The organism is uncultured Parvibaculum sp. (genome assembly GCF_963975745.1).
Taxonomy (GTDB): domain Bacteria; phylum Pseudomonadota; class Alphaproteobacteria; order Parvibaculales; family Parvibaculaceae; genus Parvibaculum.
The window spans coordinates 54,181-111,370 of sequence record NZ_CAXBIB010000004.1 but is presented as its reverse complement, the minus strand read 5'-3'; the positions used below and the strand labels follow the sequence as shown (position 1 = coordinate 111,370).

52 protein-coding genes and 1 tRNA gene (2 of these 53 running past the window's edge) are annotated in these 57,190 nt (G+C 57.6%); 30 read left to right on the top strand and 23 right to left on the bottom strand.

Features of this window, described 5'->3' with window-relative positions:
* The 3 genes in view from AAC071_RS04730 to AAC071_RS04720 are tightly spaced (at most 13 nt apart) and all read left to right on the top strand, a layout consistent with a single transcriptional unit that may run on beyond the window.
* A protein-coding gene (locus AAC071_RS04730) for a YdbH domain-containing protein (protein ID WP_339830560.1) crosses the window boundary here: on the top strand, positions 1-1,952 show its 3' portion. It extends 124 nt beyond the left edge of the window; 1,952 of the gene's 2,076 nt are visible here — the last part of the coding sequence; its start codon lies off the left edge, out of view; the stop codon is at positions 1,950-1,952.
* Positions 1,949-2,182 carry a YnbE family lipoprotein gene (locus AAC071_RS04725; protein WP_339830559.1) on the top strand — a complete coding sequence of 78 codons (234 nt, stop codon included), beginning with the start codon at positions 1,949-1,951 and terminating at the stop codon, positions 2,180-2,182. Before AAC071_RS04730 ends, AAC071_RS04725 begins: the two co-directional genes overlap by 4 nt.
* A 13-nt stretch (positions 2,183-2,195) precedes the next feature.
* Positions 2,196-2,546, top strand: coding sequence for a YdbL family protein (locus tag AAC071_RS04720; RefSeq protein ID WP_339830558.1), 351 nt, complete (start codon positions 2,196-2,198; stop codon positions 2,544-2,546).
* Positions 2,547-2,859: 313 nt separating this feature from the next.
* Here AAC071_RS04720 and cysQ read toward each other — a convergent pair whose 3' ends face one another.
* Positions 2,860-3,672, bottom strand: coding sequence for a 3'(2'),5'-bisphosphate nucleotidase CysQ (gene cysQ / locus AAC071_RS04715; protein ID WP_339830557.1), 813 nt, complete (start codon positions 3,670-3,672; stop codon positions 2,860-2,862).
* Between the two features lie 170 nt (positions 3,673-3,842).
* Between cysQ and AAC071_RS04710 the strand changes: the two genes are divergently transcribed.
* Entirely contained in the window at positions 3,843-4,505 is a 663-nt protein-coding gene (locus AAC071_RS04710) for a histidine phosphotransferase family protein (protein ID WP_339830556.1), read from the top strand.
* An 82-nt stretch (positions 4,506-4,587) separates the two neighbouring features.
* Here AAC071_RS04710 and AAC071_RS04705 read toward each other — a convergent pair whose 3' ends face one another.
* The gene (locus AAC071_RS04705; protein WP_339830555.1) at positions 4,588-5,295 is read right to left on the bottom strand and encodes a response regulator transcription factor; all 708 of its coding nucleotides are present in this window, start codon (positions 5,293-5,295) and stop codon (positions 4,588-4,590) included.
* A gap of 357 nt (positions 5,296-5,652) precedes the next feature.
* On the opposite strand from AAC071_RS04705, the gene fliI reads away from it, so the two are divergent.
* The 3 genes from fliI to AAC071_RS04690 all read left to right on the top strand — a co-directional run bounded on the left by fliI (position 5,653) and on the right by AAC071_RS04690 (position 7,958).
* Positions 5,653-6,987, top strand: a complete 1,335-nt coding sequence (fliI, locus tag AAC071_RS04700) for a flagellar protein export ATPase FliI (RefSeq protein WP_339830554.1) — start codon at positions 5,653-5,655, stop codon at positions 6,985-6,987.
* On the top strand, positions 6,987-7,397 hold the full coding sequence (fliJ, locus tag AAC071_RS04695; RefSeq protein WP_339830553.1) for a flagellar export protein FliJ: 411 nt from the start codon (positions 6,987-6,989) through the stop codon (positions 7,395-7,397). The genes fliI and fliJ overlap by 1 nt, the downstream gene beginning before the upstream one ends.
* A 75-nt stretch (positions 7,398-7,472) precedes the next feature.
* Positions 7,473-7,958: a YajQ family cyclic di-GMP-binding protein gene (locus tag AAC071_RS04690; protein WP_339830551.1), complete on the top strand. Its 486-nt coding sequence runs from the start codon at positions 7,473-7,475 to the stop codon at positions 7,956-7,958.
* On the opposite strand, the gene AAC071_RS04685 is transcribed toward AAC071_RS04690, so the two are convergent.
* From AAC071_RS04685 to AAC071_RS04630, 12 genes are all read right to left on the bottom strand, one after another.
* Positions 7,955-8,305: a hypothetical protein gene (locus AAC071_RS04685; protein WP_339830550.1), complete on the bottom strand. Its 351-nt coding sequence runs from the start codon at positions 8,303-8,305 to the stop codon at positions 7,955-7,957. The genes AAC071_RS04690 and AAC071_RS04685 overlap by 4 nt on opposite strands.
* A gap of 172 nt (positions 8,306-8,477) precedes the next feature.
* Positions 8,478-9,296, bottom strand: coding sequence for a MinD/ParA family protein (locus tag AAC071_RS04680; RefSeq protein WP_339830549.1), 819 nt, complete (start codon positions 9,294-9,296; stop codon positions 8,478-8,480).
* The gene (locus AAC071_RS04675; RefSeq protein ID WP_339830547.1) at positions 9,293-10,258 is read right to left on the bottom strand and encodes a hypothetical protein; all 966 of its coding nucleotides are present in this window, start codon (positions 10,256-10,258) and stop codon (positions 9,293-9,295) included. The genes AAC071_RS04680 and AAC071_RS04675 overlap by 4 nt, the downstream gene beginning before the upstream one ends.
* Before the next feature lie 191 nt (positions 10,259-10,449).
* Positions 10,450-12,537, bottom strand: coding sequence for a flagellar biosynthesis protein FlhA (gene flhA, locus AAC071_RS04670; protein ID WP_339830687.1), 2,088 nt, complete (start codon positions 12,535-12,537; stop codon positions 10,450-10,452).
* 86 nt (positions 12,538-12,623) lie between these two features.
* Positions 12,624-13,991 (bottom strand): sigma-54 dependent transcriptional regulator, encoded by a 1,368-nt coding sequence (locus tag AAC071_RS04665; RefSeq protein WP_339830545.1) that lies wholly within the window; start codon positions 13,989-13,991, stop codon positions 12,624-12,626.
* Positions 13,992-14,055: 64 nt separating this feature from the next.
* Positions 14,056-14,415, bottom strand: a complete 360-nt coding sequence (gene fliN / locus AAC071_RS04660; RefSeq protein WP_339830543.1) for a flagellar motor switch protein FliN — start codon at positions 14,413-14,415, stop codon at positions 14,056-14,058.
* A gap of 31 nt (positions 14,416-14,446) precedes the next feature.
* On the bottom strand, positions 14,447-15,136 hold the full coding sequence (locus AAC071_RS04655; protein WP_339830541.1) for a FliH/SctL family protein: 690 nt from the start codon (positions 15,134-15,136) through the stop codon (positions 14,447-14,449).
* 28 nt (positions 15,137-15,164) lie between these two features.
* Positions 15,165-16,190, bottom strand: a complete 1,026-nt coding sequence (gene fliG, locus AAC071_RS04650) for a flagellar motor switch protein FliG (protein WP_339830539.1) — start codon at positions 16,188-16,190, stop codon at positions 15,165-15,167.
* A gap of 10 nt (positions 16,191-16,200) precedes the next feature.
* Positions 16,201-17,868 carry a flagellar basal-body MS-ring/collar protein FliF gene (fliF, locus tag AAC071_RS04645; RefSeq protein ID WP_339830537.1) on the bottom strand — a complete coding sequence of 556 codons (1,668 nt, stop codon included), beginning with the start codon at positions 17,866-17,868 and terminating at the stop codon, positions 16,201-16,203.
* A 296-nt stretch (positions 17,869-18,164) separates the two neighbouring features.
* Positions 18,165-18,440, bottom strand: a complete 276-nt coding sequence (locus AAC071_RS04640; RefSeq protein WP_339830535.1) for a DUF1153 domain-containing protein — start codon at positions 18,438-18,440, stop codon at positions 18,165-18,167.
* A gap of 131 nt (positions 18,441-18,571) precedes the next feature.
* Positions 18,572-19,252 (bottom strand): flagellar hook assembly protein FlgD, encoded by a 681-nt coding sequence (locus AAC071_RS04635; protein WP_339830533.1) that lies wholly within the window; start codon positions 19,250-19,252, stop codon positions 18,572-18,574.
* An 18-nt stretch (positions 19,253-19,270) separates the two neighbouring features.
* Positions 19,271-20,755 (bottom strand): flagellar hook-length control protein FliK, encoded by a 1,485-nt coding sequence (locus AAC071_RS04630; protein WP_339830531.1) that lies wholly within the window; start codon positions 20,753-20,755, stop codon positions 19,271-19,273.
* 290 nt (positions 20,756-21,045) lie between these two features.
* Between AAC071_RS04630 and mnmA the strand changes: the two genes are divergently transcribed.
* The 4 genes from mnmA (at position 21,046) to AAC071_RS04610 (ending at position 24,909) form a co-directional block, all read left to right on the top strand.
* Positions 21,046-22,272: a tRNA 2-thiouridine(34) synthase MnmA gene (mnmA, locus tag AAC071_RS04625; RefSeq protein ID WP_339830529.1), complete on the top strand. Its 1,227-nt coding sequence runs from the start codon at positions 21,046-21,048 to the stop codon at positions 22,270-22,272.
* Positions 22,273-22,355: 83 nt separating this feature from the next.
* Positions 22,356-23,033 (top strand): methyltransferase domain-containing protein, encoded by a 678-nt coding sequence (locus AAC071_RS04620; protein WP_339830527.1) that lies wholly within the window; start codon positions 22,356-22,358, stop codon positions 23,031-23,033.
* A 99-nt stretch (positions 23,034-23,132) separates the two neighbouring features.
* Positions 23,133-23,209 (top strand) — tRNA-Met (locus AAC071_RS04615).
* Between the two features lie 551 nt (positions 23,210-23,760).
* Positions 23,761-24,909: a site-specific integrase gene (locus tag AAC071_RS04610; RefSeq protein WP_339830526.1), complete on the top strand. Its 1,149-nt coding sequence runs from the start codon at positions 23,761-23,763 to the stop codon at positions 24,907-24,909.
* A 622-nt stretch (positions 24,910-25,531) separates the two neighbouring features.
* Here the strand turns inward: AAC071_RS04610 and AAC071_RS04605 are convergent.
* A complete protein-coding gene (locus AAC071_RS04605) occupies positions 25,532-27,220 on the bottom strand; it encodes a type IV secretory system conjugative DNA transfer family protein (protein WP_339830525.1) in 1,689 nt (562 codons plus the stop codon).
* A 508-nt stretch (positions 27,221-27,728) separates the two neighbouring features.
* Here AAC071_RS04605 and AAC071_RS04600 point away from each other — a divergent pair.
* A complete protein-coding gene (locus AAC071_RS04600; RefSeq protein WP_339830523.1) occupies positions 27,729-28,649 on the top strand; it encodes a zincin-like metallopeptidase domain-containing protein in 921 nt (306 codons plus the stop codon).
* Positions 28,650-28,692: 43 nt separating this feature from the next.
* Here the strand turns inward: AAC071_RS04600 and AAC071_RS04595 are convergent, their stop codons facing one another.
* Positions 28,693-31,158, bottom strand: a complete 2,466-nt coding sequence (locus AAC071_RS04595; RefSeq protein WP_339830521.1) for an AAA family ATPase — start codon at positions 31,156-31,158, stop codon at positions 28,693-28,695.
* Between the two features lie 378 nt (positions 31,159-31,536).
* Here AAC071_RS04595 and AAC071_RS04590 point away from each other — a divergent pair, with 378 nt between their 5' ends.
* Positions 31,537-32,394 (top strand): hypothetical protein, encoded by an 858-nt coding sequence (locus AAC071_RS04590; protein ID WP_339830519.1) that lies wholly within the window; start codon positions 31,537-31,539, stop codon positions 32,392-32,394.
* 114 nt (positions 32,395-32,508) lie between these two features.
* Here AAC071_RS04590 and AAC071_RS04585 read toward each other — a convergent pair whose 3' ends face one another.
* A complete protein-coding gene (locus tag AAC071_RS04585; RefSeq protein ID WP_339830517.1) occupies positions 32,509-35,091 on the bottom strand; it encodes a DEAD/DEAH box helicase in 2,583 nt (860 codons plus the stop codon).
* Between the two features lie 496 nt (positions 35,092-35,587).
* Here AAC071_RS04585 and AAC071_RS04580 point away from each other — a divergent pair, with 496 nt between their 5' ends.
* Positions 35,588-35,962, top strand: a complete 375-nt coding sequence (locus AAC071_RS04580; protein WP_339830515.1) for a DUF2958 domain-containing protein — start codon at positions 35,588-35,590, stop codon at positions 35,960-35,962.
* Between the two features lie 170 nt (positions 35,963-36,132).
* Positions 36,133-37,302 carry a hypothetical protein gene (locus AAC071_RS04575; protein WP_339830514.1) on the top strand — a complete coding sequence of 390 codons (1,170 nt, stop codon included), beginning with the start codon at positions 36,133-36,135 and terminating at the stop codon, positions 37,300-37,302.
* Here the strand turns inward: AAC071_RS04575 and AAC071_RS04570 are convergent.
* Positions 37,271-37,729: a hypothetical protein gene (locus AAC071_RS04570; protein WP_339830513.1), complete on the bottom strand. Its 459-nt coding sequence runs from the start codon at positions 37,727-37,729 to the stop codon at positions 37,271-37,273. The genes AAC071_RS04575 and AAC071_RS04570 overlap by 32 nt on opposite strands.
* Before the next feature lie 131 nt (positions 37,730-37,860).
* Between AAC071_RS04570 and AAC071_RS04565 the strand changes: the two genes are divergently transcribed.
* From AAC071_RS04565 to AAC071_RS04555, 3 genes are all read left to right on the top strand, one after another.
* A complete protein-coding gene (locus AAC071_RS04565) occupies positions 37,861-38,190 on the top strand; it encodes a hypothetical protein (protein WP_339830511.1) in 330 nt (109 codons plus the stop codon).
* Positions 38,191-38,544: 354 nt separating this feature from the next.
* Positions 38,545-38,838 carry a DUF736 domain-containing protein gene (locus AAC071_RS04560; RefSeq protein ID WP_339830509.1) on the top strand — a complete coding sequence of 98 codons (294 nt, stop codon included), beginning with the start codon at positions 38,545-38,547 and terminating at the stop codon, positions 38,836-38,838.
* A 71-nt stretch (positions 38,839-38,909) separates the two neighbouring features.
* Positions 38,910-39,110, top strand: coding sequence for a hypothetical protein (locus AAC071_RS04555; RefSeq protein ID WP_339830507.1), 201 nt, complete (start codon positions 38,910-38,912; stop codon positions 39,108-39,110).
* Positions 39,111-39,224: 114 nt separating this feature from the next.
* Here AAC071_RS04555 and AAC071_RS04550 read toward each other — a convergent pair whose 3' ends face one another.
* A complete protein-coding gene (locus AAC071_RS04550) occupies positions 39,225-40,766 on the bottom strand; it encodes a Fic family protein (RefSeq protein WP_339830505.1) in 1,542 nt (513 codons plus the stop codon).
* Between the two features lie 584 nt (positions 40,767-41,350).
* Here AAC071_RS04550 and AAC071_RS04545 point away from each other — a divergent pair.
* Both AAC071_RS04545 and AAC071_RS04540 read left to right on the top strand, forming a co-directional pair.
* Positions 41,351-41,848, top strand: a complete 498-nt coding sequence (locus tag AAC071_RS04545) for a hypothetical protein (protein ID WP_339830504.1) — start codon at positions 41,351-41,353, stop codon at positions 41,846-41,848.
* 3 nt (positions 41,849-41,851) lie between these two features.
* Positions 41,852-43,555 carry a relaxase/mobilization nuclease domain-containing protein gene (locus AAC071_RS04540; RefSeq protein WP_339830503.1) on the top strand — a complete coding sequence of 568 codons (1,704 nt, stop codon included), beginning with the start codon at positions 41,852-41,854 and terminating at the stop codon, positions 43,553-43,555.
* A 128-nt stretch (positions 43,556-43,683) separates the two neighbouring features.
* On the opposite strand, the gene AAC071_RS04535 is transcribed toward AAC071_RS04540, so the two are convergent.
* Positions 43,684-44,298 carry a tyrosine-type recombinase/integrase gene (locus AAC071_RS04535; protein WP_339830502.1) on the bottom strand — a complete coding sequence of 205 codons (615 nt, stop codon included), beginning with the start codon at positions 44,296-44,298 and terminating at the stop codon, positions 43,684-43,686.
* Positions 44,299-44,414: 116 nt separating this feature from the next.
* On the opposite strand from AAC071_RS04535, the gene AAC071_RS04530 reads away from it, so the two are divergent.
* From AAC071_RS04530 to AAC071_RS04520, 3 genes are read left to right on the top strand one after another with little or no spacing between them, the layout of a single operon-like run.
* On the top strand, positions 44,415-44,807 hold the full coding sequence (locus tag AAC071_RS04530) for a hypothetical protein (RefSeq protein WP_339830500.1): 393 nt from the start codon (positions 44,415-44,417) through the stop codon (positions 44,805-44,807).
* A gap of 36 nt (positions 44,808-44,843) precedes the next feature.
* Positions 44,844-45,266, top strand: coding sequence for a hypothetical protein (locus AAC071_RS04525; RefSeq protein ID WP_339830496.1), 423 nt, complete (start codon positions 44,844-44,846; stop codon positions 45,264-45,266).
* 53 nt (positions 45,267-45,319) lie between these two features.
* Positions 45,320-45,718, top strand: coding sequence for a hypothetical protein (locus AAC071_RS04520; protein ID WP_339830494.1), 399 nt, complete (start codon positions 45,320-45,322; stop codon positions 45,716-45,718).
* 15 nt (positions 45,719-45,733) lie between these two features.
* Here AAC071_RS04520 and AAC071_RS04515 read toward each other — a convergent pair whose 3' ends face one another.
* Entirely contained in the window at positions 45,734-47,269 is a 1,536-nt protein-coding gene (locus AAC071_RS04515) for a type IV secretory system conjugative DNA transfer family protein (RefSeq protein WP_339830492.1), read from the bottom strand.
* 214 nt (positions 47,270-47,483) lie between these two features.
* On the opposite strand from AAC071_RS04515, the gene AAC071_RS04510 reads away from it, so the two are divergent.
* Genes AAC071_RS04510 through AAC071_RS04480 form a run of 7 tightly spaced genes read left to right on the top strand, consistent with a single transcriptional unit; the run spans position 47,484 to position 56,353 of the window.
* Positions 47,484-48,131 (top strand): restriction endonuclease subunit S, encoded by a 648-nt coding sequence (locus AAC071_RS04510; RefSeq protein WP_339830490.1) that lies wholly within the window; start codon positions 47,484-47,486, stop codon positions 48,129-48,131.
* Complete coding sequence (locus tag AAC071_RS04505) at positions 48,128-49,642, top strand: type I restriction-modification system subunit M (protein WP_339830488.1); 1,515 nt, start codon at positions 48,128-48,130, stop codon at positions 49,640-49,642. Before AAC071_RS04510 ends, AAC071_RS04505 begins: the two co-directional genes overlap by 4 nt.
* Positions 49,632-50,807, top strand: a complete 1,176-nt coding sequence (locus AAC071_RS04500) for a restriction endonuclease subunit S (RefSeq protein WP_339830487.1) — start codon at positions 49,632-49,634, stop codon at positions 50,805-50,807. Before AAC071_RS04505 ends, AAC071_RS04500 begins: the two co-directional genes overlap by 11 nt.
* The gene (locus AAC071_RS04495) at positions 50,804-51,259 is read left to right on the top strand and encodes a hypothetical protein (RefSeq protein ID WP_339830485.1); all 456 of its coding nucleotides are present in this window, start codon (positions 50,804-50,806) and stop codon (positions 51,257-51,259) included. Before AAC071_RS04500 ends, AAC071_RS04495 begins: the two co-directional genes overlap by 4 nt.
* Positions 51,260-51,265: 6 nt before the next feature.
* Positions 51,266-52,339, top strand: a complete 1,074-nt coding sequence (locus AAC071_RS04490) for a serine/threonine-protein kinase (protein ID WP_339830483.1) — start codon at positions 51,266-51,268, stop codon at positions 52,337-52,339.
* The gene (locus AAC071_RS04485) at positions 52,336-55,623 is read left to right on the top strand and encodes an HsdR family type I site-specific deoxyribonuclease (RefSeq protein ID WP_339830480.1); all 3,288 of its coding nucleotides are present in this window, start codon (positions 52,336-52,338) and stop codon (positions 55,621-55,623) included. Before AAC071_RS04490 ends, AAC071_RS04485 begins: the two co-directional genes overlap by 4 nt.
* A gap of 1 nt (position 55,624) precedes the next feature.
* Entirely contained in the window at positions 55,625-56,353 is a 729-nt protein-coding gene (locus tag AAC071_RS04480; protein ID WP_339830478.1) for a SprT family zinc-dependent metalloprotease, read from the top strand.
* A 118-nt stretch (positions 56,354-56,471) separates the two neighbouring features.
* Here the strand turns inward: AAC071_RS04480 and AAC071_RS04475 are convergent, their stop codons facing one another.
* Together AAC071_RS04475 and AAC071_RS04470 are read right to left on the bottom strand one after the other, a co-directional pair.
* A complete protein-coding gene (locus tag AAC071_RS04475; protein WP_339830477.1) occupies positions 56,472-56,687 on the bottom strand; it encodes a DNA-binding protein in 216 nt (71 codons plus the stop codon).
* 137 nt (positions 56,688-56,824) lie between these two features.
* Positions 56,825-57,190, bottom strand: the 3' end of a protein-coding gene (locus AAC071_RS04470) for a site-specific integrase (RefSeq protein ID WP_339830475.1). Its footprint extends 747 nt past the window's final position; 366 of the gene's 1,113 nt are visible here — the last part of the coding sequence; the start codon falls outside the window, past its right edge; its stop codon occupies positions 56,825-56,827.

Here is a 57,190-nt window from a genome sequence, read left to right as displayed (position 1 = left end):
CCCTGGCCGAGCGCGGCATCGCGCCGGCAAGTTTCCGGGTCGGATTTCTGGGCCTGCAGAGCATTACGCTGGCCGATATCGAGATCGGCGATGGCGATATCCGTGCCGACCGCCTGACCGTCACCTATTCGGCCGGCGAACTGCTGTCCGGCCGCGTGCGGTCGATCGATGCCGGCGCGGTCCGGATGCAGCTCCGGGCCGACGAAAGCGGCGTTTCCTTCGGCGCGCTCGACCCGCTGTTGCGCGGCGATGCCGGTGGCGCCCTGTCGCTGCCGCCGATTACGGTCGAACAGGCCGAAATCGCGATCGAGAGCCCTGCGGGCGCATTCATGCTGACAGGGCCGATCATGGTGGCGCAGACCGGTTCCGCCATCGCGGTGTCTCTGCCCGGCGTTACCGTTGCCGAAGACGGTGCGCCGCGCATTGCACCGGTCGTTGCCGCCGGACGCGTGGATATGGACGAGGGCCGGCTTCAGTTCGATCTGACCTTGACCAATGCGGCGCCAGATGCGGCGGGGGTGGCGCTCGGCCGCGTCACGGGCGCCTATGACACGGTCAACGGCACGGGCGTCATGCATGCGGAAGGGGCGATCGATTTCGTCCGCGGCGGGCTGACGCCGCAAATGCTCGCTCCCGTCATTGCGCCCTATTATCTCGATGTGACCGGGGGCCTTACCTATCAAGCCGATATCACGCTGTCGCCGCAGGCAACATTCGTCACCGCCGACGCCCGGCTCGACCGCCTCTCGCTTCAGCAGACCGCCGCCGGCGCCGCATCCTTTTCCGGCCTTGTGCGCCTTTCAAAGGCATTCGGTGCGGATGTCCCGGCGCCGATGCGGCTGGGCCTCGATAATCTTCGGGTCGACGATCTGACGACGCCGCAACGATTTGCGCCGGTGCGCCTTGAAGGCGACGCCAAGCTTGCCGGCGCGGTGATCGACTGGCACTTCGTGGTTCGAAGCGCCTTGCCGAAAATTGCCGGCGCGCGCCTCGGCGATCTCACTGGCCGGTACGATCTGGAGGCGCAGAATGGCAATGCTCGCGCTGTCGGCACCGCCGCATTTTCGCCCGGCAAGGTCGAGCTGCAGACGCTGCTGCCGGTCTTGCGCGGCGCGGTTACCCGGATGAGCGGCAAGGCATCCTACATAGCGGATATTTCAATTGCCGAGGGCCGTGTTGCGAGTTCCGGCGAGGCCACGCTCAACAATGTCGGTTTTGTCACTTCGGCCGCCACATTCGAAGGGCTCAACGGAACGGTCAAGCTTGCGAGCCTCCTGCCGCCGCGCACACGCGGACCGCAGACACTCAGGTTGCGGATGCTTGAGGCGGGCTTGCCGATGAGCAACGGCGTCGTCGTTTTCAACATGGACAAGGACGGCTTGCACATCGTCGATGCGCGTTGGCCGTTCGCGGAGGGTCAGGTCGTGCTGGTTTCGAGCGGCAACGTGCTCGGCAGCGATGCGCGCTTCAATCTCGCGCTCGAAGGCATCGATCTTGCCGTCTTGCTTCAGACCATCGAGATACCGGGGCTCAGCGCAACAGGCCGGATCAGCGGCGCGATCCCGGTCGTTCTTCGTAACGGCGACCCGATTCTGCTCGATGGCGAGTTGGCTGCGGAGGAACGCGGCATCATCGTCTATCGCGGCGCCGGAACCGACATTGCGCCGGGCGAGGAAACAAAGCTGCTCGCCGATGCCCTGCGCAATTTTCACTACACGGAGTTGACGGGCGGACTTTCGGGCAATGCGAATGGCGATCTCGTGCTGCGGCTTGGACTGAAGGGCGCCAATCCCGATCTCTATGAGGGGTACCCCTTTGCAATCAATGTGACGCTTGAGGGATCGCTTGCAGACGTGATCAGGCGTGGTACCGTCGGTTTCCGGCCAATGGAATTCATCCGGGATCAATCCGCGCCGGCGGTCACGCCCCCAGCCGACAAGACGGGACCATGAATATTATCCAGACAGATGCCGCGACAAAGGACAGTTTCGGCCGCGTAAAAGCATTGGCCCTTGTGGCAGGCGCTGCGCTGCTTGCGGCGGGCTGCAATCCGACGGTCAAGATCGAGGCGCCGGACAAACCCATCGAGATCAATCTCAACGTCAAGATCGAGCAGGAAATTCGCATCAAGGTCGATCGCGATCTCGACCAGCTGCTTGCCGACAACCCCGACCTGTTCTGAGGAGCGGATTGACATGGCTCATTTTGCAAAATCATTTGTGGCGATGCTGGTTCTGCTGACCGGCCTGGCCTTCGTGCCATCCGCCTTCGCGATGGACCTCGATTCGGCCAAGGCGCAGGGTCTCGTGGGTGAGCGCCAGAACGGTTATGTCGGCATTGTGACCTCAAGCCCGACACCGGAACTTCGCAAGCTTGTCGACGACATCAACCTGCGCCGCCGGGCATCGTATCAGGAGATTGCGGCGCGCACGCCCGGCGCCTCCTTGAATGCTGTCGAGAGACTGGCGGCCGAAAAGCTGATCGCCAAGACGGTGTCCGGCCACTATGTCGAGAACGCCGCAGGGGTCTTCGTCAAGAAGCCCTGAGGCAGATGTCCCGATCCGGCACGGGCCGGGGCGGGCGGGCGTTCGAGAATCCTCGAATTCGTGTCGCGACGGCGCAGTCGAACCCGCTTTCCGGCGGCATGCCCGTTGCAGCGTGCTTTCACGATCAGCTCTCCGCCGGCAGAAATGTTAGGCGGGGTCGGCGCGGACCCCCGACGGTCGGGGGGCCAGTTCGCCGGTTCGCGCCGACCGAGCCGGTCACCATCCGACGGCCTCGACAGCACCAGACCCGGCCCGGCTCAGTGAGCCGGGCCGGGTCTCGGGGGCCATCTCCATCCAACGTCGAACGGATATTTCAGGCGGCGGCGCCGCGGGCCACGAAGAACGGATTGTCAAGGCCTCGTTCGACCTTGCCGTAGATCAATGGCGTGCCATCAAGTTGCGTCACAGACCCCCCGGCCGCTGCGAGCACAGCATGTCCTGCTGCCGTGTCCCATTCCATCGTGCGTCCGTGGCGCGGATAGAGGTCGGCTTCGCCGGCGGCGATCAGGCAGAATTTCAGCGACGAACCTGCGGCCCGGAATTCCTTGACGTTGTAGAGGTTCAGATATTCGTCGGTCTTCTGGTCGCGATGCGTACGGCTTGCGATCACGACAAGACCATCCGGAGCGGGCTTCCGGGCCGCGATGCGGTGCATCCTGTCGCCGACCTCGGTTGCATCGTGGCTCGCCGCGATCTTCTGCTCATAAGCCTCGCCGGGCCCATAGGCGAAAAACATGCGTTCCTTGGCCGGGGCATAGACAATTCCGGCCACCGGCAACCGGTCTTCAATCAGGGCGATATTGACGGTGAACTCGCCGTTCTTGCTGATGAACTCCTTGGTCCCGTCGAGTGGGTCCACCAGGAAGAACCGATGCCCGAAGGCGGGGATGTGGCCGGCCGCGGCCGCTTCTTCGGAAACGACCGGGATTTCAGGCGCGATGCGGCGCAGGCCGTCCAGGATAATGGCTTCGGCGTCATGATCGGCGGCGGTAACGGGACTGTTGTCGTCCTTGCGCACGACCTCCACGCCGGCATGGTAGTGATCCATGATGGCCGCGCCGGCCCTGATGGCAATTCGTCGCAATTCGTCGGTCAGGGCTGATTTGTCGGCAGTCGGGTTCGTCACGTTCGCTTCCTTCGATGATTCCTGCAAGGTCGGCGCGGAGAACAGCATTGGCCGGTGCGGCGGGTCAAGGCGCCAGTGGGGTCCTCATCCCGCCGGCTGCAGGCTGGCATTGTGTGCGGTGCAATGCTATCAGGCTTTGAGGACGTTCAGGGGTTGTGGGGCAATTCGAGATGAACGAAACAGACGAAGTCACTGCGCTGGAGCTTGCGGCGCTAATGTGCAGCCGCGTTTGCCATGATGTGATCAGCCCGGTTGGTGCGATCACAAACGGGCTTGAGGTGCTTGCCGAAGACGACGATCCGGAAATGAAGACCCATGCCATGGATCTCATTACCCGAAGTGCGGCCCAGGCTTCGGCCAAGCTGCAGTTTGCCCGGCTCTGCTTCGGTGCTGCGGGGTCGGCGGGTGCGGAACTCGACCTCCAGGATGCCCGCGGCGTTGCCGAGGGGCTGATGATGGGCGAAAAGGCGTCGCTTGTCTGGGATGCCCCTGTGGCAACCATGGGCAAGGACTATGTGAAGCTGCTTCTGAACATGATCCTGATCGGGATGGCTGCGATCCCGCGCGGCGGTGAAGTGGCCGTGTCGGTTGACGGCGACTTGTCCAAGCCGACCATCAAGGTTCGCTCGACCGGACAGGCCGCCCGGATTCCGGAAGAGACGGCCAAGTTTCTCGGCGGCCGCGCCGCGGACCGGTTCCTCGATGCGCGTGCGGCGCAACCCTACTTCACCGGCCTCGTGGCGCGCTCGCTCGGTCTGTCGATCGATGCGCGGATGGACGGCGACGCCTTTGTGGTCGAAGCGTCATTTGTTGAGGCCGGGGCGGGCGTCTGACACAGGACGCCGCCGCCCATACACGAAAAAGGGGCGTCCCCCCCGAGACGCCCCTTCAACGCAACAAGCGCGATATGCAGGTTCAGGCAGATGCCTTTGCCTGCATGGCACCCTCAGACGGGTCGCGCAGCACGTAGCCCCGGCCCCAGACCGTTTCGATGTAGTGATCGCCGCCGGTCGAAGCTGCGAGCTTCTTGCGGAGCTTGCAGATGAAGACGTCGATGATCTTGAGTTCGGGCTCATCCATGCCGCCATAGAGATGATTGAGGAACATCTCCTTGGTGAGCGTCGTGCCCTTGCGGAGCGAGAGCAGCTCCAGCATCTGGTATTCCTTGCCGGTCAAATGAACGCGGCTGCCTTCCACTTCGACGGTCTTGGTGTCGAGATTGACGGTCAGCTTGCCGGTGTTGATGACTGACTGCGAGTGACCCTTCGAGCGGCGGACCACGGCGTGAATGCGCGCCACCAATTCGTCCTTATGGAAAGGTTTGGTCATATAGTCGTCGGCGCCGAAGCCGAGCCCGCGAACCTTGTTCTCGATGCCGGCAAGGCCGGAAAGGATCAGGATCGGGGTCGATATCTTGCCGACACGAAGAGATTTCAGAACCTCATAACCGCTCATGTCCGGCAGGTTCAGGTCGAGCAGGATGATGTCGTAATCGTACAATTTGCCCAGATCGACCCCCTCTTCACCGAGGTCGGTCGTGTACACGTTGAAACCGTCCGATTTGAGCATCAGTTCGATGCTCTGCGCTGTGGCGCTATCGTCTTCTATGAGCAGAACTCGCATTGGTCCCCCTCTTCGGCGAATTGGGAGGGTCCCGATCGCCTGCAGCCCGGTTAATCCAGAATTCAGACCTTAAGGCGATTTGGTTAACAAAGGTTAATCGAAACGAAAAAAATTCAGGAAAATTTAGCCGACCTTTTCAACTTCCTGAAATTCGCCAGAACCGGACGGTTTTCGAGCCTGAGAGCCCCTATGGGCGCCGTCGGAAGGCTGGCGGTTCAGGGTTTACGCAGCCTTAAAGTCTTCGCGTCATCATCGCCTGATCAGGCCGGGTGGGTGCAAATCCGCAGGTCCGAATTCGTATTCCGAGAGAATGTCCGGGTCTGAAAAGGACCTGCATGTGAAGGGGGCTTCAGGCCTGTGCGAGCACTGTTGGCAGAAATCGGCAAGATTGCCGAAGTCGAACATTACGGCCGCGTCTTCAGCGTTCAGGGGCTGGTCGTCGAGGTCGCCGGCCCGCTTCACGCCATGGGTGTCGGCAGCCGGCTCGCCGTGACAAATCGTATGGGCGACGATGTGATCTGCGAGGTCGTCGGCTTTCGCGAAAATCGCGCCCTTTGCCTGCCCTTTGGATCGTTGTCAGGTATCGGCGTCGGCTGCAAGGCCGTCCTTTCTTCCGAGGAACCGCATATCTATCCATCGCGGGCCTGGCTTGGACGTGTTGTCAATGCCATGGGTCAGCCGATCGACGGCAAGGGACCAATCGCGCAGGGACACGAGCCCTATCCATTGCGGGCCTCGCCGCCTCCCGCTCACGCCCGGCAGCGGGTGCGCGGGAAAATCGACCTTGGCGTTCGTGCACTCAATACCTTCGCGACCTGCTGCCGTGGCCAGCGGATGGGCATTTTCGCCGGCTCCGGTGTCGGCAAGTCCGTGCTGCTGTCAATGCTGGCGCGGAACACTGCCTGCGATGTGGCCGTGATCGGCCTGATCGGCGAGCGTGGGCGCGAAGTACAGGAATTCATCGAAGACGATCTGGGTCCCGAAGGGCTGGCACGTTCGGTCGTGGTGGTCGCCACGTCCGACGAACCGGCGCTGATGCGCCGGCAGGCAGCCTATCTGACCCTTGCGCTGGCCGAATATTTCCGCGATCGCGACGAAGATGTGCTGTGCATGATGGACAGCGTCACGCGCTTTGCGATCGCGCAGCGCGAGATCGGACTATCGACGGGAGAACCGCCGACCGCCAAGGGCTATACACCGACTGTATTCGCCGAGCTGCCAAAGCTTCTTGAGCGGGCCGGTCCGGGTACGGGGCAGGGCAGCATAACGGGCCTTTTTACCGTGCTGGTCGACGGAGACGATCACAATGAGCCGGTCGCCGATGCGGTGCGGGCCATTCTCGACGGTCATATCGTGATGGAGCGCGCCATCGCCGAACGCGGACGCTATCCAGCCATCAACGTTCTCAAATCCGTCTCACGCACGATGCCGAACTGCAACGCACCGGACGAAAACGCTCTCATCAGCCGGGCTCGCACGTTAATGGCGACCTACAGCGACATGGAAGAATTGATCCGGCTGGGCGCCTATCGTCCCGGTTCCGACCCGCTGGTCGACGAGGCGATCCACTATCATGCCGCGCTGGAGGCCTATCTTTCGCAACGCAAGGACGAGGCGAGCGATCTCGCAACCGGTTATGCGGCTCTGGCGGAGATTCTGGCCAACAAGCCTGTTTCGGAGGAAATTGAGTGATGCGCAACCGCGAGTCTCTCATCCGTCTGCACAAGTTTCAGGTCGACGAAAAGCGCCGGAAAGTGGCCGAACTGGAGCTGATGCTTGGCGAATTCCGCCAACGTGAGCGCGATCTGGAAGCCCAGGTCGAGGCCGAGCAGCGCAAGGCCGGCATCTCCGATGTGGCGCACTTTGCCTATCCGATGTTTGCAAAATCGGTTCTGCGGCGGCGCGAAAACATTCTTGAGTCGATCGAGGGCATCGAGCGGCAGCTCGACACGGCGAAAGAAGAACTCGCCGATGCCTTTCGCGAACTCAAGAAGTACGAGCTTCTGGACGACAACAGGAAGCGCAAGATTCGCAAGGAAGCCATGCGGACCGAACAAAATGCGCTTGATGAAATCGCGTTGACGATACATCGCCGTCATTAGGATCCGGCACCGCTTTCCGACCGGCCAGAATCTGATCTAGAATGGCAGCCCGACATTTACAGAGCGGACCTGCCCATGCCCAGCTTCGACATTGTTTCCAAGACCGACTTTGCCGAGATCGACAACGCGCTGCAGAATGTGGCTCGCGAGATCGAGCAGCGATACGACTTCAAGGGGTCGCATTGCAAGGTGGAGCGGAAGGAGCAGGAGTTGACCATCCACGCCGACGACGACCTGAAGTTGAAGCAGATGCATGAACTGCTGCAGGGGCATCTGGCGCGACGAAAAATCGAGGCGGGTGTGCTCGATTACAGGGAGCCGGAAAAGGCTGCAGGTCAGAGCGTTCGCCAGAAGGTCGCGATCCGCAACGGAATCGAGAAGGATGTTGCCAAGCGTATCGTCAAGGACATCAAGGGATCGGGCCTGAAGGTGCAGGTCGCGATACAAGGCGACGAACTGCGTGTCTCGGGAAAGAAACGAGACGACCTCCAGGCCGTGATCCAGTTTGTGAAGGGGCTCGACGTCGAGCAGCCCCTTCAATACGAGAATTTTCGCGACTAGCCGCGGAACAAGATTCGCCGGACGAAGTAGATCAGACTGATCACGACCAGAAATCCGACGAAGCGGATGGCGACGAGTTGCAGTACGTCGATGTCGACGTAGCCCGTGAGAAGCTCCAGCGCCTTGCCGGCGACATCGCCCTCGCCGCGCGCGGCATAGGCCACACGCCCGATATTGACGAGTTCATGGATGATCGTCGCCCCGGCCGCGACCACAAGAATCCGTGTGTAGCGGCTCATCACGAATGCCGCGATCAAGGCGATCACGACCGCCTGAATTGTATTTACAGTGTCGAACCCCTGTCGCGCCAGGTCGAGCGCCTGATTGAGATATTCCGTGAGTTCCATCGAGTCCCCCTAAACTTTACCTCGCCGGAAGAGCCCCTCTTCCGGCACGATCCGCCAGCCCGTCTGCCACCATACGCATGGGTTCCAAGCGGTTCCGGCAGAGGTTAGACCAAAATGAGACAAGGTCTAGCGGTTTGCAGTGCAAAAAACGTCAGCCTGCGTCGCAAAACCGTCACAAGGGGTGCGCGGTTTTCTCCGGCAACCGGGGATTTCCGGCCGAAAGCGCAAGGATTTCTCTGGCGATTTTCTGTATTGCCTCGCTTGCCTTGGCCTGCGGATGGCGAAACAGGATGGGAGTCTGGTGCCGTATGGCGTCGCGAACGCTCTCATCGCGTGGTACGAAACCGATAAGCGGCGGGTTGATGCCAAGGAAATTGCGACATGCGTTGGTTAACGCCGCGTGGGTTCGGCGCGCATGATCCCGGTCATTCACCATATTGACCACAATGCGGATGTCGGCCCCTGGCTCCTGCATCGTCAGCAGTTTTACAAATGCATAGGCGTCCGTCAGCGATGTCGGCTCGTCGCTGACGAGCACGATCGTCATGCCGCCAACGGTGCAGAGCGACATCACTGACTGGTCGAGTCCGGCCGCCAGATCGGCCACGATATGGTCATAGGCATCGCCCAGGGCCAGAAGTCTGCTTGCGAGTCCGGCGATTTCCGGCCGTGTCAGTGCGCTGAGTACGCCGGATCCGGACTTTCCGGCCAGAATGTCGAAGACCCCGCCGGCATCTGCGCCACCCATCGATTGCGGCCGATACGTCGCAATCGCCTCTTCCAGTGCAACGCGCCCAGAAATGACGTCGCCGAGATCGCAGCGCGGCGAGAGCCCAAGCTGAACGTCGATATTGGCAAGACCGAGATCGCCGTCGAACAGCAGGACCCGCCGGTGCGCGCCGGCAAGGGCATGCGCAAGCGAGACGGAAAACCAGGTTTTTCCAACCCCTCCCTTTCCCGAAGCGACCTGGATCATGCGCGTAGGGTTCATGTCGATTGTCCGGTTCGGGGTTTCGCTGTCGCCGCAGCCGCAGCCGCTGTCGTGTCGGCAGGAATGCTTTCGCTCAATATCATGTGCGCACAGATGCTGGCGTTCATCTGTGCAAGTCCGCGGGCGAGATACGGCGTGACGCTGATCTGGGCGATCGCCATGCCCGATGCATCTGCCGCCGACAAAATGGGTCCGAGACGGCGTGCGATATCCATCTGCGTGGCGACAATGCGTCTTGCGCCAAGACGCGCGAATTCAATGGCGACCTCGCTCACCATATCGGAATCGCCCAGCGCCGAGAGAACCAGCACCGGTTCGACCCCGGCGGAAGAACGGGTGCATTCGATCATTTTTCGCAGCGCCGTGAGGTCGGCGCGATCGAACGGATTGATACTTGCCGTGTCGATGAAGCAAGGCCGCTCCGAACGATCGAAAGGAACGCCGGGAGACGGGTTGCCCTCGTCGAGCAACATCGCCAGCGCATCGACGCTGCCCGCACAACGGAGCTGAATACCGACGAGCTGTGCATAGGCCTCGCCTTGCGCAACGGCACCTGTTCGCGATGTGTCGGCCGTGAAGATGTCGGCAGGCGCACCGTCGACGATCGCGCGGGCTGCAAGCTTGGCAAGGGTGACGGTCTTGCCGGCGCCAGGCAGTCCGACTGCCATGACCGGTGTGTGGGGACGAATCGGCAATGGTTCAAACCCGAACCGGGTCTCGAGCGCACCGGCCAGTGCGGCAATAGCATCCCCGTTGTCGAAGGCCACCGCCGCGGCAATCAGGTCGCCTCTCAATGTCGCTGGAACAGCGTGTCTTTCCAGCGCTGCTGCAATCATCGATTTGTTGAAGGCCACGAACGGTGCATCCGCGTTTGCATCGATAGTTGCTGCACCGTGAAGACGCTGGCGCAGCATCTGTTCCAACCTGCTCTCGACGTCAAGCGGATCGTCGGCGTCCGGCATGAAATCCCGACCGATATGCGTGGCCGGTATGGTTTCGACGGCCGCCGTGACTTCGATCCGGCCGCTTCCGTTCTCGTGCGAAGCGACAATGATCGCATCGTCGCCGAGAGCATTGCGCACCTGCTCAATGGCGTCCGTCATCGAATCCGCGAGAAAGGTTCTCAGCCGCATGCGAGGAGACTTTTCCTAGATCACACTGTTCCCACGGTGCGCAGCCTGATGCGCGGATGGATTTCGTTCTGCGACATAACGAATGTCTGTGGCCGGAACCGTTCGATGATCGAACGAACATAGGGCCGAATACCAGGACTTGTGAGCAACACGGGAACTTCGCCGGCGCGGGCCGCCTCTTCAAACCGGTCGCGCATTGCCGAGATGAACTCCTGAAGCATTGAAGGCTGCATGGCAAGTTGCTTTTCTTCGCCCTGACCGATCAACGCTTCGGCAAATGCCTGCTCCCAGCGCGGCGAGAGCGTGACCAGCGGAACGGCATTGTCGGCATCCATATGTGCGGCACAGATCTGCCGGGCGAGACGGGCGCGCACGTGTTCGGTGATCAGCGTGAGACTCTGCGTGTGGCCGACCGCCTCCGCGATCCCTTCCATGATGGTGGGGAGGTCGCGAATCGAGATGCGTTCTGTCAGCAGGGTCTGGAGGACGCGCTGGATGCCCGTGATCGTTATCTGCGACGGCACAAGATCGTCGACCAGCTTCTTGTGTTCCTTGCCAAGCTCGTCGATCAGCTTCTGTACTTCCGCATAGGACAGCAGTTCGGCCATGTTGTCCTTGATGATTTCGGTCAGATGCGTCGTCAGGACCGTCGGCGGGTCGACGACCGTATAGCCACGGAAGGAGGCTTCCTCGCGCAAGCCTTCGTCGACCCATGTCGCCGGAAGCCCGAAGGCGGGTTCCGTCGTGTGCAGGCCGGGAAGCTGGATCTGGTCGCCGCGCGGATCCATCACCAGCAGCTGGCCGACATAGACGTCGCCGCGACCGGATTCGACTTCCTTGACGCGAATGACGTAGCTGTTGGCGTCGAGTTGAACATTGTCGAGGATTCTGACCGATGGCATGACGAAACCCATGTCGCTTGCGATCTGGCGCCGCAGGGCCTTGATCTGGTCGGTGAGCTTCTGGTGATCCTTGCCGTTGATCAACGGCAGCAGTGCATAGCCGATTTCCAGGCGCAGTTCGTCCATCCGCAAGGCAGTGCCGATTGGCTCCTCAGCCACGGGAACGGCCGCGGCTTCCCTTTCCTGCGCGTCGATGATGTCGTCGGCCGTCTTCTTTCTCGATTTCTTCAGATAGAAGGCAAGGCCGCCCGTGCCGCCCGCGAGCAGCAGGAAGGGAATGGCCGGGAGGCCCGGCAGCAAGGCCATGGTTCCCATCACGAAGGACGACATGCCCAGCGCCTGCGGGTAGCCCGAAAGCTGATCGAACAGCGCCTCGTCGGCCGCGCCTTCAACACCGGCTTTCGACACGAGCAGGCCGGCCGCGGTCGACACAATCAATGCGGGGATCTGGCTGACGAGACCGTCGCCGATCGTCAGCAGCGTATAGGTGTGAGCTGCATCGCCGAAGCTCAGGTCGTTCTGCGCGACCCCGATGACGATGCCACCGACAATATTGATGAAGGTAATCAGCAGACCGGCCACGGCGTCGCCGCGAACGAATTTGGAGGCACCGTCCATGGCGCCGAAGAACGAGCTCTCCTTTTCGAGATTGGAGCGCCGGGTGCGCGCCTCGTTCTCGTCGATCAGTCCGGCCGAGAGGTCGGCATCGATGGCCATCTGCTTGCCCGGCATCGCGTCGAGGGTGAAGCGTGCCGCGACTTCGGCGATACGTCCCGAGCCTTTCGTGATGACGACGAAGTTGACGATGACCAGGATTGCAAAGACGATAATCCCGATAATGAAGTTGCCCTGCATCACGAAGTTGCCGAAGGCTTCGATGACCTTGCCGGCGCTGTCGGTGCCTTCATGTCCCTGGCCGAGAATGAGGCGCGTCGAGGCCAGATTCAACGCCAGGCGCAGCATCGTCGCGATGAGGAGAACAGTCGGGAAAGCACTGAATTCCAGCGGCTTCTGGATGAACAGCGCCGTCATCAGCACAAGTACGGAAAATGTAATCGAGATTGCGAGCGAAAAGTCGAGCAGGAAGGCCGGCAGCGGCAGAATCAAGACGACGATGATCGCCATGACGCCAAAGGCCAGAGCGAGATCGCCCCGCTTGGCGAGATCGGCAAGGACAGCGCCGGGCGTTATGCCAAAGAGGTTCATGCCTCCGGCTGGTGCGGCCTTTGTTGCGGTCGAGCTCGTATCGCTCATCATAATTCTTTCAACGGGCGTTCAGAACGCCGGCGGGGTCAGCCGAATTGCGGACGGACTTCGCCCGGTGTCGGGATTGAAACGCCCTGCTCGCCATACTCCTTCAGCTTGTTGCGAAGGGTCCGGATCGAGATGCCGAGAATGTTGGCGGCATGCGTGCGGTTGCCGAGGCAGTGATCGAGCGTCTGCAGGATCAGATCCTGCTCGACCTCGGATACCGTCTTGCCGACAAAGGCCCGAGAGACGGAATCGGCGGCGGCTGCGGCCTTGTGTGCGATCCCGTCCAGATTCATGTCATCAAGGCGCGTTCCATCGGGAAGGCGGATTGCCTCGATGCCGATTTCGTCGCCGGTGGTCAGCAGCACGGCGCGGTGCATCGTGTTCTCGAGCTCGCGAACATTGCCCGTCCAGCGGTGATGGACAAGAAAGCGCCGCGCCTCGAGCGAAAGCGGCCGGGCAGGGAGACCGTTGCTGCGCGCGTAGCGCGTGGCGAAGTGTTCGGACAGGGCGATGATATCGGCCGGACGGTCTCGCAGCGGCGGAAGCTGCAGGTTGACCACGTTCAGCCGATAAAAGAGATCCTCGCGAAAGCGCCCCGCACGAGCCTCCGACTGCAGGTCGCGATTTGATGTGGCGATAATGCGGATATTGACCCTGACAGGACTCTTCCCGCCGACGCGATCGATCACACGCTCCTGGATCGCTCGCAACAGCTTCGCCTGAAGCCGAATATCCATCTCGCTGATTTCGTCGAGCAGCAATGTGCCGCCGTCGGCCTCCTCGAACTTGCCGATGCGCCGGGCAATTGCCCCGGTGAAGGCGCCCTTCTCATGGCCGAAAAGTTCGGACTCGAGCAGGTTTTCCGGAATGGCGGCGCAGTTGACGGAGATGAAGGGCTTGTCACGACGCAAGGAACGTCCATGGACATAATGGGCCATGACTTCCTTGCCGGTACCGGATTCACCCGTGATCAGGATGCTGGCTTCCGACGCAGCGACCTGATCGGCAAGTCTGACGACATCGCCCATTTTCGGATCCTGGAAAATCAGCGCATGGCTGTCTTCTGCGACGGCCGAAAGAACGGCGGCGATGAGTTCGGCGTCCGGCGGGAGCGGAATGTACTCCTTGGCACCGGCGCGTATCGCGTTGACCGCGGCGCGGGCATCCGTCTCGACACCGCAAGCGACGACCGGAATGCAGATATGTTCGCTTTGCAGCCGGAGAATGAGGTTGCCGATATCCGCAGCGACATCGACCATCATCAGGTCGGCACCGCGCCCCGAGCGCAACGTATCAATCGCCTGGTCGACCGTTTCCGTGTGTGTAACCTTGGCGCCCTTGGCCATCGCCATCTTGGTGGCGGTGGAGAGCTGCCCATTCAGGGTTCCGACGATCAGAAGGCGCATCAGCGGCTCCTCTACTTTCTTGATTCTGTACTTGTTTCTCGATGAGTTGACGTGGCGATCACGATCAGGTCACGCCACCTTTGACTATCTCGGTCATGGTGACGCCCAGTCGGTCGTCGACGACGACGACCTCTCCGCGCGCCACCAGCCGGTCATTGACATAGATGTCGATGGCTTCACCGATCTTGCGATCGAGCTCGACGATCGTGCCGCGCCCGAGCTTGAGCAAGTTCGATACTTCGATATGCGTCTTTCCGAGGACAGCGGAGACGTTGACGGGGACGTCGAACACGGCCTCAAGGTCGTGTGCTGAGCGAACAGCCTCATCGTCACCTTCCTCGACCTGCGCGTTCTCAGCCGCCGCGGGCAATTCCTCGGCATTTGCGAGATCTGGCAGGGCCATTTCTTCATCCTGATCGGCCATCGGATTGATTCCTTCGGAAAAGCACTCGGTTTCAGTTGTGGTCGCTGTCCGCCAGGCCAAATTCGGTCATGGCAAGCTTGGTATTGTCTTGTGCGGACAATGTCGCGACGTAGCGTCCGACAATCTCCGCGATTTCATTTTCAATATCTTCCCGGGATCGCGTAACCCCACCATCGGCCCACTCGACAACGCAGTCGCCGTCACTCATCTCAGGCTCACCGAGAAGGATGATGCGACCGGTCAGGCCCCGCTCCATCGCCATGTGATCTACGACATCTTTCAGCCGGTCAACAATTGCTGCTGATACACGCAACAGGATGTGTGGCTCGCGATTGAGATGGGAAAGGCAGTTACGAACGACGGCTTCGATTTCGGTTTCCGGCCGAGCTGCCATTGTGGCCGGGGCAAGCTTCGTTGCACATACAACGGCCAGTTGCACCGCCTCGGTCGTCAGAGATTTCGCATGAATGTCCATTGCCGCAAGCAGGCTTGCAGCGCTGGAGGCGAGTTCATTCAGCGCGGCATGAATCTGACTGTCGGCGTGTGCCCTGGCCTGGGCCTCACCTGCGGCAAACCCCGATGCATAGGCCTCGTTTCGCGCTTGTTCGACATCGTCCGCAGTGAGGCTACGATGAGTAGCCTTGTTAGCGACGGAACGCGACGCGGGAGCGTCGAACTGGGTGTCGAAAGTGAATTTCACGGCCTGCTTCATCTGATTCATCCGGCGTCCGGTAATGATCTTTCCGTTGTCAGTAGATCAGTTCATTGTCTGCGCCGTCGGCGGCGATCATGATCTCGCCGTTGTTGGCGAGATCCTTGGCGACATTGACCATGTTGGTCTGGGCTTCATCGACATCCTTCAATCGGACCGGTCCCATCAGTTCCATATCTTCGCGAAGGATCTTTCCGGCGCGCTCTGACATGTTCGCAAAGAACAGATCGCGGAGCGTGTCGGAGGCGCCCTTGAGAGCGATCGCAAGTTTATTCTTGTCGACTGCCCGCAACAGAGTCTGAACGGAGCCCGGATCCAGTCGGCCGAGATCTTCGAAAGTGAACATCAACGCCTTGATGCGATCAGCCGACTCGCGGGCTCGTTCTTCCAGTGCCGCGAGGAACCGGCCTTCAGTCTGGCGATCGAAATTGTTGAATATCTCGGCCATGAGTTCGTGGCTGTCCCGCCGATTCGAGCGCGAAAGGGTCGACATGAATTCCGAACGGAGAGTCTGCTCAACCTTGTCGAGTATCTCCTTCTGAACGGACTCCATGCGCAACATGCGTGTGACGACTTCCAGCGCGAAGTCTTCCGGGAGATTGCCCAGGACGCGCGCAGCATGCTCGGGGCGAATCTTGGTGAGAACGACGGCGACTGTCTGGGGGTACTCGTTCTTCAGATAAGTCGCGAGAACGGTCTCATTCACGTTGCCGAGTTTTTCCCACATCGTGCGACCTGCGGGTCCACGAATTTCGTCCATAACGGATCCGACGCGGTCTTCCGGCAGAAAACGCAGAAGGAGCCGTTCGGTCGATTCATAGGAGCCGACAAGTGCGCCGGTCCCTGAAACCTTGGAGGCAAATTCGACGAGAAGCTTTTCGACCGACCCGGCCTGGACCGTGCCGAGCGACGACATGATCTGGGAGAGTTCCCGAATTTCGTCATCGTCGAACATTTTCCAGAGCGGGGCCGCATCGTCCGCGCCAAGCGCGAGCATGAAGATCGCGGCCTTCTGGGGTCCGGAAAGCGTTTTTTCGTCTTTTATTTTCGGTGCAGTCGCCAATGGTCTGTCCTCAAGCGCTTTCGTGCAGCCAGCTGCGCAGGATTGAGATGGATTCATCCGGATGACCGGTCACGAGCTCGCCGATCTTGCGGACCGATGACTGTTTCACCTTGCCCGCCACCTGAGCGATGTCGATCATCATGTCTTCGTTCAACTGTTCGGGGGCGGGCAGTGCGCCCGCTACCGCATCACCATTCTCGTCGGTCATTGCCAATGCGGTTGCCGCGCCGCCTGCCGAACCGGGGAGGGCAGGCCCGCCATGGGGGCGCCCTTGTGCCGTGCCGAGACGTGTCATGAGCGGCCGGAACACAAAGAGCATGGCAATGACAGCAAGGATGGCAAGAACTGCCATCTCGACCATTCGCATGATGTCGGCGCTGGTCAGATCAAAAAAACCATTCTCGGTCGCCGTTTCGGTCCCGGCGTCGAAGCTGGGCGTTGTCGCGAATTGAAGGTTGACGATCTCAACGTGATCACCGCGCGTCTCATCAAATCCCATTGCGGATTTGACCAGGGCCTCGATCTTCTGGAGTTCGACTTCGGACCGCGGTGCATAGGTCGTGTTGCCCTCGGCATCCGTCGTATAGGAACCGTCGACCAGCACGGCGACCGAGAGGCGCGTTACGCGTCCAGGCTCGAGCACTTCCGTTTTTGTGGTGCGGGAAATCTCGTAATTGACGGTCTCTTCGCTGCGCGTGGCTGCCTGACGCGAAGCCGCAGGAGAATCAAGCCCGGCCTGATTGGCATTCGGCAGGTTGTTGCCGACGGTGACGCCGTCATTTCCCGCACCATCCGTGCTCGTCGACGTATCCTCGACCGTCTGCGTGGAGCGTGCAACCTGGCTATTCGGATCGAATGTGTCGGATGTCCGGGTTACACGGTTGTAGTCCATCTGTGCGGTAACCTCGACTCGCACCTTGTCGGCACCGACGACGCGCTGAACGATGTTTTCGACATATGTCCGCAGGCGATTTTCGTAGGTCGAACGGCGTTCCTCGACAGATGACGCCATCAGCGACTGGCTGTCGTCGCCCGTGCCGCTGGCCAGAAGTGTACCGCGCTCATCGACAATCGAAACACGCGAGGGTGCCAGCCCGTCAACGGCCGACGAGACAAGATACTGGATTGCCTTGACTTGCTGTGCTGCAAGCGTGCTACGCGAGACCTTGAGCACAATCGAAGCCGTCGGTTCCCGACGGTCGCGTGAAAAGAGTTCGCGCTCGGGCAGGACCAGATGGACCCGCGCGCCGTCGATGCCCTCGATCGAGCGGATGGTGCGCGCCAGCTCTCCTTCGAGCGCGCGCAAGTGATTGATGTTCTGAAGAAAGCTTGTGGTACCCAACGCGTCAGCATTGTCGAAGATTTCGTAGCCAACGGTGCCGCCGGCGGGCAGGCCTTGTTCGGCGAGAGACATGCGCAGGCGGAGAACCTGGCTCCGGGGCACATAGATCATGCTGCCGTCGCCGCGCAATTCGTAGGGAACTTTCATGGCCTCGAGCGCGCCGATCATTTTCGACGCATCGTCGACGCCGACATCGGAGAACAGGAGCGCCTTGGGTTCGGCACTGTAGCGCAAACCGATATAGCCAAAGAATCCGAGCAGGACCGCGGCTACGAGCCCGAGTGCCACGAGACGTACCGGTCCCAGGGACTGCAGAAGATTCGAGAAGCTGCTCACCAACCCACCTCATGTGCCAGCGCGCAGGATGCAGGTCCGTTTCCTGGATCGACATCCACGCCAGACAACAGGTGAGCGACAAATCCTTTGCCCTCAGAACTCCGGCCCGATTAGCCCAATCGGAGTTCCCCCGTGCCACAGGGCAAAATTTACCGCCTGCAGCCTAAACAGAAGCTTAACGGTCCCGGCAATTTTTGCCGGGTCGTCGCCGGGAACCGATCGAATGAGAAGGACGCCGGAGGAGGGAGGTTCCGCCGGCGCCCTGAAGACAGCAAGTACGCAGATACAATTCTATCTTACTGCCTGTACTGCTGAACCCTGGTTGCGCGAAGTCCGGCCAGACCATGGCGTTCGATCGAGCGCTGCCAGCTCAGGAACTCTTCGACCGTCAGCGTGTACCGGCGGCAGGCATCATCAAGGCTGATGAGGCCGCCGCGGACTGCTGCGACCACTTCGGCCTTGCGCCGTATGACCCACCGCTTCGTGTCGGGCGGGGGCAGGTCAGCAACGGTGAGCGGGCTACCGTCCGGCCCGATCACGTAGTTGACCTTTGATGTCTGCTGCTCACTCATCGAACATTCGTCTCCGTGCTCATCTCTGACCCTCAGACTACGCTGGGCAGTCTTTAAAAACGGCTAAGCGTCGTGGTAAAAATTGTCCGAAATCAAAGACTTAGCTGTTCCATTGCGGGACGCATCCGGGGTCAGATCGGCGTATCTGGCTGCTTTACGGATGTGATCTGCGAATAGCGGATCTGGGCGCCGTTAACTGTCAGCATCGGATCGGTACTGGTCATGTCGATGGCGGTCACAATCCCGGTGGTCCGCGTGTCCACAGCTATCGGTGCGCCGTTCCCCGAATTGGCAACAATCTTGAGAAAGTAGGTGCCGTCTGGCTGGCCAGCGCCGCTTCCGTCCTTGCCATCCCATGTGAACTGATGATCGCCCTTGGCTGCGTCCATCTTTTCGCTGTAGACGGTTGCCCCGTCAGCGTTGATGACCTGGAGCGTGGTATCCGGAGCATCCGCTGCGACAGCAAAGGTCCAGTTGGCGTTGCCGTCCCTGAGGAGGGCACCCGTGCCGGAGCCGGTCACTTCCTTGCCCAGAAGAGAGACGGACTGATTTGAATTCTGGATCGCATAGGCAGTGATCAGCGTTTCGAGATTGCGATTGGTCTGGATCGATTGCTCGACACCCGACATCTGGACCAATTGCTGGGTGAACTGGTCCGAACTCATCGGATTCGTCGGATCTTGATGCTTCAACTGGGTCGTCAGAAGACGCAGAAAGGTGTCGAAGTTTCCGGCCAACGCGGCGGACGCTGTGGACGACTTGTTGCCGCCTGTTGCAGCTTGAACGGCGGCTGTCGCTGAGGCGATGTCCATGGTTGTGACCCTTCTGCGTCAAACGCGAATGTCGATGCCGCCAATGGCGGAAATATTGACGTTGTAGACTGGCGTGGTTGTCGCATCAGCGTCATCCGTGTCGTCATCGGCACGAATTGTCCCGGCGATATCACCACGATCCTCGTTCGCATTCTGATCATGAAGCGAGAAGTTGAGGCTGTTCTCATCGGCCTCCAGCCCGGCATTGTTCAAAGCCTGTTGGAGCGCGCGCGCATCGCGTTGCAGCAGTTCGAGCGTTTCAGGTTTTTCGACCGTCAGGTGCGCCATCACGTGGCCGTCGCGGCGCACCTCCATGCGCACGTCGATGCGACCCATCTCGGGAGGATCCAGCCGGATTTCGAACCGATTAATCCCCTTCTGGAGATTGCGGGAAATCTGCAGCGCTATCGCCATGGCCGGCACCTGCGTCGGCTGTGACTGGCCTGGCAGTGTGCCGATGCGCACTGTTGCTGTGGCTGGTGTCTGTTGCGTACCGCTCGGGAGTTCGCCGCCACGCGGGGTGGGTTGTGTCTCGATCGGGGCAATATTGACGGTCTGTTGGGTTGCTGCGCCGCCGCGCGGGGTCTGGGACGGTGTCGGGACCGGCGGGGCGGAGCTTGCTGCGGCAGCCGTTTGTCTTGCGTCACTCTTCTTGTCGGCCAGCATTTCCGCCACCTCCTGGCCAAGGCCCTTGACTGGCTTGGCTGAGCCGCTGTCTGTGGCCGGGAGAGCTGTGCTTTCGGTATCAGGGGGTGACCCGGCCGCCGTCGTATCGGTCGGCTGCTGCGGCAGGATCATTTGCGGCCGCGGCGCATCGCCTGGAGTAGCGGCCCGAGGCAGGGTCGACTGCGCCTCATTCTTGCCGGTCGCCGCTGCGTCAGGCTTGGTCTGAGTGGAGTCGGCAGACTGGATCGATGCCGGGGTCGATGCGGATTCTTCGGGGCTCGCGCCGGCCTCTGCCGGTTTTGCACCTGCCTCGAGTGCGTGCGGGGCGGCATCGGCTGGTTCCGCGACAATATCAGCTGGAGCCGTGCCGAGATCGACGGGCGTGTCTTCATTTGAGGTCTCTGTCGAGGCGGCGTCTGCTGTGCTGTTTGTTTCGCTCTCGATCGCGGTTGCGGGCTGACTGTCTTGAACATGGTCTGCCGTCGCCGGCACTTCGCTCTCGATCGTGGAAAGAGACTCGTCGGCGTTTGCCGTCTCCAGCGCTACCTCGCCCTTGTCGTCAGTGGTCGTTTGCCGCGGATTCGCCTCACGAGTTGATGTCTCGCGCTCACGCACCTCGTTGTCACGCTGGCTGTGGTCGGTGGCGGGCGAGGAGCGCTCGCGGCGTTCGGCCTGCCGGTCTTCGCGGCGAGCCGGGTCGCTCTGACGGCTGCTGTCGGCCAGATGGCGTGCGAACTCGCCTGCAGCCGAAGTGGTCGAAATCCGGATCGAGTCCGGCTGGATCGATAGCGTATCGGCCGATTTCGTTCGCGGCGTGGCTGAAGTAGGCAAGTCCATGCTGTCACCTGGTTGCAGAGAAAGGCTCGATCTAGGGGAAGCAAGCGGCGGGCCATGCGGCCGGAAGGAATAAACCCAATCAATTCATATGGTTATGGAGTCCCGGGGTTGACCTGACGAGGGATGAGCCCGATATTCGCTGCCGGTGCGGCAGATTCTGCCGGGCCAGCCAGGAAGCGACACCGCAATGGCTTGCGGTGCGTCAGTGCCCGCCTATATTGCGGCCACGCAGGAGACGTCGCAGGGCGTCCATCAACCAGGAGATGCCGGACGAATTCCGGCGGGACGCCATGAGCGCTCTGTTCGACGAAAAGACCGGGCTCAACAGCCTCGATCTTCCGGGCCGTCCGGAAGAGACGCGGGTTGTCGTCGCCATGTCGGGTGGCGTCGACAGTTCTGTGACGGCGGCTCTGCTCAAGGAGCAGGGTTATGATGTCGTCGGCATCACGATGCAGCTCTACGACCACGGTGCAGCGGTCTCGCGCAAGGGGGCCTGTTGCGCGGGGCAGGACATTCACGACGCACGCCGCGTCGCAGAGCAGATCGGCATTCCCCACTACGTGCTCGACTACGAGGACCGCTTTCGTCGTGCCGTCATGGAGGATTTTGCCGATTCCTATATAGCCGGTGAGACGCCGATACCCTGCGTGCGCTGCAACGAGCGTGTGAAGTTTCGTGATCTGCTCGACACGGCGCGCGATCTTGGGGCGGCGGCGCTGGCAACGGGGCATTATATTTCCAGCCGCCCGGGTGCTGCGGGCCGCGAATTGCACCGGCCTGCGGATGTCGAGCGCGATCAGAGCTATTTTCTTTTCACGACGACGCGCGAGCAGCTCGACTTCCTGCGGTTCCCGCTGGGTGACCTGACCAAGCCTGAGGCGCGCGCGATGGCCGAGCGCATGGGGCTTGTTGTCGCTGCGAAGCCGGACAGTCAGGATATCTGCTTCGTGCCGACCGGCCGTTACACGACGATTGTTGAACGGTTGCGTCCGGGCGCAGCCGATCCGGGCGACATCGTGCATCTCGATGGGCGCATCCTCGGGCGGCACGACGGAATTGTCCGTTACACGATCGGTCAGCGACGCGGTCTCGGTCTCGGTGCCAGCGAACCGGACAGCGAGCCGCTTTTTGTCGTCAGGCTCGATCCGGCACGCCGCCAAGTGATCGTGGGCCCGCGTGAAGCGCTCGAAACGCGCCGGCTTGTGCTGCGCGATCTCAACTGGCTCGGCGATACAGCGTTTGAGATGTTGCCCGAGGCGGGCATTGATGTGTCTGCCAAGGTCCGATCAATGCGACCGCCGGTACCAGCGCGTCTTTACCGCACGGCAGAGGGCGCCTTGGTCGAATTGCTCGAGGGCGAGGACGGTGTCGCGCCCGGGCAGGCCTGTGTCTTCTACGATCCGAATGGCGGCACGCGGGTTCTTGGCGGCGGCTGGATTGCACGGGCGGAGAGCCGATGGCAGGTCGCTGCATCGGCGGGCGAAGTGGAACGTTTTGGCGCCCGAACCGCATTTTAGCCGCAATCGGTCCGGATATAGTGTTGCGCGCATGGCGGCATTGGCCGCAGAGTGAGCGCAGGGAAATCGAGGGGTAGGCTGTTTTGAGCGGGATAGTCCGGATAGACGAACAATCGGTGCTGAAGGCCTATGCACGCTGGGCGCCCGTCTATGATTTTTCTTTCGGTCCGATAGCCGATTCTGGCCGCAAGCGGGCCATCGACATCATCAATCGTCGCGAGGGGTCGCTGCTCGAAGTCGGTGTCGGGACGGGTGTTGCTCTGCCGCGATACGCGCCGCACCTCACTGTTACAGGGATCGACCTGTCACCGGATATGTTGCGCATCGCGCGCGAGCGGGTTCGCGAGCGTGGTCTGACCAATATCGAAGCACTGTACGAGATGGATGCCTCCCAACTTCGCTTCGAGGACGGTGCGTTCGACACGGTCGTTGCGATGTATGTGATGACCGTGGTGCCCGATCCGATTCAGGTTCTCAAGGAGCTTGAGCGCGTCTGCGCGCCGGGCGGCGAGGTTCTGATCGTCAATCATTTCGCGCAGGACCATGGGCTGCGCGGCTGGGTTGAGAGCTTCATGGCGCCGGCGGCGCGCGCGCTCGGCTGGCATCCCGATTTCCGCGCCGAAACCATTACAGATGTCGCGACGCTGGAACTTGTCGATACCGTCAAGCTGAAGCCATTCGGGCTTTTCACAATGCTGCGATTCCAGAAGCCGGCGGCTCCGGAAGCGGCTTCGGCCGAGCCGGCGCAGCCAGCCGCCTGACGTCGTCAGCCACCTTGCTTGACAGGTCTTCGTCGCGGCCCTTATATCCGGGTCTCTTTCGGGGGTGCAGCGGCTTCGCCCTGCTTTCCGACGCCTTGGGGCGGAGTAGCTCAGCTGGTTAGAGCAGCGGAATCATAATCCGCGTGTCGGCGGTTCAAATCCGTCCTCCGCTACCAATAAAATCAATGACTTAGGTTTTGGTGCAAACCTCAAAAACCCCTCTGGGGACACTTTGGGGACAGTAAGCTTCAGGACGTGCCAACGAACGGCGCAGCTGGCGCTGCGCTTTATTGGGGTCGCTCACTTTATATCCAGCAAAGTTCTGAGTCCTTATGTCAGCGAACGGTGACTCTTTGAAATGTCGCCGTTCGCTGACATTGGAAGCCCTACACCAGCAGTGAGATGCTTTCTCGATATGAATGTTGACGATGGTTGGTTGAAACGGTTCTGCCGAGAGATGGGATTTAGTGTCCCAAGAGTGTCCCAAGAAATTTTTCAAAGCCTCAAAAACGTGGTGGGCGAGGAGGGACTTGAACCCCCGGCCAAGGCATTATGAGTGCCTTCAAGGGCAAAATGCCCGACAGCCAAAAAACCTAACATCAGCAATTACAACGACTTGTGGTGACGCGGAATTGATTATATTTGTCCGTGTACGTCATTTATTGTACTCTAGTGTCCCAAGAGTGTCCCAAGGATTATGTAAACTAGGTGAGGAAAACATGTTGATATGGCTGTTATTGAGGAGAGAAAGGGCCGGAACGGAGAGCCTGTTTATCGTGTGAAGATACGCGTCAAAGGTCGGCCCCAAGAGTCGCAGACTTTTGAAAAGAAGAAAGATGCGAAGGAGTGGGCTCAAATCCGTGAAGGAGAGCTTAGGAAGGAAGCTGCCCTAGGAGTGGCGGCATTTGCTTCGAGAAGTTTGGGTCAACTCATAGACCGGTACATAAGAGACGAACTGCCGAAGCGAGAGATCGACCAGAACAAGGTGCGCATGCATCTTGAATGGTGGAAGAGCGAACTTGGGGACGTTCAGGTTAGAGACTTAACTGTCTCAAGACTTAGCGCAGCGCGCGACAAACTTCTCAGGACGCCAAATCAGCGCAACGCTCACGCCCCGAATAGGACGGAGTGCGGGCTTAAAAGCCCTGCGACCGTTGTACGTTACATGGCGAGCCTTTCTCACGCGCTTACTGTTGCCGAGAAAGAATGGGAGTGGCTCGCATCCAATCCCATGCACAAGGTAAAACGCCCAAAGCTGCCGACGCCCAATGCGCGGTTCCTGAGTGATGATGAATGCGCTCGCCTGCTGGAGGCGTGCAGGTCAAGTTCATGTGACTTCCTGTATGCCATCGTGGTTCTCGCCCTTTCTACCGGAGCGCGGTATAGCGAGATTATGCATCTACGGTGGCGGGACATTGACTTAGATCGTGGCGTGGCGCGGGTTGAGAAAACGAAGAACAACGAGAAGCGCGCTTTGCCACTTACTCACAAAGCTCTTGAAGTTATGACGGAGCTTCATCGTCGAACTGACCCCGACAAGCGCGACTACGTCTTCCCGAGGCGAGATGGGCTTGCACCGAAGAATATTAGAAAGAGCTGGGAGGCTGCATTGCGCGCTGCTGAGATAGAGAATTTCCGCTTCCATGATCTACGCCATACAGCAGCCAGCTATCTGGCAATGAACGGGGCGACCTTGGCGGAGATTGCCGAAGTGCTTGGTCACAAGACGTTGCAGATGGTCAAGCGGTACGCTCATTTGAGTGACCAGCACACGGCCGCCGTGGTTGAGCGTATGAACAGAGCCATCTTCAAAGAGCCAGCGAATGATAATGACGAGGTCATTCAAGAGACGGATGCGAAAGAGGCGACCGATTGAAATTGTAACTTTCGCGTCTTTCAAATACGCGAAAGTTACAAGAGAGCCGCTTTGCCAGTTGGGAGCTGCTGCGTTCTCGGCAATAGGCCCGACCTGATTTAGAGGACATTTTACCGGACATTTTGGAGCTATGGCGGCAAGAAAAGTGTTCACCTACATGCGCCTAGCATGACCTTAGAAGCGGACATTTAAGCGGACATGCGATAGCCATCGCAAAGCTTTTGCCTCAGTGCCCTATCATTGACAGCAGCTCCCAACGCCATTCACAACCCACAACATTCATCCGCATACGAACGGCAGGAATCTGCCGCTACTGGGGTGTAAAGTGGTCATCGCAATCCCCATATTACAACTATAAGCTGTAATAATAGGAGGATGGAACGATTGATGGTTCAGATGTTCTGACAGTCAATCAGCTGGTCGAAGAGTATCCGGCATTCCCAGAGGCCACGGTGCGGTGGTGGATTTTCAACGCGGAGCGTAATGGTTTCCGGGAATGCCTGCTGAGAGTTGGTGGGCGCGTCTATATCGACCGCCAGGCCTTTATCGACTGGCTGAAATCGCATCGGATTTGATGCGTGACGAGCACGGTGAGGAGAGCTGCGGGAAGCGTGAGCGGACTTCAGTTTTCCTCCCCGCGTTCGCGTTGCGGAACACTGTAGATTCCGACCTTCTGGGTCGAGATATAGTCCTGTGTGTCCTCATCCTCATAGAAGGCTTCCGGCAGCGTTGCTTTGACGGGCTTTTGGCCCGCCAGCCGCAAGATAGCCTTGCCGTCGAAATCCGGCCCCATCAGTTCTTGTGGTGTCGCGAGTTCCCTGTCTGACCCCAACACATCCTTGCGGCGGCCGAGCAGACGGCTGAGATACTCCGCCGTGCCCAGGTCGCCGGGCCGGAAATATATCTGCGCCTTGCAGTTTGCGAGAAGGCTCTCCCATTTTGAGAACGTCTCCCGCAGTTGCGCCAGGTCTTGCACGAAAAACCAGAGCCGGACATTGGCACTGCGGGCAATGGCGACGGCCTTCTCGATCAGCTCCATATAGCCGAGCTGCGGCAGCTCATCGAAGATGAAGAGGTAAGGCCGAAGCGGCTTGGGGTCCTCTTCACCTTGATTCGCCTTGATTGCGCCATTCAGGTGCATGCCCAGCATGACCCGGAGAAGGCTCCGGTAGCTGGCAATCTTGTCCGGTGGAATGATGAGATAGACCGATGGCGTGTCGCCACGCATGAGGCCGTCTTCGACAAATTTACCCCCAAGCGGGAAGCCATGATTGACCATTTGCTCATTGAAATAGGCGCTGGACGGAATGATTTCCGGCGACCATCCGTCGGTGGTGTCGCTGGTCACGCGCTCAACGGCTTGTGAGCGCCATACGTCCAGTTGCGTGCGCGCGACCTGATAGATGGAGGTGCGCATCTTCTCGGACATTTGCTCCAGCGCATTTGCCATCTCTACCAGAGGCTCCTCTTGCGTCGTCCGCATGGCGTCGAGCATGTCCTCGAATTCTTCGACGCTGGGGGAGAGGGCGCGCAGCACCTCGCGTATGTTGGCTTGTCCGCCGGGCCGGACTTTCACCACATATATAATGAGCGCACGCACAAGGTCGCGCGCCGAGCTGTCCCAGAAGTCTTGCTTCTCGGGGACATTGAGAAGCAAGTCGGCAAGCACCCGCGCATCGTCCCAGTCGGCCACAAAGTCCAGCGGGTTGAAACGGTCGCTGTCGCCGTTGTCGTCAAAGGGCGCGAACTTGAACACCGGCCCATGCCAGGATCGCCGCCATGCGGTCTCTTTGTAGACTTCGCCCTTGGGGTCGAAGATGAGGATCGGGCCGTTGTAGTCCAAGGCGGTCGGCAGGATAAAGCGCTGGCTTTTACCAGCGCCGGTGGGTGCGACGGTAAGCAGATGCCCATCCCCACTAAATGCGATCTCGCCAAAGACGTTCGGCTTGCTGGGGTGGGGTATGCGGCCGATGACCATCCGGTCGATAGGCCCTTCGTCCAGGGGCTGCACATAGCCGCTGTTGATGAGATCAAAAGCACTTGCCCAGCAATTGCTGCCACCGGCACCCAGCAGACGCTCGTAGGTCTCTTTCGACAATCTCGGAACGATACGCCCGCGCAGAACCTCAAGGGCCTCGTCCATTTTTCCGAAGCGAAGAGAAACGTGGTACTCCATTAGCCAAAGCTTCTCGACTTCTCCCGACGCTTCAAGAATCTCCAGCGCTTCCTTGTGCGCAGGGTCGATCCGATCGCGCCAATGTTCATCGTCGCGTGGCTTTGCCTTTTTCTTACCAAACAGACCAAAGACCATCGCCCCCTCCTGCGCTGTTCACTTGACTTGTGTGATGCTGAAACCCTAGGCCGAGTCCGTAAGTCATGTCACTCATTTATCCGATGCTCATCAGCCCACGGATAGTGCGCGTGCAGTAAAACCGCGTCTGAAAAAGCGGAGCGATACTCCGCACAGGCGTTGAATCTCCCCGATCTCCCCGGCTTTGCGACCAATCAGCGGTGCAGGCTGTAGCTGCCCGTTGGCGCATATGTCGTGGCGTCCTCCAGCGGTTCGCGCGAGAGCCGCGCATTCACGGCCTTATGTGTTCGGACCATCGCATCGGGTCCCGCATGGGCAACGGCGCGGTGCGTTGCTTTTTCCCCTGGCGCACGGCGTGCGCCATTCCTCGCGGTGCAAAAAGCGCCGTCCTTGCCGTCCTCCACTGTGTTTCGGTTCCTGCGGAATGCCGCCTCCGGTCCTCCGCTGCGCTTTGGCCTCACAAGGCCGCGAAGCGCGCGGCTCCCAACCGCAAAAGGAGGATCGACACATGACATATAAGAGCAACCAACGGGCAGACGTTTACAGCCAGGTCACTGACCGCATCGTCGCCGCCATCGAAGCCGGACAGGGCACATTCCAGATGCCTTGGCATCGCAGCAGCTTCGCGTCCCACCGGCCGCAAAATGTTGCCACCGGCGCGCACTACCGGGGCGTGAACGTGATCAGCCTCTGGGCATCGGCTGAGCTGACGGGCTTCTCATCCGGCCTCTGGGGTACATACCGCCAGTGGCAATCCGTCGGAGCGCAGGTTCGCAAGGGCGAGAAGTCCAGTCTGGTAGTCTTCTATAAAGAGCTTCAGAACGACGACACGCCCGACGCCGATGATGATGGCGAGAACGGATGCAAACGCTTCGTCGCCAAGGCGAGCTATGTCTTCAACGCCGATCAGGTCGACGGCTATACGCTGCCGGCAGTACCGGCACCGGCCAATCCCGCTGAAACTATCGCCCATGCCGATACCTTCATCCGGGCGACTGGCGTTGTCATCAAGCATGGTGGCGAGCGGGCTTATTATGACCGCGTGGCGGATACCATTCAGGTGCCGGAGCGGAACCGCTTCCTTGGCACTGAGACCAGTTCACCCACCGAGAGCTACTATGCAACGCTGCTCCACGAGCTGACGCACTGGACTGGAAACTCCAACCGGTGTGACCGCCAGTTCGGCAAGCGGTTCGGCGACAACGCCTATGCGATGGAAGAACTTGTGGCCGAGCTGGGCGCTGCATTCCTGTGCGCCGAGCTTGGCATCTCACTGGAGCCGCGCGCCGACCACGCCGCATACCTGGGCCACTGGCTTGAAGTGATGAAGGCCGACAAGAAAGCCATCTTCACCGCCGCCAGCCAAGCCGCCAAGGCGGCTGACTACCTCAGTAACCTCCAACCTCGCGAAACAGAGGCCGCCGCTTAGGCGGCCTCTGCTCTTCGGTCCCCAATTTCGCTGTGAGCCGCGATTACTTGCCTTTCAAATTAATGCTGATACTGCCGCAATTGCATCGAAGTTGCTCCGATGAACCCTTGCGGGGGGTAACATACGGATACGCCCCGCATTTCTGGTTCTGGCAACGGATATGGTCAAGCAATGCCTTGTAAGCGTCGACCACTTCCTTGAACTCGGCTTTAGTGAAGTTTTCCCATTCATTGAAGTGGACTGATTTGTTGATCGCCCACTGTTCGGCATCTGTCTTTGTGATCAGCGCTTTGGCCTCGACAAGTAGCGACTCCAACTTCGCCTTGTCCTCATCATGCCCCCATTGTTTTGCGGACTTGATGCCTTTCTCCAATCTATTCTTCCATCGGTTCAAAGTGGGGGGGAGCAAGTCACCAAGGTCATAATTGGCATCGCCCCGATACTCGACGGATGCTCGCAGATTGTCGGCAAGAACTGCGGAGATGTATTCCAGATACCGTCGCAAGAGTGCAGCGCCTTGGTGTACATCGTCTTTGTCGAGTGCGTTATCGATTTCGCTCCAGATATCGGTGTCGTCCCAGATACGCGGCCCGGTGTCGATAGTCCAACCGCCGAAAAGCTGACCACTCTTAATCAACCCCTCCGTCTTCATATACTGCAACCACACCTTGTCATGAGTGGTGAGAATAAACTGCGTGTCGGGGAACTCACTCTTAAGTAACCGGCAAACTTCGCGCCTGTGACCGGTATCGACAGACATCAATACGTCATCGAGAACGGCAAAAGTGAACTGATCTTCGAGTGTGTGCTTCATTAAGGCAAGGTAGAGACACAAGCCCATTCCATCTTGGTGTCCTTCGCTATGGTAAGCGCCAGGTGGGAACGTCCCCCTGCCGTAGAAATCGACGTTGAAGCTCAGCTTCGCAGGGTCTGCCCTCAGTTCACCAATGAACTTGCCTTCATCGTCATTGATCGCCTTGTAGAACTTCGTGAATTCCTTAGCGACTTTGTCGTAGATGTCTTCGAGCACCTTGTTCGACACAATGTTATACTGATCATAAATCTTTTGGGCCGTTTCGTTCCGCACGGCTGTTGCTTTTGCGACTTTTGAAGCTGAGAGAAGTCTCTCATAGCGATCTTGAAGAACGGCCAGGAACTCAATCGCCTTGTCTTTGGCGGCACTGTCGGGCAGAGCCTTGACGGCCTTCTGTGTCTCGTCCAGCCGTGTTTGTGCTTCCGCTGGAACTTTCCACCATTCACTTTCTAGCGCCGCAATGGCGCCTTCAATCTGAGAATGGTCCTCTTGAAACGTCTTCAGCGCTGTAATGGCATCATCAAGGACTTTGGCGTAGGCGTCCAATTCAGCGCGCTGCACGGCAGGTTCAAGTGTCGCAGCATAACCAGCCGCTTTCCGGATTTCTTCTATCCGGTCTTCGATGCCACCAATAGCAACCCCTATCGCCGTGCCGAGACTTTCGAGAAGTTTTCCGATTTCTTCGGCACTAAGGAGCTTGGATTTGAGATGTTCACGCAGTTCATTGACATTCCAAGGTTTGTCGCATAGCGGACATGCATCTTCGATAACCAGATCAAGCCCGACCGTGATCAAGTTGTGCGCCCGCGCAAGGGACAATGCTTTTTCGTCGTCTTTCAGTTTATTCAAGGCCGCGAGAGCGTTCTTTCTATGCTCCATGAGATTCGCGGATTCGCCGGACTGAATTGCAACGGTCAGCGCTGCGAGGTCGCCAAGAGCGACGTCTTTCGCGATGCCAATTTTCTTGGCATCTTTGCCTTCTTCTGCCGCGCCCTCCCTGAATGACGTTTTAGGGGTAAGTTCGGTAAGCGTCGGCAAACCGAGAATGTTGCGCTGCGTGTTTGCCTTCTCCAGTACTTTCTCTCGTTCAAGTTCCGGGAGATTGAGCGCGCCCTTGAGATCGGTCTCGGCGCGCAACCGCGCGCGTTCATCTTCCTCCGCTTCCCGCTTACATTTGTTCGCGTAACTCATCAACGCCCGGCGCAAGTCCCCGACGTGATCAAGGCGCAAAAGGGTCTGGACGTCGGTGGAGCGCTGCGCGGGCGGGGTAATGATGTATTTGACAATTTCCCGACGCGACAATGCAAATTCCGGATGGGATTTCAATTCCTTGATGATCGCATCGATTGCCGGATCAGCCGGTTCGATGGTGACGTTGCTCGGACTCTTGACCGACCGTGTGATTTTTACATCCTTTTTCAGAGCCGGAACCGTTGCGGTGATCGTAACCTTGGCCTTGTCAGGATTCCCGCGCATGTCGACATGAGGGGCATGCCCCTTCACGCTGAGTTCACCCTGACCTTGGCCGGACAATCTCGTGACGTTGCCTGTGAGGCAAAATTCAATGGCATCAACTACACCGCTCTTGCCGGTGCCATTTGGGCCGCAAATCCCGAAGTTCTCGCCGCGAAGATCAAGGTCGAGCTCGCGGATTCCACGAAACTCTTCGATGTGAATGGTCTTTATACGGATCATTCTTTGTTTTCCGTGGGCGGAAGGGAAAGGGCTGTGTCAATATCCTCCGACTTTGGGACCTTCCCTGTTCGCAAGAGCTTTTCGAGGCTGTTGACTGCCTCACCGTTGATTGAATTATCCTCTTTAAGTGTGTCAAAAAACTCATCAAGAACTTTGGTGACGGTTGGAGACATCGGTTCAATTTGAGCTTTTGGCATATCGGTATGTGTCTTCTAATAATCTGGGTTAAGGGTTAATGCGCAAAGAAAAAGGAGTGTCAGTGTACTGCATTTCTCGTCAATTTGTAAGGCGCATGTAGTTGGGCCCCATCAATGACTTTCTCTGCTGTGATAGGGTTGTGGGATGTTGTGTGGGAGTTTATGTGCCAACGAGAGGGCGATGGTGGAAGAACCTAAGAGGATAAAGGCGTTCCGCCTTTGTATAGCCAGAGACATACCGAAGTTTCCGAACGACAAAGCCACGCTTACGGTGCTGGAGCAGAAGCCGCTTGCGTCGCTATTGATCGATTATGCCAATTGGGCAATTCGCTACATAGCTCCTCGTCCAAGGAGGATAGTAGTTGAGGAAGCGGCATCGACTGATCCGCGTTGGCAGATTCATGAGGCCGATATTCGAGTCATTTTGCAAAAGGCGGGGAAGGGTGATGATCTAACACCTTATCTATCACTTCAGCCGCACACGCGTGGATTTACACCGTCTTCGTCGGGAACAGGCCCCAACGTTGATCGATGGGCAGATAAAGACTTTTTACTCAACGCAATGGGCTTCCATCATCTTCATCTGGATGCTGCTCCGAGCAATCAGATGAGATCGGATGATGTTCTTTTTGTGCGGGTTGATCGGGACACCTTTACGGTTGCCGGAATCTTCAATCATTCGGTCTTTGAAGCAACGTCGGTTGACGTGCCGATGACTACCGAGCGCGAGCGTCTGTGGGAGATTTTTGACGATCACACGACACGGGGGGTGCCTCCTGGCGCGGTAGTGGTCTCTTCAGCGATCGCCACATCTGGACATCCGATTTACATCGTGCAGCTAGCGATGAATTACGCGCGGGTAGTGAGAGAGGTTGACCCCAAGCTAGACGATCTTGCTTATGTCGGAGAGCTTTATCGCCATGCGGGCTTGCAGTCGCCTGCGAAGATGAAGCTGAAATGGCACTTGCAATTTCTGTCGCTCGGGGTGTTGGACGAAAGAAATAACTTGTTCATTTCCCTGTGCAACGGGCCGAACTAGATGGCTCGTCAGATTTGGTTTGGTCAGGGGAAGCTTTCCCCTGACCTCAATTGATATGCCCGCCGACACACAGGGCAATCCACAACATTGTCGATGCGCCTTTTTGGGTCACTACTAGTCGATGATCTTCATGGCTTTTGCTGCCGTCGGCAGATTTTTAAGAATTGCTTCAATCGTCATACCTTCGGCATCCAGGCGTTGCTGTGCTTCTGATCTCCAAATTAAGTCTCCTTCGCCTGGAAAGCTCCCCTTCATCTCACGCAGCACGACGATTGCGTGTGTTGCCCAAGCGACAAAGTCACCCGTTGACCAATAGCGCACGGCATCGAGGTGCGGTGCTGCCCCAGACTTCGCTTGCGTGCAGGGCGTTACCAAAATGGGGACAATCTCCATGCTCTCAGTGCCTGGGATGTTTGCCTGTATCCACTTGGGATGACCTGCCGCTTGACGAGCTTTGATTGCGCCAAAGATCGTTGTTTCTTTCCCGTCCGCATGGTCCTCAAATACGATGCCGATCTTCTCTCCTAGCCACCATGGATCAGGTGCGGCATCACCCTCGTCGTTCCCAGCGGCAAAGCCCAGCATTGTGCCGAGTTCGACTTGCGCAGATTCAAAAGTCTTTGCGTCAGCCAATTCCTTTTGAATCTTTGCAGCCTGCTTTTCAAACTTGTGGTTTGTAACTGTTCCCATCGCCAAAAATTGTTGCTCAATCAGTTCGACCTGCTTCAGCGTTTCTGAGTGGTCGATTTCGGCTTTCTCAGACGGGGCGCCGACAGCCTTTGCTAGGGTGTTCAGCCACGACACGGACGGTGCGGCCTTTTTTGCTTGTGCAAACTGTTCAAGCGCCGCTTGAGATTGTCCATCTCCGGGGCCGGTTGAAAGGCGGGATGCTGCTGAGCCAGCCAGATAGTGCCAAAGAGCTCGGTATCCTCTTAGGTCCCCATGCTTTAAACAGGCCAGCACTGTGCGCGCTTCACCAAGAGCTTTTGTATCGTCGTGGTTCCATAGCGCTTCTTGGTAGGTGACTTCATGCTCCACGGCATTCGATAACTCGTCCATCGCGGGGAAGGCTGTTTGGCTGAATTTCGGGATGTCATCGCGGATCATGCTATCCGCCTTACCCCAGTCCTCACTGTTCTCCATGAACATGTTGAAGTTTTCGAGAAGTTGCTCGTCTTTTATGCCCGTAGACTGAGTTACGCCGAATGACAGCTCAGCCTGAAGCTCCGGGTTGAAGTAAGTCCATCGTCTACTGTCAGCCAAAAAGTCGACCAGTTCTGTGCCGGTTATAAAAACGGTCGAGCGATCTTGAAGCGCTCTTGTGCAACGACCTGCGGCTTGAAGCACCCGCGTTTGTATCCGCTCATTGTAGAGTGCGGAGGCTCCCATCTTCGACATAATGAAACGCTCTTGAGCGTTCATTGCCCGAGGCAGGCCGTCTAAGCAAAGCAGCCGACATTCGTCACCGGGGAAATCGATTCCGTCATATCGGTTGGCCAAAATAGCGACAGCCTTTTCGCTCTGAACGAATGGAGCTTTGTCCGCCTCTATGTGATCCTTTGTGAAGACCTCAAAGCTGGGAAGGCAATCGTTTATCTGTTCTTCATGCGCCTCAGCGCTTGCCAGTGACGGCGTCAGCATCACCGACCGTCCCGCGCGTTCTTGCATCGCCATTCTCAGAGTTTCAGTCTCTTCGCCTGTCAGAGAAAGGCTCGGGAAAACAAAGAAGCGCCGTCCTACACCGGAACTCTGAAAGCCTTCCGGCGCAGACAGACGGTCAATATGCTTTCGGCCGGTTAGGCGTTCCAGATCACCACCAGCACCGAGTGTAGCGGACATGTAGATGCGTTGTCCCGCATTCGCGAAAGGCGCGTGAAACGCGGTGGGCGGAATTAGCGGGCGGATCAAGATTTCGCGAGAACCGAGGTAGATGTGGCACGCATCCAGATGGTCACGAATAAGGGCCCACGGGTAATACAGCTCTGGGTTTTTCCGATCCGCGTGGGCATCAATGATCCCCACGAGGTCTGTCTGAAGCGACTGCACTTGCGGCGAGGGCATTTTCTCTACCCACGTCGCATCTGCTGGTCCCATCCATTCGCCCGTCAGCCTTGAATAGTCTTGGGGATCCAAATGGGGACGTAGATACTCGGCGAGTGCAGCGTGGAGAGGGGTGTTTGCCGGAATTTCAAGTGACCACATCTTGGCGATGTAGTTCTCTGCCGCGTGAGCGTCGTCGATCACGATTAGGTCGGGGTTGTCGAAGAACGGGTTGGTGTTGAAAAGGCCCGAATAGGTGCTAATCGCAATCTTTGCGCCAGTCATGTAAGCCGTTTTATCCGCAGGCGCAAAATCCTCTTTACGGCCAGACAGGTCGACAACGTCTATGCCGTACTGGTTTGTTGCCTGAAGAACTGTCTGGCGTACGAGCTGTTTTGTAGGGCAGAGATAGACCGCTCGGTTGCGATGCTTAATGCGTCGCCAGTCGGCGATCAGAAGTCCAACTAACGTTTTTCCACTACCGGTCGGTAGTTGCAGCGCTACATCCGCCTTTGTCTCAAACTCAGTCGCGTAGACCTCAAGCATTTCCTTCTGGTGCGGCATTACATCAGGAAGCTGCCGCTTTGTGAGCGTCTTAAAATGTGCGGCTGGATCGTTGGCAGCTGTCTTCGAGTGTGGGGTGGTCTTAAATGCCATTGCTCTTCATTCTCTTTTAGATTGTCCGTCTCGTTATATTCATAATGTAAAATATTATTATCTCGTATTTAGTTCGGGGTGTCACAGGTTTACTGACGCCTAGGGGAAAGCCTTCCCCTGCCTGCAACCGCTTGCAGCGTTTTCCGTCACCCCTTCGAGCGGGGACACCCCGCAACGCCCCGGTGAGAGTCGGTCACGAGTGACCGGCGTTTTTGTTTGGTGCGCCTGCTTTGCGGCGCGTTGACCTCCCAGGTTCAGCTTATGCCGGAGGCCGACGGCCGCCCAAGGTCTCCGGGCGGCACGGCCCGCTCCGTTCGCTTTGCTCCCGTGTTGTGCCGCCGCGCGTTCACGCCCCTTACGGGCGGCTTCCGGTTGCCGTCGGGCTCCGGCGCGAGCGCATATGAGCATTTCAATTACACAAGGTTGATCGCTCGCCGCTGGGCAGGAGGTAACGCGCGGGGGAAGGGCCCCTGCGGGAAATCTCTACAAGGAGCGATTGACCATGAAACTTCTGACAAAGGAGCAAAGAGAAAGACTACTCAAGAACGGGGCCGCTAACGCTGCCCGGTTGGCGGAGCCGGACAACGAAGGGGAGACGCACGACTTCTACCCCGTCGTGAAGCTGTTCTGCCCGTGGGGCGGCGGCACCTGGCTGCTGACGGAGCTTGACCCGGAAGAGCCGGACATTGCCTTCGGGCTGTGCGACTTAGGCGTGGGGTGCCCGGAGATGGGTACGGTGCGCCTGTCGGAGCTGGAGGCCATCCGAGGGCCTGCCGGTCTACGCATTGAGCGTGACCGGTTCTTCAAGGCGAAGAAGAGCCTGTCTGCGTACGCCAGCGAGGCATCGCAGCATGGCTGCATAGTTGTCTGATGCTGGGCCGGTGAATTGGCCGCTGCGCTGAGGCGCGGCGGCCATTCTCGTTTTAGGAGGTGGGCAGAGGAGTGTCGGAGGTGATTGCGCCGGTTGGTGTGGGGCATAACGGTTGTTCTCAGTGTGCAGAGCGCCCTAAGATATTTTGGGTGCTACGGTCGGGGGGAGCGATGCGGCATTTTCTTATCATCACATGCCTTGCGGCACTGACGTGCGCGACCGCGCCAGTGCAGGTGGTGCTCGCTCAGGCGGATTCGCCAATTGTCGAATCCGAAGTAGAGCCATCACCTGAACCTAGTGAAGAGACGCCAGGTGAATCTACCCCTTCTGAAGAGGGCGGCCCTAAAGCAGAGCAGAACGATAAAGAGCAGAAAGAAAGCGGTGTGTCGCTGTCGCTCAGCGATCCGCTGACGATAGCGCGGTTTGTCGTCACTCCCATATTGCTCTGGATTTTGAAAAACCTCGTTTCCTATTCCTTTCGCCGGATGCATATCGCTCGGACAATTTATGTGGACGTGGAATATCAGCTTCGGTTTCTCAATAGAGCTGTTGAAGAACTGGAGAAATGGTTTGGTGGCTTGCGCCAGTGGCCGCCAGTTGTGGGATATCTAAGGCTGAGTCCGGATCGGCACTATGTGTATCCTTCGATACAGACAGAGATTTTAGAATGCATGTGGGGAGAGGAGATTACTGCTGTCCGTTTGTTCTACCGTGACATGGAACAGGTGGAGCGGTGTGCAGAGAAAATTGCGGGATTCGCTGATAAAGCCTATGTGCGCCGCCATGCACACCTTCTAAAAGAACGAATTGAGAAGGTGCGGAATGAGGCCGAGTTAAAGAGAGCGGTAGAGGCGATTGATGAAAATCTAAAAGTCCTAAGCAAGATCAGAGACTTCTGGGTCAAAGAGGTGGGGGAGCACGCGGAAGGAAAAAATCGCAAAATAAAATGCAGGGTACTGAAGTTTTTCGGCAATAAGAAATGCAAGGAGAATACGGGTAGAGGGAATCCCTATAGGAATGTGGCGTCCCAACTTCTGTACTCACCTTGGGTATGGCATGCGCTCTTCACTTTAGGATGGGCCTTGCTCATCTTTGCGGCTTTGGTGATTCTATTCCAGCCTTCCTATCTTAGTGACATTGGCGAGATCGTCTCGGATCGTTGGATGGCGCTACTTCCGTTTGTGATTCCTATTTTTGCGGCATTGGAAGTGAAGCGCCGTAGTGATGGAAGAATTAAACGGAAGGTCGTGTCTGAGCATCCTTCACTCAAGACAACAGCCTCGCCCAATTTGGACGAGGCTGTTCCCACTAACGATCTTCAGAATAAAAAAGTTCATTGATAATGATATGGAAGAAGATGGCGGTTGCCACCACTGCCGCTGGACCGAACGCATGGTACTTGAACCAAAAAGGGGATGCGATGAACATCAAGAACGCAGTCTCGATGTTCGCTCCCTGGCCACTGAGGTGCCAAATGTAGAATGATACGAGGATGATTGTGTTTACAAGGCACGAACAAAACGCACCATACAAGCGGACAAAGTGGTTGCTGCTTAACTGTTGAACAACCACAAAACCAAGCGTGCCTGTGTAGGTCAGTATTCCAACAAAAGTGAGGAGTTGAGCGTTGGGAACGAAAAGCGTGCCTAGGCCGATGCCAACGAAAAAGGCAATAGAAGTGGCAACAGACGTGGCGACGAGTACGATCAGTAGGTTCAACAGTAGGTTCAAGATGGTGTTGCAAAGGATTTTGAGGGCTTTGTTCATTTGAACAGAATCCTTTCCCACCTCAGGTGAGGTGTGGGTCAATTCTGAAAAGGGGAAAAGGTCGAGAGATATAATTCGTACGCAGAATAATATCTCAACCTTATCGTATTAACAAATATTTTATGTGAAATATGAGCACGCCTAATCGAGACCCGTCCCTGACCATTGAAGAGGTGAAGGCCCGTCACCGGCGGTTAGCGATCTTGCGGGCGTTGGCGGGAGCGACGAGCGGATCAGCTAATCTATTCGTGTTGCGGAACTGGCTGCCGGAGCTGGGGCTGGCGGTTGCGACGGATGAACTGCGTGCGGACATTCGCATGCTGGAGGCTGCCGGGCTTGTCGTATTGAAGGACGACCACGACGCTTGGCCGTTCACGCTTACCCAGCGCGGTGAAGAGGTGGCGCAGGGGCTTATCACTGTCGATGGTGTTGAAAAGCCTTCTCCTGATTGCCCGTATTAGCGTTTGAGCCGGAGCTGGTTTCCGCCGTCGTCAGATTCATGACCCGAGTGGCCGCACCTGTTTCGTCCTTTGGCTGACAGGCCCGCTCCCAGGCGCCTTTCCTTTTCATGGCATCCCTGCACGCGGCGGCGGTCGAGCCAACCGGCATCCGCCAGCTTTTTCCCCAGCTTGCCCCGCCTTTGGCGGTGCGGCGCTTTCCTCGCGGTCGCTGCGCTCCAAAAAGCAGGCGGCTGCCGGTCTGCCGCTGCGCTTCGCCCTTCGGGTGTCTCCACCGCCTCAATCCGCGTGCTCTCGGTCGGCCATCGGAAAGGCCGCATGGGGCGGCCCCGGAAACAGACAAAGGAGAATTGAAACATGACTATCATCGGAACATTCACAAAAACCGACAACGGCTACACCGGCGAAATCAAAACGCTGACAATCAAGGCCGAGGTCACACTGGTTCCCATCAACAGCGACAAGGCAGGTGCGCCGGATTTTCGGATCATGGCTGGGGACGCGGAACTGGGCGCGGCGTGGAACCGCACCTCGAAGAAGGACAAGCCCTTCATCAGCTGCAAGCTGGACGATCCGAGCTTCACAGGCCCGATCTACGCCAGCCTCTTCGAAGGCGAAGACGACAAGTTCGTCCTCACCTGGAAGCGCTAACTATCGCGACACGCCGCCCGGTTCACCGCCGGGCGGCGGTTGTCCCTCAACAGAAAGAAAGGACTTTTGTCATGGATAATCAGAACGAACAGACGTTCACCGTCGCCGTAGAGGAGCTGGTGGTCTACCAGTACCGCGTTACCGCGCCGGACGCTCAAAGCGCCGAAGCTGCCGCAGTGGAGATGTTTGCCAGTGGCGAACTGCCAAATAACGGGCCGTGCGAAGGCGAGCAGCATGACCTGCGTGCCGTGGCGCTTCGTGAAAATGCCTAACGGATCAAGGCGGCTTCTATCTGAAGCCGCCTTGCTTTTGCTGTCGCAAATGAGTTGGTGGCGACGATCATCATCACCATGACGACGACGATATCATCGTCGCCATGGCGATGATTAGCTTGGGGTGTCGGTGCCACGTCCGTTTGCCGTCACCAGCTCCCCGATGAACCGGGCAAACGGGCGAATATCCTGCCCGACGCTGGCCGCTTCGAGCGCGGCCATATAGTCGTTGCGACGCTCCACCGGAATGATCGTCCAATTATACCCGGCAGACGCGAGCATCGCGTTCATTAGGAAGCGGCCCATGCGGCCGTTACCATCCATGTATGGATGGATATAGACGAAAACAAAATGCCCCAGCACGACACGAGAAGCAGGAGTTTTTTCATTCGTCAGCAGTTCAAAGAATGCCTCCATCATGTCCAATACGGCCGCAGAAGACGGCGGCACGTACATAGAGTTGCGGAGATATACCGGGCCTGAGCGGTATCCGGCGAGATCAGCGGCCTTTGCGAGTCCTGCTGCAACGCTTGGACTAAAGAGTTGTCGGTACCAATCGCCGTGATCGCGCTCGACAATCATGCCGGGGTTTTCGCCTTCAAGAATGGCACGCAGGCTTTCGCGAACAGCTTGGAAGGCTTCCCAGTAGCCGCGTGCAGCTAGCGCATTGCGATGGTCGCGGTCTTCGGTGTTTGTGTCCGGGTTCCAGTTGCCGTCCCTGACTTTCTCAATCAAAGCCGGGCTTACCCGATAGCCTTCAATAGAAAGCGAGTGATAAGCGTCTGCCAGGTAGGCATCATCCACCCGCTTGAGGTAGGTCTCAATGTCATTGGGGCGACTCGGTGGGGTGGGAAAGGCGTCGGCTATGTCCGCTGCCATGCTCTGCCACATCGCACTTATCCGGGCTTTGTACGCAGACGCGCTTTGCGTGAACGGCGTTGGTGACGGGGCTTCAAATGGATCGCTTTCCGGCGCGCTGTGGCCAGCGGCGCGCATGGCCTTGAGGATGTCATCGGCAACCCGGTCTTTGCCGATGTTGCGGAATGCCCCGGCCAGCCGTCCGGCAATGCGGCTGTGTCCGCCGTCGAGAAGGCGTGGGAGAATTTCAGAAGCGTTGCGGATCATGCTCAAGGCCGCGCGGGCCTCATGAGGGTAGCTGCTGAAGAAGCCCGGCCCGCAGTCGATCAGCGCGGGAATGATTTTATACACGCGCAGGCCGTCGAGGATGTCGGTATGTGCGGGCGCGGGAACCCCGGCCTTGATATCCATGAGGGACGTGCCGAAGGGTAGCTCCAGAATGTGCTTAGTGCCGTTGGGTGAGCGCACAAGGAGCTGCCGGGGGACCGTTCTATTGCCGGTATGGAGGACGAGCGATTGCTCTGGTGACAAGCACCATGCATCGCCAAAGCGTTCGGTGAGGTAAGCGGCGCAGAAGTCCCAAAACGAAGCGTACCAAGCCGTGCTCTCGCCGGTTGGTTCATCGGGGCGGGAGGCGATATACCAGCCCTTCATGACCGGCTGAAGGAACCCCGCCTTTATCAGGCGTTCGCGGTGAACCCGGCTCAGGTCACGGGATTGGATTGCAACCACGCCGCGCTTCTGCAAGGCATGAAGCACTTCGAGGCTGGCAGCCAGTTTTTCGGCGGCGCTAGGCATCAGAGATATCCAATCATTTAGTCGCTTATTAAGTTATACCATATGTCGCATATTGTGTACTCAAAAAGTCGCCTATCGTGACTTGCAGTTAGTCGCATATCTTGTTTTGTGCTCCTCCATTAACCCAAGCGGACCCCTGTCAGCCGCTTTGCGCCTGACATCGGAATCCCTGCTGGCGGGCATTGAGGAGTGTTGGCGGTCCCATATGGGTGTTGTTATTGTAGGCTTTTTATTGCTAATGTTTGAGTGCAATTGTTCCTTGGTTCCCGCGTAACTCCATACAGTGGAAGAGGAAACTTTGTTTCAGTAGGGAGGCAAGATGTATTTTCGCCTACAAAAACCCCTCGCACGGACGGCTGCCGGTGGCAGTGCCATCAGACGTGCTGTGAGGGGCTTTCAGGCGAAAACTCAGCCACATTCGACCACCTGGCGGGGTCTCAAGGGCTTCGTCTTGCTCGCAAGCGAGGGGCGCATTCTGCGCCTTACAACGGGGCGTTACGGCGATGGCACGGCCGCGTAAGAGTGCGGCAGAGAGGCGCCGCCACGTTGTAAATATCCGCCTCACGGATGCGGAGCTGGCGCAGTTGAAAGAGCATGCTGCCGCCGCGGGGATGCCTTTCGGGCGTTACGCGCGGGAGACGGTTTTGGGCAAACGCCCCCGCGCCCGACCGGCCCAACTCATCATCTTTCAGAAGCTGCTCTATGAGTTGCAGTCGGCAGCGACCAACTTCCAGCAGCTTGCGGACGTGACCGGCGAGGAGGTCTATGCCCGCTGGGCACGCTACACCGGCGGGCAGTTGGTGGAGCAACTGCTGGGCCGCAACGATCTCGCTGAACTGATCGAGGCGCAGATCGAGCCGCTCAACATGGCCGGGCATACGGTCAACCGGCTGGCGCATATGGCCAACAGCGGCCACGATGTGCCTAGCCAGCTTCGTGATGAAGCGTTCGAGGCCATGCGCGCGGCGCTGGAGCCGTTGCATGAAGCCTCAGTGGCACCAACAGCCGCCAACAAGTCGCCGAAAGAGGGCGCACCGTCGCCCGGCCCGTTTCACGAGCCGCCGTCACGCGGGGGGAGGTGATGGATGCGCTTCAAAATCCCGAAAAAGCAGCCCGCGAACTTCCGCGCATCGGCGCTTTATCTGTCGGGCAATACCGCCAAGCTCAGCCCCGATCGCGTCGAGTGGGTTGAGACGCGCAATCTCCAGACCGAAAGCCCCGAAGCCGTCGCCGCCATCATGGCGGCCACCGCCGCCCAGTCCACCCGCTGCCGCAATCCGGCCTACCACTTCGTGCTGGCCTTCGACCCGAAGGACGCCAAGGCCGGAAAGGTTGACCCCGGCATCATGCGCGAGATCGCCATCGATGCCATCGAGCGCCTTGGCCTGAGCGACTATCAAGCTCTCATCTATGCCCATCGGGACACCGAGCATCCGCACATCCACTTCCTGGTCAACCGCATCCACCCGCAAACCGGTAAAGCCTACAGCCGTCACAATGACGGCAAGCGCCTCACGGCGCTGGTGCGCGAGATCGCGCGCGAGCGCGACCTCAACATCGCCAAGGAACGCGGGCGGGACAAAGCCCGCATCCCCGAGCAAGAGCTACAGGAAGACTTTGGCGATACCCGCGCCACCGTGACGGACGCCGAGTATTGGCTGGCCCGGCGCAACAACCGCCCGCCCATCCCGGATATGAGCTGGGAAGACGTGAAGTCACTGCGCGAGCGCGTGGCCCCGCACTTCTACAACGCCACGTCGTGGGCTGACCTGTCCGCGCGTGTTGGGGCTTATGGCCTCCAATTGCAGCGCAAGGGAAGGGGGCTCGTGCTGGTGCGCGGGGACGAAGCGGCCAAGCTTTCGCTAATGGGCAAAGGGGTGCGGCTTACGGAACTGGAAGAACGGTTCGGCGAGACGTTTAACGACTGGGAGTTGACGCGGATTGACGAGCTTGTGGCGGCGGAGAAGCGCAAGCACCCCATCCCCGGCAGCGAGAACATGACGCCCGCCCAACTGCGCCGCGCCGACCGGCTTCGCGCGGCGGAAGAGCGGGTCGCGCGCAAGAAGACCAGAGACGCCATGACCGAACTCGATCACGCGCAAATGTCTGTCCACTACTGGAAAGGCCTGGACGCGCACTACCGGTATGGCGAGAGACGGCTGTTCCGCGCTGAGCGGGATGCAGCCTACGCCCACAGTCGGCATGACCGCGCGACGAAGTTTGAAACACGCTGGCGGGAGAGCTTCCGGGAGTCGCTTTCGGTCACGTTCAAAGACCCGGCCAAGGCCGAGCGTATTTGGATGAAGATGGAAACGCAGTTCGGCGTTGAAGAAACCGCCCGCATGCTCAAGGAGAAGCCCGGCCTCGCCGGAGGGCTGCGTGGCCTGAATGTCGGCATCGCCAAGGATGAAACGCGCAAGAAGGCGGAAGTGTCTCTGCGTTACCTCAAACACCGGCGCAGCCGCTGGCACAGGGCGCAGCAGGACGTTAGCCACTGGAACGACAAGATCGAGGACGGACGCCGGCAGGTGAAGATTGCCAAACGAGACTTTGAGCTGATCCACCAGCGCACCGGCACCGATGCCTATTTGCACAAGATGCTGGAAAGAGCGCTTGAGCGCCGCGCCGCAGCCCTGTCACGGGTGACGGAGAAGGCCATTCGCGCCAGCAACTATGCCTACGACTACAAGCGCCAGCTCGTGCGTGCGCTCCATGAGTACGAGGAGAACAGCCGGAAGAATGAAAAAGTGAAAGAGATGGAGAGGGAGATGCCGTTCCCGCGTTTCTGAAACGACGGGTTTGGAAAGTTGATAGACAACTGAAGCCGCGCCTTGCGGGCGGCTTCTTTCATTTGTTTGGCAAAGTGCTAGTGTCGCGGTGTGACCGAATCCCCAATTTTGTCACACAAATCAACCCCCTATTTTCCCATTTCCGCCTTCCAGAGTCGGCTCGCCAATTTGCGTTCTTCCGTGCCAATCGCATCGGCGTAAATCGCTGTGGTTGCCATGTCTGCATGGCCTAGCCAACGCTGCACCAGATTAAGCGGAACGCCTGCTTCGAGCGCGGCAATGGCAAAGCTGTGCCTGAGGCCGCGCGCGTTGGCATGCGGGCCTGACACCTTTGCAAGCTCCATCGTTTCGGTGATGCGGCGGTAGGCCGTCATGCGGCACCAGCTCCAGAGAGGGCTGGTCTTGTCACCCTGGGCGATGCCGTCAAGCGCGGCGATCAACTCCTTGCGCACCGGCACCGCCCGGTAGATGCCTTTCCGGCGCTTTTTCAAGCTCTCGAAGATCACAACGCCCCGGCTTGGATCGATCCGGCTTGCGGTCAGTTCTAGTGCTTCCGTAAGGCGGCAGCCGGTTTCGGCGATGAGCCAGCAGAGTGCGTGCACGTCTGCGGAGCGCTCGGCAGCGGCAGCCATAAAGGCGCGGCGCTCCTTGGCTGTCAGATATTTCCGGTGGCCGGACTGGTCGTACAGGCTCCATTGCTTGTGTTGATCGTTGTTGAACTCGGTCTCTCCCTTATGCGGCATTTCATATCTATCCAGCCTAACAGGTTCGCGTGGGTGCAGTGACCGAATTGGGGATTCTGTAACTCCATTCTTCGACGTTCCGTGTTCAGCCGAACACACTGCCAATAGGTCTACGGATGAAATCTCAATCTATAAACACCAAGCCGCTCGGCTTGAAAGTGCTGGCGGTAGCCGTTGGCACGCTCGCACTCGCCGCCTGCGGCGAAGAGCAGGCGACCTACACCGCCGCAGAGGAGGCGAAGGCCAAAGAGATGGGCATGAAGCAGTGCCTGTCAGTCGGCGGATCAGAGGCACTGTGCGAATGCACGGTAGCCAAGATGAAGTCGATGAAACAAGAGGACTACGCCATGTGGGTGAAGCTCGCCGTGGCAGCCGAGGGTTCGACTTCGGCGCGTGAGAGCGCCGAGAAAACCGGCATGTCCGAAGAGGAACTCACGAAAATCGCAAGCCACTTGGCGGTTGAAGGTATGCGTGTCGGGATGCAGTGCGAGCAGGAACTCACTCAGTAAGCACTGACGTTTGTTCACGAGCCCAAGGGGGGAGTCATGAAAAGCTTATGGAGCCGCAGTGCGGTGGTGTCAGTGACCAGTGTTGTGCTGCTTGCGGGGTGTGGAGAGTCGCAAACCCCTGAGGAAGCCTACAACGCATGGGAGAAGGAAGTCTTCTGCGGCCTGCTCGATGATGAGGAAATCGTGCAAGAGCACATGGCCGTGTCGGACGCATCCCGCACCTATGTGGCCCAACTGCGCCGCAACTGGGAGCGCGCCAGCTACGCCACGAAAGTCAGCGAGTGTCATGGCTGGGATGACGAGAAGAGGATCGCACAGACACGAGCCGTGGAGATCAGGCCGGGCCTTTGGCAGATCGAGGGTGAGACTGTTCAACCCGGTCGCTTCAAGAAGGTAGAGGGTGTTCACGTCGCGCGCATGGACGGCGGCGATCTGAAAGTCGTGCCGGGCAACCCGTAACTCAGACTTGGTGATGAAACTTCTGTCACGCGTGCAACAAGCAGGGGGCTGCTATGCTTTTGATCATTATTCTTATTCTGGTGGCTTTGGTGCTGCTGGCGATTTTGTCGTCAATGGGGCGGCGCAAGACGGAAGATCGGACGAGTAGGGTGGCTGCGGCCAACCATGAGCGTATCAAGCGCGAAGCGCCAAGCAGCACCTATGCGAGCATGGGGCCGAATGAGTTTTTGGAAGAGTACAACCGCTTCTTAAAGCGGCGTGCTTTCAAAATCTTCGGTATTTGCTTCTCTTGGGTAGCCGTCTTGGCGCTGATTTGGTTCCAGCTTTATCCATCCCAGTTTTACTACAGTCCGTTTAGCGTGTGGGCCATTATCTGGTTTAGTTCGCTCGTTCCCGTCTTTGCATATGCTCTCTCAACGGGCGGGCGCTATCCCAAGTGGCCGCAGAAATAGAGCAGGGGCGCGCGCTTATTGCGCGCGCCGCCGCAGTTGCCATTCCTGCCAGTCGAAGTAACGCAGCTTGCGCGTCACCATGCCGTGTAGACCTTCCACGAACAGCAATTGCTGGTCGCGAGAGAGGGTGCTGACCTCATCCGGCGTCATCAGAGGCCGCGCCGTCTCAAAAAGGCCGCTGTGAAACGCCACCGGCAGCAGATTCATAGGTAGCGGTGACGAACGGCCTTGCGACTTCACCTTGACCGTTGTCACGCCCAGCATGTCGGACAGCAAGCGTGCCGTGCCGGAGTCCTGCACGTTGAAGGCTTGCCGCACCGCGCAGTTGGCGATCATCGAGCGCGCCTTCGGGTAGACCTTCTCCAACTGATTCAAGTCCTGCACGAAGAGCCACAGCTTCGCGCCGTACCCCGCCATGTAGCCGATGCCCTCTTCAATAGGGCGCATGTAGCCAAGGGCGGGTAGCTCATCCAGCAAGAACAGCACTTGATTGGCCTCGCTGGTGCCGCGCCGCGTCATTGCGGCCATGCTCAGGCCCACCATCAGCCGCATGAAGGGCCGGTAGGCTTCCAGATGCTCAGGCGGGACGATGATATAGAGCGTGCCCGTCTTCTCCTTGAGTTCCTCCAGGTCGAAGTCCGACCACTCTGTCAGCTTCGCCAGCGGCTCACTGTCGAAGACGGCTGTTGCCGCTTGGGCGGTAGAGATAACCGCTGAGCGTTCCTTGGCTTCCTTCTGAGAGAAGCCCCGGCCGATCCGGGAGATGGTGTCGATATCGCTGCCCGACATCCTTTGTATAACAAGCTCGAACCCTTCCTGATCTTCCATCAGCAGTTCGCGCAGGTAAACCGGGTTGCGCTGATCGACCGTGCATTGCCGCCGGATATAGAGCAGTAGGCCGGTGATGAGCGTTCTGGCTTCGCGTTCCCAGTGGTTGGCCTCAGCCTGTTCCGGGACGACGAGCATTTCCGCGATATGCCGCGCGTCATCCAGTTCGTAATGCGTGCAGATGCGGATAAAATCGAGGGGGTTGTAGCGGGCGCCTTCACCGCCTTCCGCGAATGGTGCCATGGCATAGACCGGGCCCAGTGTTCGCCGGTGGGCATGGGTGATGGCGAAGTTCTCGCCCTTAATGTCGGTGACGATGGCCGATTTCTCCCAGGAGAGCAGGTTCGGAATCACACACCCCACGCCCTTGCCGCTGCGTGTCGGCGCGAAGGTGAGCAGGTGGCCGTGGCCGCTGTAGCGCACCATGCGCCCATGGGCGCGGCCGAGCAGAACGCCGCCCGGCTTAAAGAGCCCAGTGGCAGCAAGTTCGTCCATCGTCGCAAAGCGCGCCGAGCCATGGCTGAGTTTGTGCGGAAAGAACCTCAGGCGAATGCCCGTAGCGGCCCGCCGCGTCAGGTGCCCCGAGAGGCCGAACAACACCCCCATAACAAGGCCATGATGCACTGGCCCAGCAAAAGCCAGATACCCAATCGGCGCGGCAACAAACGGCAGATGCCGCCACACACTGGTAATCAGAAAGATCAGTAGTCGTAAATTCCCCATAGCAAAAACCTCCATAAGTTCCGGGTTGATGCGGGCTTATGGAGGCGGCACCTGAGGCGCAGAGAAATAAGACTGATTTACTGCGCACCAGAAAGATAAGTGATTTCATTGTGATAGCGGTGATCTACACGCTAGGCGCACTGACCTGGGCCAACCACTCAAAAACAATAACTTTATGCATCATGCAGAATGATGCATAAAGTTATTGACTTCCGTGCTGGATTCCTATTTAATCTGCATTATGAGATATGATGCAAACAAATATGAAAGTGTGCGGTTGACTGAGGTGGCGACGATTGCCCCCGGCTACCCGTTCCGAGGCAGCATCGATAGCACCCCGAACGGGGATGTTGCTGTCGTGCAGATGCGGAACATTGATGATGGCTATCGCGTCGAGTGGGGCGAGGTTGCACGAACAAAGCTGACCGGCCGTCGGTGCCCGGACTGGCTGCAACAGCGAGATGTTCTTTTCTCCGCAAGAGGGACGAGAAATATCGCTGCGGTGGTGGACGGCGTTCCAGGGCACGCGGTTTGTTCGCCGCTCTTCTTTCTTGTCCGCGTGAAGGCGCCGGATCGGCTGCTGCCTGAGTTTGTCGCCTGGCAAATCAATCAGGAGCCGCTGCAACGTTATCTGTCGGCTTCGGCAACCGGTTCCAACATTACAAGCATTCGTCGTCAGGTTTTGGAAGACCTGCCAATTGTCGTCGCGCCGATCGCTCGGCAGCAGGCGGTTGTGGATTTCAACGAGGCAGCTCTTCAGGAGAGGCGGCTGCTTTCAAACTTAATAGACAATCGAAATCGGCAGATGCAGGCATTAGCTGATGCTATCTGCGGAGATATTTTGGGGAGACTGCCGCAATGAACGAGCGCGTTGAGCAAACGAAAATCAATCAAGCCGTTTGGGGGGCATGCGATAGCTTCCGGGGGGTTGTCGATCCCAGCATTTACAAAGACTACGTCCTGACGATGCTCTTCCTGAAATACATTTCGGACGTGTGGCAAGACCACTACGACCAGTATGAGAAGAAGCACGGCGATCATCCTGAGTTGATCGAGGAGTTGCTCAAGAGTGAGCGCTTCGTCCTGCCTAAGGATGCGAGCTTCTACGCCTTGCATGAAAAGCGCTTCGAGGCTGGAAATGGCGAGCGTATCGATAAAGCGTTGCACGCAATTGAAGAAGCCAATATCCACAAGCTGCGGGATGTGTTTCAGGACATCACGTTCAACAGCACACGCTTGGGTGATGAAGCACAGAAGAATGACATCCTTCGCCATGTGTTGGAAGATTTCAATCGGCCAGAGTTGAATTTGCGGCCAAGCCGCATCGGCAAGCTCGACATCATCGGCAACGCATATGAGTTTTTGATCAAGAACTTTGCCGCTACCAGCGGCAAGAAGGCGGGAGAGTTCTATACCCCGCCGGAAGTCTCGGAGCTGATCGCCGAGTTGGTCTCACCCGACGAAGGGGCGGAGATATGCGACCCCGCGTGTGGTTCAGGCTCTCTTCTGATGAAATGCGGGCGTCAGGTGCAAGCGAAGTTCAATGGTTCCCGCAAATACGCCCTATACGGGCAGGAAGCAATTGGCAGCACCTGGGCGCTTGCCAAGATGAATATGTTTCTGCACGGAGAAGACAATCACAGGATCGAATGGGGAGATACCATTCGTAACCCCAAGCTGCTTGATACAGAGGATACACTTAAGCATTTCGACGTGGTTGTCGCCAACCCGCCATTCAGTCTCGAAAAGTGGGGTCAGGAAAAGGCACAGACCGACAAGTTTGGACGGTTCCGTCGTGGTGTGCCGCCGAAAACCAAGGGTGACTATGCTTTCGTCCTCCACATGGTGGAGACGTTGAAACCCAAGAAGGGGCGCATGGCGGTGGTGGTGCCGCACGGCGTGCTGTTCCGTGGCGCAGCCGAAGGAAAAATCCGCCAGAGGCTACTTGAGGAAAACTTGGTCGATGCGGTAATCGGGCTGCCCGAGAAACTTTTCTACGGCACCGGTATTCCGGCAGCAATTCTCCTTGTTCGACGGGATAAAAAAGACAAAAGCGTTCTCTTTATCGATGCGAGCCGTGATTTCCATCCCGGTAAGAACCAGAACCAGTTAACGGAAGCGAGCATTGCGAAGGTCGTTGAAGCTTACGGGGCGCGTAAGCCCATCGACAAATACGCCCACCTCGCGACCTTCGACGAGATCAAGGCCAACGACTTCAATCTCAACATTCCTCGCTACGTGGATACGTTCGAGCAGGAAGAAGAAATTGATCTGAGGGCAGTTCTGGCTGAGCGCGCGGTACTGAAAGCAGAGCTGATCGAATTGGAAGCCAAAATGGACGGCTATCTGAAGGAGCTTGGATATGGTTCCTGAGGGGTGGTCTGAAAAGCGACTAGAGGACGTATTCAAACTGGGCAGTGGCGATGGACGCCCATCCGACGTCGTTCCAGAACGTTCGGAAGAAATGCCCGTCCCTGTATACGGTGGAAATGGGATTCTGGGTTTCACCGCATCTTACAACGTTGATAGGCCGACAATTGTTATTGGTCGTGTTGGAGAATACTGCGGGGTTACCCGATTTTTTAGTGGAAAGTGTTGGATAACTGACAATGCCCTCTATGCGAAGGCTGTTGTACCTGATGTGGATATTGAGTTTCTTGCCTACAGGCTTCAGGAGTTCAATCTGGCTCGGCTCAGAAGCAAAGGAGGCCAACCTCTGGTCTCACAGAAGCCTATATATGCACAGAAGCTGTCCTTTCCGCCTAAGAGCGAGCAAGTAAAGATCGTGGAGCTTCTGAGGCTGTGGGACTGTGCGATTGATGTAGTGGAAAAACTCATTGAATCCAGCCGAGTGAAAAGTCGTGCTGTAACACGAGCGCTCCTCCCACCTGACAAAGTCCTTGGCAATTCCAATGACGATCAATGGAGATTTGTTCGGCTTGGCGCCATTGGAGCGACATATGGCGGATTGACTGGAAAAAGCAAGGCTGACTTTGGAAGTGGTAAGCCGTACATCCCTTATAAGAATGTGTTCGAAAACAGCGTCATAGATCTCAGTAATTTGGACTACGTCCGAGTTGCTGCCGATGAGTCGCAAAGCTTGGTCGCATCGGGCGATATTGTTTTCACGACATCCTCTGAAACTCCTGAAGAGGTCGGGATGAGTTCGGTTGTTCTTAGCGAGCCTGAACAACTTTATCTGAACAGTTTTTGTTTTGGATTTAGGGTTTTTGAGAAAGGAGTAATGGCGCCTGAGTTTGCGAGATTCTTCTTTCGTAGCGCACCTGTGCGTCGCCGAATAGTCAGTCTGGCTCAGGGGTCTACTCGCTACAACTTATCCACACGCAGATTCCTCGAATTGTCTTTTGCGCTACCTCCTTTTGATGAGCAAATGAGGATTGCACAAATTCTTTCTGATGCACGGCAGATAGAAGAGGCCTCGTGCGAGTACGCCGCTGCCTTGAGGAAGGAACGAGATGCTCTCATGCATCAGCTGCTTACCGGCAAACGTCGAATCAAAGTGGAGGCTGTTCAATGAAGATACTTGGAGTGCGCTCTGCGTCGAATTGTATCCGATATGCAATAGTCGAATTGGATTCGAAAAGCGCAACCCTGCTCAACGCAGCCGAAGAGCATCGCTTGATCTACCCCAGAGGTATGGTTGCACCAGAAGATCGGGCCTTTTGGCTTTTGAGCGAATTTGAACGCATTTTCCATCACTACACCGATATTGGCAAAAGCGTTGTCAAAATTAGTGAGTACGGGCGTTCAGACTCAAAAGGCACAAGAGCAACTGCTTACGCAGATGCGGTCATTTTTCTCGCTTGCAAAAGAGCCGGTGTTCCTGTTTTGGGGAAAACATATGCCAGTTTAAAAACAAAAAGCGGAGACGTTTTGTCATTCGCCGAGGAAAACGTAGGGAAGACTTCGACTTACTGGGACAAGCAGATGGCCGATGCCGTTGCAGCGGCTTGGCATGGGAGGCATTAGCAAGCATTGGCGCTCCCATTCCCAACCGCTCCTGGCGACGAGATATACAAGTTTCAACTTATTAAACGAGTTGGGGGTGGAAACTTTGGAGAGGTGTGGCTTGCGCGTGATCGTGCGATTCAGAGCGATCTTGCGGTGAAGCTCATAGATGCGTCTCAAGCGACAATTGATGAGCTCTTACAGGAGGCAGTGGTTGGGAATCGAGCTGGCCACCCCAACCTTGTGAAGGTCCATTACGCCGACGTAATCAATGTGAGTGGACATGGTGTGGTTGCGGTCGCTATGGACTATCACCCAAAGGGTTCTGTTGTGTCTCAAGCATGCGCTGGAGAACTAATCCGAGTCGACCGGACGGTTTCACAGATCATAGACGTATTGCGCGGGTTGGAGCACCTACATGAACAGGGCACACTGCACAATGATATTAAGCCGAATAATATTCTGATCGGCACCAACGGCGAGGGAATACTCACCGACTATGGCATTTCGGTGGTGACGCAAGGAGGTGCTGCGTACGCGGACAATTCCTATAGATTACATGCGGCGCCCGAAATAATACAGAATTTGCCCATCAGTTGTGTGACCGATGTTTATCAAGTTGGACTCACGGCGTTTCGCATGATGAATGGGCTTGGGCTGATTAGAGCAAAACGCAGTGCAGTTGGCTCGCAGAAGTTCGCTGAGCTTGTGTGCTCTGGCAAGCTCATTCGCAGCGAAGATTATCGTCCGTTTGTTCCGCCTTCTCTAAAGAGAGTCCTTAATAAGGCTGTAAACCCCGATCCGGCGCTACGGTTTCAATCGGCATTGGAAATGCGTCGCGCGCTTGAGAAGTTGCATTTTGTTGGAGGATGGTCTCTTGACGCAAATGGTTCTTTTTTTGGTGAGGACGCACAACAAACCTATCGGTTTGAGGCACAGAATCTGAAAGGGGGAGGTGCTCGCTTTACCGCATTTCGCACAAGTAGATCATCGGGAAAAGAGACAAAGATCGGCAAATTTTCCATGTCCGGTCTCTCAGCTAAAGAGGTCGAGAAATTGGCGTCCGATTTCATGACGAGTGTGGTTGAGGGGCGGAAATGAGTGAAGCCCCCAACACGGCGGAAGCCTACAGTTCTCATATTCCAGCGTTGCAGACGCTGATCGCCATTGGATGGACATTCATGTCTGCGGAGGAGTGCCTTACTGCGCGAGGGGGGACGCAGCAAGTGGTTCTCGTCAGCCACCTTGTCGAGGCGCTTCGGGCAAGAAGGTTTCAGTACAAAGGGAAGGACTATCCACTTTCTACCAATGCCATCGAGCAGGTGGTCCGCGAGGTAGCATCTACCTCTCTCAATGAGGGTTTGCTCACCGCAAATGAGCGCATCTACAACATGCTTTGCCTTGGGGTGACCGTCACCGAGTTCATTGATGGCAAGAAACATGCGCCGACTATCCCCATCATCGATTGGCAAGAGCCGCAAGCTAACAGATTCGTTGTGACCGAAGAGCTGGAGGTTCTGTCGAGTGACGGGACGCGCACACGGCGGCCCGATGTTGTTTGCTATGTGAATGGCATTCCTCTTGCGGTCATAGAGGCAAAGCGCCCGGACTCGGGAAACCCCAATAAGTCGATGATCGACGAGGGTATCAGCCAGAGTATCCGCAACCAGAAGAACGACGAAATTCCTCAACTCTTTGCCTATAGCCAGTTGCTACTGAGCGTAAGTGGCACCGACGGCCGGTACGGCACGACGAAAACGCCAAAGAAATTCTGGACGCGCTGGCGCGAAGAGGAGCTTCCAGAAGCCCATTTTTCCGAAATCAAGAACCGGCCTCTCGCCGATAGCGTGAAGACGGCAATCTTCGCCAATCGCCCGGCGAAGGTGCGCAACTACTTCGAGAGCCTTTGGACCGCTCATCAGTTGCCGACAGATCAAGACCGGTTGATTGTCAGCCTCCTGTCTCCAGAGCGGCTTTTGGAATTCGTCCGCTTCTTCATTCTGTTCGATCAGAAAGCAGGAAAGATTGCGGCCCGCTATCAGCAGGCCTTCGGTATCAAGAAACTTTTGGCGCAGATCGAGCAGAAGCGCCCTGGCGGAGGTCGTCAGGGGGGTGTCATTTGGCACACCACGGGGTCAGGCAAGTCTTTCACCATGGTGTTTTTGTGTAAGGCGTTGCTGCTCTATCCCGCCCTCAAGAATTGCCGTGTTGTTGTGGTCACAGACCGGATCGACCTTGAGAAGCAGCTGGCGAAGACTTTTCTCACCGGCGGTGCATTTGGTTCGGAAATCGCCAGCCAGAAGGAAGGTGAGAAGGCAAAGGTTTCATCGGGCCGGGAGCTTGCAAGGCGTATCGGCAAAAGTACCGAACGCATCGTCTTCACTATCATCGACAAGTTCAACACAGCGTCGAAGCTTCCTGAATGCCGCAACGAAAGCGAGGACATGATTGTCCTTGTTGACGAAGGGCATCGCAGCCACGGCGGCGAGACGCATCAGCGGATGCGCCAGGCCCTGCCGAATGCCGCCTATGTCGCCTTTACCGGTACACCGTTGCTTAAGGGCGAGAAGACGACCAACAAGTTTGGGCCTATCGTACATGCCTATACCATGCAGCGTGCCGTTGAAGATGAAACGGTAACGCCACTGCTCTATGAAGAGCGCCGCCCTCTGTTGGATGTAAACGAAAAGGCCATTGATAACTGGTTTGAGAAAATCACGGCTGGCCTGTCAGAGCGCCAGAAGAGCGACCTGAAGCAGAAGTGGGGCAAGAAGGGCCCCGTCTATGGCTCCAACAATCGGATTGAGCTGATTGCTTGGGACATTGCGATACACTTCAACGAAAACTTCAAAAAGCTCCGGCAGGGCCTGAAAGGCCAACTGGCTACCGACAGCAAGCTTGCGGCTATCCGGTATAAAAGGGCGTTGGATGACACCGGGCTGGTCACAAGCGCCGTCATAATTTCACCGCCGGACACCCGCGAGGGGCATTCGGACGTTGATGAAAGCACGCTGCCGGAAGTGCAGCAGTGGTGGAAAGACAACGTCAAAGCGCGGCCGCAGGATTATGAGCGCGACACAATCGAGGACTTCAGCACCGAAGGTCCGCCAGATATCCTCATCGTTGTAGACAAGCTTTTGACGGGCTTTGACGAACCGCGCAACGCTGTTCTCTATATCGACAAGCCGCTTAAGGCGCATAACATCATTCAAGCAGTCGCTCGCGTAAACCGTCTGCATGATGCCAAGCAGTATGGGTTGCTCATCGACTACCGAGGTATCTTGAAAGAACTGGATACCGCGATTGAGGCTTACCAAGACTTGGCTGCGCACACGCAGGGCGGTTTCGATATTGATGATCTTGCGGGACTCTATCGACAGGTCAGCACCGAGTACAAGCGGCTGCCCGCGCTTCATGACCGTTTGTGGGCACTCTTCTCTGGCGTTCAGAATAAGAAAGATTTGGAGCAATACCGGCAAGTGCTGCTGCCAAAGTTTTCTGAAGACGACGAAGGTCAGAGCTACGACGCGCGTCAGAAAGTACGAGAGGACTTCTACGAGGCGCTGACCGAATTCGGCATGTGTTTGAAAGTTGCGCTTTCCTCTCAGTCGTTCTTCGAGGACGCCTCATTCTCCGAGGCGCAAATTCAAACCTACAAGGATGATCTCCGCTTCTTCAGCAATCTCCGCAAGATTTCCAAACAAGATGCGCAGGAGACTGTGGATTTCAGCACCTATGAAGACCAAATCCGCAAACTTGTTGATAAGCACGTTGTGGGTGAGCAGGTTGCCGAGGCTGAAGGCGTCATCTTGGTCAATGAACTAGGCAAGGCTGATGATCCGAAGAAATGGACGAAGGAGAAAGCCCGCAACGAAACGGACATCATCAAGAGCCGAATTAAGAAGACGATAGAACAAGACCTGGCTGATGATCCGTACGCGCAAATGGTTTTGTCGGAGCTTCTTAGGCAGGCTATCGCCGAGGCTGAGGCGATGTTTGATCATCCGCACAAGCAATACATGCTGTTTAAGGACTTTGCGGAAAAGGTGGAAAATAGGGATATTGAAACAATCCCGAATGCCTTTGAAGGCAACGCTCATGCGCAAGCCTACTATGGCGTCTTCCGTCTGATGCTTGGCGAAGCATACTTCGGCTCTTTGAAACCGGGAGAAGGCGAAGAGTTCGTCACGCTCTCGTTTGAGATCGACCAGGTGGTGAAGAAGGCCGTCTCAACACATTCTCTCAGTCCGCAAAATATAGAGGCCGAAATTCGTAAGGAACTTCTGCCGAGGCTGTTTGAGAGGCTAGGCCTTGAGAAGGCAAAGGACGCTATCGAACGTATCGTTCAGATCACGCGCGTTGGTCTCGCTAGGGGGAGCTTCTAGCGTGGTCAGACAAAGCTTTGTCTATGGTAGTGAGGTTATCGACTACACAGTTCTCTTCACAGAACGTCCTCCTGGACGGATTCTTATTCACGTCCATCCGAATGAAGCGGTTCAGGTGGACGCCCCTACCGGGCGGTGCCTGAAAGAGGTACATGAGGCCGTTCTCAAGCGCGCCCGGTGGATCAGCCGTCACGTGTCGGATGCACGCCGCCTACGCGAGCATGTTTTGCCCCGCGCCTACGTTAGCGGGGAGGGCATATTTTATCTTGGACGACGGTATCAGCTGAAAGTTGAGTATCAACCAAAGGCTTCAGCCGAGGCAAAAATGCTGCGCGGCCAGCTGAGGGTGACTACGCCGTCTAAGGATGCCGCCGCCGTAAAAGAGCTTGTAGACAAGTGGTATCGGGCTCGTGCCGTAGAAGTTTTTGAGCGACGGCTGAACGAGGTAGCGTGCCGTATGCGCTGGCTAAAGAAAGTTCCAGCTTGGCGGCTGCTAAAGATGCAGAAGCAGTGGGGCAGTTGCTCACCGGCCGGGAACATTTTGCTCAACCCACATTTGGTCAAAGCGCCGCGCGAGTGCATCGACTACGTGCTTGTTCATGAGCTTTGCCACCTCAAAGAGCACAATCACGGCACCAAGTTTTACAAGCTGCTTGAGCAGACGTATCCCGATTGGCGACCTGTGAAGGCGCGCTTGGACGGGATGGCTGAGTTGCTTCTCAACGAGTAAGTTCTTTCCCAGCGCTTTCGCTTCTTACAGTGACATTAGGAAAGCGCAAATCGCCTCCCCCAAAATAAAGCCCCGCCGGTTAGGGCGGGGCTCTGTAGTCGATCAGTTATTTGTGCCGTTAGGCGGCGGAGGCCTTGGGGGCGAGGCGCTGGGCCTCAAGCCACTTATTGAACTCGGCCCGGTCTATGTAGACGCGCCCACCGATTTTTATCAGGGCAGCGTTGAGACCGTTTGTGTCCGCGTGGAAAATCCACCAGCGCAGCTTCGCCTCAGTGACGAACGGCGCTTCAGCGGCCAGTTGTTTCACCGTCCGCAGTTCTTCGTAGTTGACCAATTTTCATGATCCCTCTTTTGGGAAAAAAGCGAGAGAGGGAAAAGGCTGAGAAACTTGTTAGAAACATATGAAGCAAGCTGAAAAAGTCTAGAGATTTCTTTTAAGTTGTTGGTGCTGCTTTGTTTTTTCTGTAGGCGTCAGAAAATCTTCTCATTCATCTTCGTCACCACGTCGCGGGTGTGATTTTCAGAAAGGTGCGCATAGCGCTTCACCATTTGGAGCGTTTTGTGGCCTAGCACGGCAGCAATCTCCAACTGGCTGGCTCCATTCATGGCCAGGTAGCTCGCTGTGCTGTGCCGCAGGTCGTGGAAGCGGAAGTCCTTGAGGTTCGCTCTCTCTAGCGCGTTGTACCAAGCACGGTTCAGTTCGATAGGGGCTTTGCCGTCACTGCGAGCAAAGAGCAGGCGGCCATGCTTTGGAAGCTCTAGGCCGTCATAGAGCTTGTTGATGGCCTTCACCTGCTTCGTCATCAGCTCTTTGAGGTGGTGCACGACGGGTACGGA

What these genes read in the sequence shown, in the direction of transcription:
- AAC071_RS04710 (WP_339830556.1), top strand. Translation starts at nt 3,843, where the DNA reads ATGAACGAAACAGACGAAGTCACTGCGCTGGAGCTTGCGGCGCTAATG.
- AAC071_RS04720 (WP_339830558.1), top strand. Translation starts at nt 2,196, where the DNA reads ATGGCTCATTTTGCAAAATCATTTGTGGCGATGCTGGTTCTGCTGACC.
- AAC071_RS04725 (WP_339830559.1), top strand. Translation starts at nt 1,949, where the DNA reads ATGAATATTATCCAGACAGATGCCGCGACAAAGGACAGTTTCGGCCGC.
- AAC071_RS04680 (WP_339830549.1), bottom strand. Translation starts at nt 9,296, where the DNA reads ATGAACCCTACGCGCATGATCCAGGTCGCTTCGGGAAAGGGAGGGGTT.
- AAC071_RS04500 (WP_339830487.1), top strand. Translation starts at nt 49,632, where the DNA reads ATGGTTCCTGAGGGGTGGTCTGAAAAGCGACTAGAGGACGTATTCAAA.
- fliJ (WP_339830553.1), top strand. Translation starts at nt 6,987, where the DNA reads ATGCGCAACCGCGAGTCTCTCATCCGTCTGCACAAGTTTCAGGTCGAC.
- AAC071_RS04705 (WP_339830555.1), bottom strand. Translation starts at nt 5,295, where the DNA reads ATGCGAGTTCTGCTCATAGAAGACGATAGCGCCACAGCGCAGAGCATC.
- AAC071_RS04610 (WP_339830526.1), top strand. Translation starts at nt 23,761, where the DNA reads ATGGCTGTTATTGAGGAGAGAAAGGGCCGGAACGGAGAGCCTGTTTAT.
- AAC071_RS04485 (WP_339830480.1), top strand. Translation starts at nt 52,336, where the DNA reads ATGAGTGAAGCCCCCAACACGGCGGAAGCCTACAGTTCTCATATTCCA.
- AAC071_RS04675 (WP_339830547.1), bottom strand. Translation starts at nt 10,258, where the DNA reads ATGCCGGACGCCGACGATCCGCTTGACGTCGAGAGCAGGTTGGAACAG.
- AAC071_RS04635 (WP_339830533.1), bottom strand. Translation starts at nt 19,252, where the DNA reads ATGGACATCGCCTCAGCGACAGCCGCCGTTCAAGCTGCAACAGGCGGC.
- AAC071_RS04665 (WP_339830545.1), bottom strand. Translation starts at nt 13,991, where the DNA reads ATGCGCCTTCTGATCGTCGGAACCCTGAATGGGCAGCTCTCCACCGCC.
- fliN (WP_339830543.1), bottom strand. Translation starts at nt 14,415, where the DNA reads ATGGCCGATCAGGATGAAGAAATGGCCCTGCCAGATCTCGCAAATGCC.
- AAC071_RS04520 (WP_339830494.1), top strand. Translation starts at nt 45,320, where the DNA reads ATGCTTTTGATCATTATTCTTATTCTGGTGGCTTTGGTGCTGCTGGCG.
- AAC071_RS04640 (WP_339830535.1), bottom strand. Translation starts at nt 18,440, where the DNA reads ATGAGTGAGCAGCAGACATCAAAGGTCAACTACGTGATCGGGCCGGAC.
- AAC071_RS04565 (WP_339830511.1), top strand. Translation starts at nt 37,861, where the DNA reads ATGAGCACGCCTAATCGAGACCCGTCCCTGACCATTGAAGAGGTGAAG.
- AAC071_RS04630 (WP_339830531.1), bottom strand. Translation starts at nt 20,755, where the DNA reads ATGGACTTGCCTACTTCAGCCACGCCGCGAACGAAATCGGCCGATACG.
- AAC071_RS04595 (WP_339830521.1), bottom strand. Translation starts at nt 31,158, where the DNA reads ATGATCCGTATAAAGACCATTCACATCGAAGAGTTTCGTGGAATCCGC.
- AAC071_RS04575 (WP_339830514.1), top strand. Translation starts at nt 36,133, where the DNA reads ATGCGGCATTTTCTTATCATCACATGCCTTGCGGCACTGACGTGCGCG.
- AAC071_RS04530 (WP_339830500.1), top strand. Translation starts at nt 44,415, where the DNA reads ATGAAATCTCAATCTATAAACACCAAGCCGCTCGGCTTGAAAGTGCTG.
- mnmA (WP_339830529.1), top strand. Translation starts at nt 21,046, where the DNA reads ATGAGCGCTCTGTTCGACGAAAAGACCGGGCTCAACAGCCTCGATCTT.
- AAC071_RS04555 (WP_339830507.1), top strand. Translation starts at nt 38,910, where the DNA reads ATGGATAATCAGAACGAACAGACGTTCACCGTCGCCGTAGAGGAGCTG.
- AAC071_RS04550 (WP_339830505.1), bottom strand. Translation starts at nt 40,766, where the DNA reads ATGCCTAGCGCCGCCGAAAAACTGGCTGCCAGCCTCGAAGTGCTTCAT.
- AAC071_RS04690 (WP_339830551.1), top strand. Translation starts at nt 7,473, where the DNA reads ATGCCCAGCTTCGACATTGTTTCCAAGACCGACTTTGCCGAGATCGAC.
- AAC071_RS04585 (WP_339830517.1), bottom strand. Translation starts at nt 35,091, where the DNA reads ATGGCATTTAAGACCACCCCACACTCGAAGACAGCTGCCAACGATCCA.
- AAC071_RS04535 (WP_339830502.1), bottom strand. Translation starts at nt 44,298, where the DNA reads ATGCCGCATAAGGGAGAGACCGAGTTCAACAACGATCAACACAAGCAA.
- AAC071_RS04570 (WP_339830513.1), bottom strand. Translation starts at nt 37,729, where the DNA reads ATGAACAAAGCCCTCAAAATCCTTTGCAACACCATCTTGAACCTACTG.
- AAC071_RS04605 (WP_339830525.1), bottom strand. Translation starts at nt 27,220, where the DNA reads ATGGTCTTTGGTCTGTTTGGTAAGAAAAAGGCAAAGCCACGCGACGAT.
- AAC071_RS04590 (WP_339830519.1), top strand. Translation starts at nt 31,537, where the DNA reads ATGGTGGAAGAACCTAAGAGGATAAAGGCGTTCCGCCTTTGTATAGCC.
- AAC071_RS04560 (WP_339830509.1), top strand. Translation starts at nt 38,545, where the DNA reads ATGACTATCATCGGAACATTCACAAAAACCGACAACGGCTACACCGGC.
- AAC071_RS04540 (WP_339830503.1), top strand. Translation starts at nt 41,852, where the DNA reads ATGCGCTTCAAAATCCCGAAAAAGCAGCCCGCGAACTTCCGCGCATCG.
- AAC071_RS04685 (WP_339830550.1), bottom strand. Translation starts at nt 8,305, where the DNA reads ATGGAACTCACGGAATATCTCAATCAGGCGCTCGACCTGGCGCGACAG.
- AAC071_RS04515 (WP_339830492.1), bottom strand. Translation starts at nt 47,269, where the DNA reads ATGGGGAATTTACGACTACTGATCTTTCTGATTACCAGTGTGTGGCGG.
- AAC071_RS04525 (WP_339830496.1), top strand. Translation starts at nt 44,844, where the DNA reads ATGAAAAGCTTATGGAGCCGCAGTGCGGTGGTGTCAGTGACCAGTGTT.
- AAC071_RS04655 (WP_339830541.1), bottom strand. Translation starts at nt 15,136, where the DNA reads ATGAATCAGATGAAGCAGGCCGTGAAATTCACTTTCGACACCCAGTTC.
- AAC071_RS04505 (WP_339830488.1), top strand. Translation starts at nt 48,128, where the DNA reads ATGAACGAGCGCGTTGAGCAAACGAAAATCAATCAAGCCGTTTGGGGG.
- flhA (WP_339830687.1), bottom strand. Translation starts at nt 12,537, where the DNA reads ATGAACCTCTTTGGCATAACGCCCGGCGCTGTCCTTGCCGATCTCGCC.
- AAC071_RS04495 (WP_339830485.1), top strand. Translation starts at nt 50,804, where the DNA reads ATGAAGATACTTGGAGTGCGCTCTGCGTCGAATTGTATCCGATATGCA.
- AAC071_RS04600 (WP_339830523.1), top strand. Translation starts at nt 27,729, where the DNA reads ATGACATATAAGAGCAACCAACGGGCAGACGTTTACAGCCAGGTCACT.